Origin of the sequence: Pseudomonas sp. M1 (assembly GCF_022760135.1) — a bacterium.
Classification (GTDB): domain Bacteria; phylum Pseudomonadota; class Gammaproteobacteria; order Pseudomonadales; family Pseudomonadaceae; genus Pseudomonas; species Pseudomonas citronellolis.
Map to the genome: position 1 here is coordinate 4,199,267 of NZ_CP094343.1, position 57,671 is coordinate 4,256,937.

General features: G+C 68.0%; 34 protein-coding genes and 1 other RNA gene (1 of these 35 cut by a window edge). 14 read left to right on the forward strand and 21 right to left on the reverse strand.

Annotation, left to right across the window (positions count from 1 at the left end):
• From PM1_RS18440 to ffs, 5 genes are all read right to left on the reverse strand, one after another.
• On the reverse strand, positions 1 to 1,108 hold the 5' end (the start) of the coding sequence (locus tag PM1_RS18440; RefSeq protein ID WP_009619424.1) for an Ig-like domain-containing protein. It extends 4,640 nt beyond the left edge of the window; the window shows 1,108 of its 5,748 coding nt (coding positions 1-1,108); the start codon lies at positions 1,106 to 1,108; the stop codon falls past the left edge of the window.
• Positions 1,109 to 2,276: 1,168 nt separating this feature from the next.
• Positions 2,277 to 5,351 (reverse strand): Ig-like domain-containing protein, encoded by a 3,075-nt coding sequence (locus PM1_RS18445; protein ID WP_009619423.1) that lies wholly within the window; start codon positions 5,349 to 5,351, stop codon positions 2,277 to 2,279.
• A 288-nt stretch (positions 5,352 to 5,639) separates the two neighbouring features.
• On the reverse strand, positions 5,640 to 16,988 hold the full coding sequence (locus PM1_RS18450) for an Ig-like domain-containing protein (RefSeq protein ID WP_009619422.1): 11,349 nt from the start codon (positions 16,986 to 16,988) through the stop codon (positions 5,640 to 5,642).
• A 336-nt stretch (positions 16,989 to 17,324) separates the two neighbouring features.
• A complete protein-coding gene (locus PM1_RS18455) occupies positions 17,325 to 18,044 on the reverse strand; it encodes a response regulator (protein WP_306153398.1) in 720 nt (239 codons plus the stop codon).
• Positions 18,045 to 18,279: 235 nt separating this feature from the next.
• Positions 18,280 to 18,376: signal recognition particle sRNA small type (gene ffs, locus PM1_RS18460), an RNA gene on the reverse strand.
• 234 nt (positions 18,377 to 18,610) lie between these two features.
• On the opposite strand from ffs, the gene PM1_RS18465 reads away from it, so the two are divergent.
• Positions 18,611 to 18,985 (forward strand): hypothetical protein, encoded by a 375-nt coding sequence (locus PM1_RS18465; protein ID WP_009619420.1) that lies wholly within the window; start codon positions 18,611 to 18,613, stop codon positions 18,983 to 18,985.
• Positions 18,986 to 19,026: 41 nt separating this feature from the next.
• Here PM1_RS18465 and PM1_RS18470 read toward each other — a convergent pair whose 3' ends face one another.
• From PM1_RS18470 to PM1_RS18495, 6 genes are all read right to left on the reverse strand, one after another.
• Positions 19,027 to 19,404 (reverse strand): cbb3-type cytochrome c oxidase subunit 3, encoded by a 378-nt coding sequence (locus PM1_RS18470; RefSeq protein WP_009619419.1) that lies wholly within the window; start codon positions 19,402 to 19,404, stop codon positions 19,027 to 19,029.
• A 12-nt stretch (positions 19,405 to 19,416) separates the two neighbouring features.
• Positions 19,417 to 19,695, reverse strand: a complete 279-nt coding sequence (locus tag PM1_RS18475; RefSeq protein WP_009619418.1) for an HU family DNA-binding protein — start codon at positions 19,693 to 19,695, stop codon at positions 19,417 to 19,419.
• A 33-nt stretch (positions 19,696 to 19,728) separates the two neighbouring features.
• Positions 19,729 to 22,113 (reverse strand): NAD-dependent DNA ligase LigA, encoded by a 2,385-nt coding sequence (gene ligA, locus PM1_RS18480; protein WP_009619416.1) that lies wholly within the window; start codon positions 22,111 to 22,113, stop codon positions 19,729 to 19,731.
• Positions 22,114 to 22,223: 110 nt separating this feature from the next.
• Positions 22,224 to 23,114, reverse strand: a complete 891-nt coding sequence (gene zipA, locus PM1_RS18485; RefSeq protein WP_009619415.1) for a cell division protein ZipA — start codon at positions 23,112 to 23,114, stop codon at positions 22,224 to 22,226.
• 299 nt (positions 23,115 to 23,413) lie between these two features.
• The gene (smc, locus tag PM1_RS18490; RefSeq protein ID WP_009619414.1) at positions 23,414 to 26,902 is read right to left on the reverse strand and encodes a chromosome segregation protein SMC; all 3,489 of its coding nucleotides are present in this window, start codon (positions 26,900 to 26,902) and stop codon (positions 23,414 to 23,416) included.
• Between the two features lie 10 nt (positions 26,903 to 26,912).
• Entirely contained in the window at positions 26,913 to 27,572 is a 660-nt protein-coding gene (locus PM1_RS18495; RefSeq protein ID WP_009619412.1) for a GntR family transcriptional regulator, read from the reverse strand.
• A gap of 173 nt (positions 27,573 to 27,745) precedes the next feature.
• Between PM1_RS18495 and PM1_RS18500 the strand changes: the two genes are divergently transcribed.
• The 5 genes from PM1_RS18500 to guaD all read left to right on the forward strand — a co-directional run bounded on the left by PM1_RS18500 (position 27,746) and on the right by guaD (position 36,184).
• Entirely contained in the window at positions 27,746 to 28,879 is a 1,134-nt protein-coding gene (locus PM1_RS18500; protein WP_009619411.1) for an alkane 1-monooxygenase, read from the forward strand.
• Positions 28,880 to 30,032: 1,153 nt separating this feature from the next.
• Complete coding sequence (gene xdhA / locus PM1_RS18505; RefSeq protein ID WP_009619410.1) at positions 30,033 to 31,496, forward strand: xanthine dehydrogenase small subunit; 1,464 nt, start codon at positions 30,033 to 30,035, stop codon at positions 31,494 to 31,496.
• Entirely contained in the window at positions 31,489 to 33,879 is a 2,391-nt protein-coding gene (gene xdhB, locus PM1_RS18510) for a xanthine dehydrogenase molybdopterin binding subunit (protein ID WP_009619409.1), read from the forward strand. The genes xdhA and xdhB overlap by 8 nt, the downstream gene beginning before the upstream one ends.
• A 91-nt stretch (positions 33,880 to 33,970) precedes the next feature.
• Entirely contained in the window at positions 33,971 to 34,822 is an 852-nt protein-coding gene (gene xdhC / locus PM1_RS18515; protein ID WP_009619408.1) for a xanthine dehydrogenase accessory protein XdhC, read from the forward strand.
• Between the two features lie 63 nt (positions 34,823 to 34,885).
• Positions 34,886 to 36,184 (forward strand): guanine deaminase, encoded by a 1,299-nt coding sequence (gene guaD / locus PM1_RS18520; RefSeq protein ID WP_009619407.1) that lies wholly within the window; start codon positions 34,886 to 34,888, stop codon positions 36,182 to 36,184.
• Positions 36,185 to 36,693: 509 nt separating this feature from the next.
• Here guaD and PM1_RS18525 read toward each other — a convergent pair.
• Positions 36,694 to 37,116, reverse strand: a complete 423-nt coding sequence (locus tag PM1_RS18525; protein ID WP_009619406.1) for a universal stress protein — start codon at positions 37,114 to 37,116, stop codon at positions 36,694 to 36,696.
• A 143-nt stretch (positions 37,117 to 37,259) separates the two neighbouring features.
• Between PM1_RS18525 and PM1_RS18530 the strand changes: the two genes are divergently transcribed.
• From PM1_RS18530 to PM1_RS18545, 4 genes are all read left to right on the forward strand, one after another.
• Complete coding sequence (locus PM1_RS18530) at positions 37,260 to 38,183, forward strand: LysR family transcriptional regulator (protein ID WP_009619405.1); 924 nt, start codon at positions 37,260 to 37,262, stop codon at positions 38,181 to 38,183.
• A 156-nt stretch (positions 38,184 to 38,339) separates the two neighbouring features.
• A complete protein-coding gene (locus tag PM1_RS18535) occupies positions 38,340 to 39,911 on the forward strand; it encodes an MFS transporter (protein ID WP_009619404.1) in 1,572 nt (523 codons plus the stop codon).
• Positions 39,912 to 39,927: 16 nt separating this feature from the next.
• Complete coding sequence (locus tag PM1_RS18540) at positions 39,928 to 40,995, forward strand: HlyD family secretion protein (RefSeq protein ID WP_009619403.1); 1,068 nt, start codon at positions 39,928 to 39,930, stop codon at positions 40,993 to 40,995.
• Positions 40,992 to 42,404 carry an efflux transporter outer membrane subunit gene (locus tag PM1_RS18545; RefSeq protein ID WP_009619402.1) on the forward strand — a complete coding sequence of 471 codons (1,413 nt, stop codon included), beginning with the start codon at positions 40,992 to 40,994 and terminating at the stop codon, positions 42,402 to 42,404. Before PM1_RS18540 ends, PM1_RS18545 begins: the two co-directional genes overlap by 4 nt.
• Positions 42,405 to 42,807: 403 nt before the next feature.
• Here the strand turns inward: PM1_RS18545 and PM1_RS18550 are convergent, their stop codons facing one another.
• Entirely contained in the window at positions 42,808 to 44,178 is a 1,371-nt protein-coding gene (locus PM1_RS18550) for a DUF1329 domain-containing protein (protein ID WP_009619400.1), read from the reverse strand.
• A 23-nt stretch (positions 44,179 to 44,201) separates the two neighbouring features.
• Positions 44,202 to 46,175, reverse strand: a complete 1,974-nt coding sequence (locus tag PM1_RS18555; RefSeq protein WP_009619398.1) for a DUF1302 domain-containing protein — start codon at positions 46,173 to 46,175, stop codon at positions 44,202 to 44,204.
• Between the two features lie 449 nt (positions 46,176 to 46,624).
• Between PM1_RS18555 and PM1_RS18560 the strand changes: the two genes are divergently transcribed.
• Both PM1_RS18560 and PM1_RS18565 read left to right on the forward strand, forming a co-directional pair.
• A complete protein-coding gene (locus PM1_RS18560; RefSeq protein WP_009619397.1) occupies positions 46,625 to 47,491 on the forward strand; it encodes a pirin family protein in 867 nt (288 codons plus the stop codon).
• Between the two features lie 42 nt (positions 47,492 to 47,533).
• Complete coding sequence (locus tag PM1_RS18565; protein WP_009619396.1) at positions 47,534 to 48,784, forward strand: sugar MFS transporter; 1,251 nt, start codon at positions 47,534 to 47,536, stop codon at positions 48,782 to 48,784.
• A gap of 255 nt (positions 48,785 to 49,039) precedes the next feature.
• Here the strand turns inward: PM1_RS18565 and PM1_RS18570 are convergent, their stop codons facing one another.
• The 5 genes from PM1_RS18570 to PM1_RS18590 all read right to left on the reverse strand — a co-directional run bounded on the left by PM1_RS18570 (position 49,040) and on the right by PM1_RS18590 (position 54,002).
• A complete protein-coding gene (locus PM1_RS18570) occupies positions 49,040 to 49,771 on the reverse strand; it encodes a dienelactone hydrolase family protein (RefSeq protein WP_009619395.1) in 732 nt (243 codons plus the stop codon).
• Positions 49,772 to 49,845: 74 nt separating this feature from the next.
• Positions 49,846 to 51,750, reverse strand: a complete 1,905-nt coding sequence (htpG, locus tag PM1_RS18575) for a molecular chaperone HtpG (protein ID WP_009619394.1) — start codon at positions 51,748 to 51,750, stop codon at positions 49,846 to 49,848.
• Positions 51,751 to 51,848: 98 nt separating this feature from the next.
• Positions 51,849 to 53,078: a hypothetical protein gene (locus tag PM1_RS18580; RefSeq protein WP_009619393.1), complete on the reverse strand. Its 1,230-nt coding sequence runs from the start codon at positions 53,076 to 53,078 to the stop codon at positions 51,849 to 51,851.
• 13 nt (positions 53,079 to 53,091) lie between these two features.
• Complete coding sequence (locus tag PM1_RS18585; RefSeq protein WP_009619392.1) at positions 53,092 to 53,538, reverse strand: PaaI family thioesterase; 447 nt, start codon at positions 53,536 to 53,538, stop codon at positions 53,092 to 53,094.
• Positions 53,535 to 54,002 carry a PaaI family thioesterase gene (locus PM1_RS18590; RefSeq protein WP_009619391.1) on the reverse strand — a complete coding sequence of 156 codons (468 nt, stop codon included), beginning with the start codon at positions 54,000 to 54,002 and terminating at the stop codon, positions 53,535 to 53,537. The genes PM1_RS18585 and PM1_RS18590 overlap by 4 nt, the downstream gene beginning before the upstream one ends.
• Positions 54,003 to 54,163: 161 nt before the next feature.
• Here PM1_RS18590 and PM1_RS18595 point away from each other — a divergent pair, with 161 nt between their 5' ends.
• The gene (locus PM1_RS18595) at positions 54,164 to 54,382 is read left to right on the forward strand and encodes a hypothetical protein (RefSeq protein ID WP_009619390.1); all 219 of its coding nucleotides are present in this window, start codon (positions 54,164 to 54,166) and stop codon (positions 54,380 to 54,382) included.
• A 55-nt stretch (positions 54,383 to 54,437) separates the two neighbouring features.
• On the opposite strand, the gene PM1_RS18600 is transcribed toward PM1_RS18595, so the two are convergent.
• Positions 54,438 to 55,184 carry a DUF599 domain-containing protein gene (locus PM1_RS18600; RefSeq protein ID WP_009619389.1) on the reverse strand — a complete coding sequence of 249 codons (747 nt, stop codon included), beginning with the start codon at positions 55,182 to 55,184 and terminating at the stop codon, positions 54,438 to 54,440.
• A 301-nt stretch (positions 55,185 to 55,485) separates the two neighbouring features.
• Here PM1_RS18600 and PM1_RS18605 point away from each other — a divergent pair, with 301 nt between their 5' ends.
• The gene (locus PM1_RS18605) at positions 55,486 to 56,016 is read left to right on the forward strand and encodes a fimbrial protein (RefSeq protein ID WP_009619388.1); all 531 of its coding nucleotides are present in this window, start codon (positions 55,486 to 55,488) and stop codon (positions 56,014 to 56,016) included.
• A gap of 283 nt (positions 56,017 to 56,299) precedes the next feature.
• Here the strand turns inward: PM1_RS18605 and brnQ are convergent, their stop codons facing one another.
• Entirely contained in the window at positions 56,300 to 57,607 is a 1,308-nt protein-coding gene (gene brnQ, locus PM1_RS18610) for a branched-chain amino acid transport system II carrier protein (RefSeq protein WP_009619386.1), read from the reverse strand.
• Between the last annotated feature and the right edge of the window lie 64 nt (positions 57,608 to 57,671).

A 57,671-nucleotide genomic window follows, 5' to 3' on the forward strand; every position in this document is an offset into this window, starting at 1 on the left:
GCGGCACATCCGGCCCGGCCACTTCGAAGTCGATGGAGGCACTCTTGCCATAGTTCTCGGCGGCGTCCAGCGGGAAGACTTCGAGGTGGTGCGCGCCGGAAGTCAGTGCGTCCGGGGTGTACTCCCAGTTGCCCTGCTCATCCACCAGCACCCGCGCCAGGACGTTGCCGTCGAGGAGGATTTCCACCCACTTGACGCCGTTGGCGGCAGCGTTCGCCACCTGGCCCTCGAGCCTCGGGGTGGTGTCGTCGGTCTTGCCGCCGGCGGCGATGACCCCGGTGACCGGGCCGAAGTCGTCGTGCAGGGTGAAGCTCACCACGGCATCGTCACCGGGCGGGGTCATGTCGAGCGTCAGTTCCAGTTGCTGGAAGGGCTTGTACTGCCCCCCCTCGGTATGCACGTTACCGGCAGCATCGATCATGAAGAACTTGAGCGTATAGTCCCCCTGCTGCTCCGCCAGGCCCTCTGGCCAGTCACAGCGCCAGGTGCCATCACTACCGATCTCGGCCGTGACAGTGACGAGTTGCGTGCCATAGTGAATTTCCAGCAGCACGGCATACATGTCCGCTTCGCTGGCCTGGCCGGCGAACTTGCCCACGAAGCTCGGCTGCGCATTGGCCTGCACCTGGCCACCGTCCATCGCCAACGGGCGCTCGCCGGCCAGCACTTGCAGGGGCTCTTCCAGCTCGACCGGCTCCGGCAACTGGCTATCGAAGGTCACCCGGTAGGGGTCGGAATCGACGCCGTCGACGGTGATGTAGAAATCGACCACGCCATCCTGGAACGGCATGTCGATGTCCAGGGCCCAGGTGCCGTTCTTGCGTACCACGGCGCTGCCCAGTTCCTGCACCTCACCGGATTCGAGAACGACGCGGATGAACACTTCCTGGCCCGGCGTGAGGTCCTTGCCCTTGAAGGTCGGCGTCTTGTCGTTGGTATATCCGCCCGACTCGACCACGCCCTTGAGCGTGCCGATATCGTCCTCGATGAGGAATTGGGGCTTGTCCGCACGCGGCGCGGGCGCGCTCTGTCCGGCGGATGCGTCCTGCGCAAAGGGCAGGCTGGCCTGCGGCCGGTCCTGATCGTCGTTCCAGTTCTTGTCGGTCATGCGCCGAGACTCCTTCAAATCGTCAATTGGCAGTCATCGCCACCCGGTGTGCGGGAGGCTGAAATCAGCGGGCAACGAACACCGGCGCCGCCGGCGATGCCCCACCGGCGATCCTAGGCAAATCGCCAGCGACCTCCCTTCAGGAATCCCTTAAAGGCCGGGGCATTCAGGTGGATGTCTGAGGGGTGGGTGGAAGCACGGCGTGGCGGTACCCTGCCCCGTTTGCGGGGAGGGTTGGGGGGCGGAGTGCAGGTTTGGGGATGGAGTAACGGCGGAGTCCGTTGCCCTCACCCCAGCCCTCTCCCGGAGGGAGAGGGGGCTGTTCGTGCCACCGGAGCGTCCGGCGTGGCCGGTGAATCCAATCGCGGACGGAGTCCGCTCCTACGCCCGTGCTTCCCTGGAACCGTAGGAGCGGACTCTGTCCGCGATTCGGCGGATAACGCCGTAGGCGTTATGCGCCCTACGGATTTCCGACGGGGTTGCGACAGAGGTTGGGGCTCTGCAAAGAGCGCCCTCTCCCCAGCCCTCTCCCGCAAGCGGGAGAGGGGGCTGTCCTGAGCGAAGGGAGAATCCTGAGTCATCCTGAAACACCTGCCCTCCACCTCGTCATTCCCGCGAACGCGGCAACCCAGTGACTGCGGGGTTCGCGAGCAAGCTCGCTCCTACGAAGAGCAAAAGCAAAAGCGCGTTTGCTCTTGGACTTCCAGAGAAATAGCCGAGCGCACCGGAGTGCCCCTTCAGAAGGCCGAGCGAAACCCGCGCTCAGGAGGTCATGCGACATGGATGTCGCGAGAGCCCCGCGGGCTACAGGGACGTACCCTCGGGGCGGGCCTCCGTGGCGGGGGAGTTCGTGAGGGTAGCCCGACTCTGTCGGGCCCGTATGTCGGGGCAAGCCTTTTTGGTTCCTTTTTGCGGGGGTGGCCTTCCACCGATTGACAAAAGGGACTCGCCCGAGGGGGGCGAAACAAGAAACATCCGAGCACTCGGAGCGGCGCGCTACACCAAACCCCCAACCCAAAAGTCTCTGGGTTATTCCCCTTCGGGCCAGCGCACGCGAAGGGCAAGCCCTCACAAGGCCCGGAAAGCGCCCGCCGCGAACAAAAAAGGGCGCGAACCCAAGGTTCGCGCCCTTCGTGACGAACCCGCCGCGGGCGGCGGGAGCCGGGCGTCAGAGCACCAGTTGCTGGCTGTGCTGCAGGCCGAGCAGGTCGAGGCGCTCGCCCGACGACAGCGGCGCGAAGACCTCGCCGGTGGGCTCGGTGATGTCCCGGGGCCCATCAGCCTCCAACTGGAACTGCCGCGGCAGCCGGATATCGGTCAGCAACCCGGCCAGGTCCGGCTCGGGGCCGGCCGGCAGCGCGGCCCCCGTGCCCACGGCCAGGCCGAGCACCTGCTGGATCAGCCCGGCGCCCTCGCCCTCCGCCACGCCCGGCTCCTGCGGTTCGTCCAGCGCCGATGACAACGAACGCAACTGCTCCGGCGCGGCGGGATCCTCCAGGTAGATGGGGTATGCCCCGGTGGGCGCCGGGCGGTCGCCACCCTCGTTATAGGAAGAGGCATAGAGGAACTTCATGCCATAGCCGCCATACTGGGCCAGGTCGTCGGACTCGATCTGCCAGTGGCCCTTCGCATCGATCACGGCCGAGCCCACCAGGTAGGCGGTTCCCAGATTCAGCGCGCCGTCCTCCAGTTGCAGGTAGAGCTCCATGACATCACCGGGACGCCCGGTGCCACGCACCACCGGCGTGCTGTCGTCGGTGAAGTCTTCCTTCTGCAGGGCGCCCTGTTCGGCACCGTAGTCGTCCCGGACGCCGGTGATGCTCGGTTCCAACGACGGCGGCACGTAGGTTTCATAGGACCAGGCGTCGCTCAACGGGCTCTCGTTGCCTGCCGCGTCCACCGCAATGACCTGCAGGCTGTGCTGGCCTATGCCCAGCGACGAGACGGGGGTGAAGGACCAGGTGCCGTCCGCGTTGACCGTGGCGGTTCCGATCGGCATGCCCTTGTCGAAGAGCTTCACGTAAGTCGCATCGCCACCCTCGACGCGGCCGCTGATCTCCGGCCAAAAATCGTCGGTCACGCCATTGGGTTCGATGTCGCCGTGCTGGTCCCCGAGGTTGTCGTAGACCCGCTCGATGACCGGCCGGGCCGGCGCCTGGGTGTCCAGGACGATCTCCACCACCTCGCTGCGCGGGCCGCTCGGCCCGCCGGCGCTGGCCTGGTCGGCGCTGATGCGCTTGGCGCCATCGGCGCCCAGGTCGGCGATGGCGATTTCCCACTTGCCGTCCTCGCCCACGGTCACGCTGCCCACGGCCTGGTCGTCGACGTACAGGGTCAGCAGGCTGCCCGGCACGCCGCTGCCGCCGACGATGGGACTGCGGTCGTTGGTGCTGTCCCCGGGTTGCAGTTCGACCACCAGCGGCTCCTGGTCGTCCTGGACCCAGTCGATGCTTGGCGCCTCGGGCGCATCGGGAAGCTCCAGGGTGAAGTCCCAGGGTTCGCTCTTGGCGCTGCGATTGCCGGCGGCGTCCTGCAGTTCCACCTGGAACTGGTGGGCGCCCGCCGCAAGATCGCTTTCCAGGGGGAAACTCCATTTGCCCGCGGTGACGGTGGCGCTGCCCAGCAGCGCGCCGTCGAAGTAGATGAAGGCCAGCACGGCATCGCTGTCGGCGCCGCAGTCGCCAATCACTTCGGGACGCGCGTCGTCGGTCACGCCGCCCTTGGCGATCTCGCCCGTCACCTCGCCGATGTCGTCGATCAGTTGCAGCCACTCGTGCCCTTCAGGCAGCACGGGCGGCAGCAGGTCGGCCGGGTCGGTGATGGTCGGCGGGCTGACGTTGCCCGCGGGGTCGGTAATGGTGACGCTGCCGGTCTCGCCGTTCTCCAGCGGGTTTTCCGGGAATTCCCAGTTGCCGCTTTCATCGACGATGGCGGTCACGGTGCTGCCGTCCGGCAGCTCGACGGTGACGATGCCTTCCGGCTCACCGGTGCCGCCCAGGCCGTTGCCGTTATTCTCGGTGACTACGGGCGGTTCCGGCGCAACCACGTCGGCCGGCTCGGTGACGGTCGGCGGACTGACGTTGCCCGCGGGGTCGGTAATGGTGATGCTGCCGCTTTCGCCGTTCTCCAACGGGTTCTCCGGGAGTTCCCAGTTGCCGTTTTCATCGACGATGGCGGTCACGGTGCTGCCGTCCGGCCGCTCGACGGTAACGATGCCTTCCGGCTCGCCGGTACCGCCCAGGCCGTTGCCATTGTTCTCGGTGACCACCGGCGGCTCCGGCACTTCCAGGTCGGCCAGACCGGTATCGACGCTGCCGCTGGAGTTGCCGGCCGGGTCCACTTCCACCAGCGAGCCCGACTCGCCATTGCCCAGCGGGTTTTCCGGGAAGCTCCAGTTGCCGTTCTCGTCCACCTGGGTGGTGACGGTGCTGCCATCGGGCTTGGTGAGGATGATGGTGTCGCCCGCCTCGCCGGTGCCGGACAGGCCATTGGCGTTGTTCTCGCTGACGACCGGATCCTTCGGCGGCGTCAGGTCCGCCGGGCCGGTGTCCACCGCCGGGCTGGCGCCGTCGCCGTTGGACGCGGTGACGCTGCCGGACTGGCCGTCCTCCAGCGGGTTGGGCAGGAAGCTCCAGGTGCCATCGGCATTGGTGGTGACGGTCTCGGTGCTGCCGTCCGGGCGGGTCAGGGTGATCAGGCTGCCGGGCTCGGCGGTGCCGGTCAGGCCCTGCTGGTTGTTGAACAGGATCTGCGGCGCGCCTGGCCCCCCAGCTTCCGGCAGCGGGCCCACCGAGCGCGGGCTGCCGCCGCCACCGCCGTCGCGCTGGGTGAGCATGTTGCCCACGCCGATGGCGCCCAGCCCCGCCGCCGGCACCAGCAGGCCGAAGGCGACGTTGTGGTCGTCCGACTGCAACGCCAGCAGTTCGTCGACGGAATCCAGGCGCGTCAGTTCCATGCCGTCCCAGGGCTCTTCGTAGCCGGCCTGCCACAGCTGACCGTCCGGCGCCTGCAGCACCAGGTCGTTGTGTACGCCATCGAAGCCCTGGAAGAAGTTCTCGACGGTGATGACCTTGCCGGTCTTCAGGCGCACCAGCAGGTGGTCGCCGTTGCGGCTGAGGGATTGGACATCCTCCGGCGCCGCGGCGATCTTCACCACGCCGGGCCGCGACAGGCTCAGGGGGCCATTGCCGGTCACGGGGGTCACCTGCCCCGAGCTTTTCGCGATCAGTTCAATTGCGTCCATCTGGTAATTTCTCCCCGAAGTGAATGAAGTGACATCGCCCATGCGCCATGGGTACTCGCCACGAACCGCGGGCAGACTAGAGCAGCGGGCCGGCGCATGGGTTAGGAAACTCCCTAAAGCCGTAGGAACTCCGCCGCCCGGGACGGGCTTTTAGGAAATCCCTCAAGCCGCCCGCTGTTTTTCGGACTCGGGCCGGCGCGCCGGCCGCAATGAAAAACGGCGCGAACGAGGTTCGCGCCGCAGGTGGGAGCCAGCGCGCCGGGAGCGGCCGCCCCGGCGCCGGGCCGCTCAGACCACGTACAGGCCCTCCTGGATCAGCAGGTGCGCATAAGACGCGCTCTTCGAGGTGTAGACGTCGTAGGTGACGGCGCCCTCGGTGACCTGCTGCGCCTGCCGCACCCAGTCCGCGAGGTCGATGTCGACGCTGTCGACCACGCCGTTCTGGCCGCTGTCGCCGGTGATCCTCAGGCTGTGCCGGGCCTCGCCGTCGGGCTCGGTGACCTTCAGCAGATCGGCCAGGCTCAGCGTCAGCGACTGGCTCAGCCCTTCGCTCAGGTGGATGGCCTCGATGCCCTCCAGCCTGTCGGCGACCTGGCCCAGGTCCAGCGCATTGCGCGAGGCCCAGACCAGGATGTCGTAGCCGGCGCCGCCGTCGATGTGGGCGAAGCCGGTACCGTCGATGAGGATGACGTCGTTGCCTTCGCCGCCGCTGGCGGTGGTGTAGCCACGGGCGTCGAGCATGTCGTCGGCGGCAGTGCCCACGGCGTCGGAGACCGGCAGGTAGTCGACGTGGGTGGCGCCGCCCTCGGCCACCGCCGGGGCCAGCCCGAGGGTCTCGTCCAGGTCCACCAGGCGGCCCTTGATGGCGCTGCCGCTGCCATCGCCGACGCCGCTGTCGGTCCAGCTGACGAACAGCTTGCCGCTGTCGAGGAAGGTGGCGTCGACCTGCGTCTGGTCGCCGCTCACCAGTTGGTTGATGTGCAGTTCCTGGCCGACCTTGCGCCCGGCATCGTCGAAGAACTGGGCGTACACGCCATAGCTGCCGGAGCCCGGCGCCGCCTCGCTGCGCGACACGTAGACCACCACGAAGCCGCCGCCCTCGCGGGCCACCACCATGGGCTCGGACTGGTCGCCGGTGGTGCTGTTGGACACCAGGAACTCGCTGCCCAGCGCCGCGCCGGTGACGTCGAAGATGCGCCCCCAGGTGCTGGTGCCGGACTGGTCCGGGCCGCTGTGGTCGTTGGAATCCCAGGTGACGATGAAGTTGCCGTTGGCCAGCCTCGACACCGCCGGCGAGGACTGCTTGTTGGCCGAGGTCTGGTTGGCGCGGATTTCCTCGCCCAGCAGCCCGGTCGCCGGGTCGTAGAGGCGGAAGTAGGACTCCACCCCCGCTGCGCCGCCGATATCGCGGTTGTAGGCGATCACCACGGTGCCGTCCAGCAGGGTCGCCAGGGACGCCGCGTCCGGCCCCGCCGTGGTGTGGTAGGTGGCGTCGCCCACCAGCCGGTCGCCGCCCACCGGCGAGCCATCGGCGGCGTACTGGCGCATGAATATCTGCCACTTGCCACTGGTGCCGCTGATGTTGGCGCTCCAGCTGACGATGTAGCCGCCGTCTTCCAGCGCGGTGATGCTGGAGAAGCGCTGCTGGCCGACGTCGTTGACGTTGACCCCGGACTCGCCACCCTGGGGCTGCGCGCCGCTGATGTTGCCGTCGAGGTCGTAGGTGTAGCCGAACTTCTGCTGCATGATCGCATCGTTGCCGCCGGCATGGCTGGTCCAGCTGACCACGAAGCTGCCGTCGGCCAGCACCGCCACCGCCGGCTTGCCCTGGAAGTCGCCGGTCGTGGCGTTGACCACGAACTCGCCGCCCACCGGCATGCCGGCGGCATCGAACAGCTGGGCCATGATGCAGTCGCTGGAATCATCGCCCGTGGCCGATTCCCAGACGACGATGAAGCCGCCGTTGGGCAGGCTCGCGGTGGCCGGATGGTCCTGGGCGCCGCCCAGGGTGCCGTTGACGCGGAACTCGGAGAAGTAGCCGGCGTCGATGTCGATCACCGTGCCCTCGATGCCCCAGCCGCTGCTGTCGGACTTGTCGCTCTGCCAGGTCACGTAGACGTTGCCGTCGGCCATCAGCGTCGCATCCAGCACGTTCGAGCCGGCCTCGTTCGAAGCCTGGTTGCCATCGGTGGTCGGGTTGACCAGGAACTCGCGGCCCAGCTTGTGGCCCTGGGCGTCGTAGCGCTGGGCGAAGACCGCCGAACCGCTGCCGTCGCCGCCGGCCGCCCCCCAGATGACCAGGTAGCCGCCGTCGTCCAGCGCCACCGCGGTGGGCTTGTACTGGTCGCCGGCGATGCCGGTGTTGACGCGCACGTCGCCCGGGCCGATCAGTTGCACGGCGCCGGTGGCCGGGTCGACGCTGTAGTGCGCCATGTAGACGTCGAAGCCGCTGCTGCCCGGCGGGTTGCCTTCCCAGACCACCACGAAGCTGCCGTCCTTGAGGACGATCACGTCAGGGTTGTTCTGGTCGTTGCCGATGCCGGTGTTGACCTGGAAGTTGCCGCCCAGCGGGGTGCCGTCGGCCGCGTGGAGCTGGCCGATGACGCCGGTGCCGGAGGTATCGCCCGGGCCATTGCGGCCGGTCCACACGGTCACGTACATGCCCTGGTGCGCGGCATCGCCGAACACCGCCATGGCCGGAGCGCCCTCGGCGCCATAGGCCTGGCCGCTGCCCGCCAGCACATCGCCGGTGAGTGGCTGGTTGTCGGCATCGAAGCTGCGCTGCACCACCAGGTCGGTGGAGCCGGAGTCGGGATTGCTCGTCCAGCTGATGGTGTAGCCGCCGTCCGGGTGCGCCACGGCGCTGGGGTGGCGCTGGTCGCCGGCAGTGCCCAGGTTGACCGCGAACTCGTCGGTCAACGGCGTGCCGTCGGCGCCATAGCGGCGCGCCATGATGCCGTCGCCGCTGGTGTCCGGGCCCGCCTCGTAGGACTCCCAGACCACCAGGTAGCCGCCGTCGGCCAGGGCCACCACCTGCGGGCCGTCCTGGTCGCCGCTGTTGCGCTGGTTGACCTGCTGTTCGCTGCCGACGCGAGTCACCCCGTCAGCCTCGAACAGCTGCATGAACACGTCGGTGCCGGTGCCGCTCTGCCAGACCACGATGATCCGGCCATCGGCCAGGGTCGCCGCGCTCGGGTTGGTCTGCGGGCCGGCCTCGGTGCTGTTCACTTCCACGGTGTGGCGGTCCAGTTGGTAGTCGGCCAGGGCCGCGCCCTGGATGGCCACCGCCGGCGCCTGGTGGCCGGCCCCGTCATGGGCCGACAGGCTGCCCTGCTCGCCCTGGGCCAGCGGGTTGGGGTAGAAGTCCCAGCGGCCGTACTGGTCGGCGACCACCGTGTGGCTGACGCCCTGGGCGTCGACCACGCTGACGGTCGCCCCCGGCTCGGTGCGCCCGCCCAGGCGCTCGGCGCTGTTGGTGTCCAGGCCGACGCTGAGCACGCTGATCTGCGGCGGGCTGGCCGGCACGTAGTCGAGGCCGGTGGCGCCCTCGCCCAGCGGCGGCGGCGGAATCAGCCCGAGGCTCTCGTCGAGGTCCACCAGGCTGCCCTTGATGGCGCTGCCGTTGCCATCGCCGACGCCATTGTCGGTCCAGCTGACGAACAGCTTGCCGCTGTCGAGGAAGGTGGCGTCGACCTGAGTCTGGTCGCCGCTCACCAGTTGGTTGATGTGCAGTTCCTGGCCGACCTTGCGCCCGGCAGCGTCGAAGAACTGGGCGTAGATGCCCCAGGTGCCGGCGCCCGGCGCCGCGTCGGTGGCCGACTGGTAGACCACGACGAAGCTGCCGTCCGCGCGCGGCACCACCACCGGCATGGCCTGGTCGCCCAGGGTGCTGGTGCTGAGCAGGAACTCGTTGCCCACCGGCACGCCGGCGGCGTCGAAGATGCGTCCCCAGATGCCGTAGCCGGACTGGTCCGGGCCGCTGTGGTCGTTGGAATCCCAGGTGACGATGAAGTTGCCGTTGGCCAGCCCCGATACGCTGGGCGAGGCCTGGCTGTTGGCGGTGGTCTGGTTGGCGACGATCTCGGGCCCGAAGCTCTGGGTGTTCGGATCGTAGATGCGGAAGTAGGCGTCGCCGCCGCCGAGGTTGCGCGCGTAGGTGAACACTACGCGGCCATCGGCCAGGGTGCTGATGGAGGCGCCGATGATGTCGCTGGTGTAGTGGGTGGCGCTGACCAGCAGGTCGCCGCTGGCCGGCGAGCCGTCGGCGTCGTACTGGCGGGCGTAGATGCGCCAGCCGCCGCCCTCCCAGGACTTCCAGCTGAGCATGTAGCCGCCGTCTCCCAGCGCGGTGATGCTGGAATAGCGCTGGCTGTCGGCATCGTTGAGGTTGACCCTGGACTCGCCGCCCTGGGGCTGCGCGCCGCTGATGTTGCCGTCGGGGTCGTAGGTGTAGCCGAACTTCTGCTGCATGATCGCGTCGTTGCCGCCGGCGTAGCTGGTCCAGCTGACCACGAAGCTGCCGTCGGCCAGCACCGCCACCGCCGGCTTGCCCTGGAAGTCGCCGGTGCTGGTGTTGACCACGAACTCGCCGCCCAGCGGCATGCCGCTGGCATCGAACAGCTGGGCCATGACGCAGTCGTTGGAACCATCGCCCGAGGCCGACTCCCAGACCACCACGAAGCCGCCATTGGGCAGGCTCGCGGTGGCCGAATGGTCCTGGGCGCCGCCGAGGGTGCCGTTGACGCGGAATTCGGAGTAGTAGCCGGCGTCGATGTCGATCACCGTGGCCTCGATGCCCCAGCCGCTGTTGTCGGCCTTGTCGCTCTGCCAGGTCACGTAGACGCTGCCGTCGGCCATCAGGGTGGCGTCCAGCAGGTTCTTCATGTCGACGTTGTCGCCGGCCCAGCCCTGGTTGCCCTCGGTGGTCGGGTTGACCAGGAACTCGCGGCCCAGCTTGTGGCCCTGGGCGTCGTAGCACTGGGCGAAGATCGCCGAGCCGCTGCCGTCGCCGCCGGCCGAGCCCCAGATGACCAGGTAGCCGCCGTCGTCCAGCGCCACCGCGGTGGGCTTGTACTGGTCGCCGGCGATGCCGGTGTTGACGCGCACGTCGCCCGGGCCGATCTGCTGCACGGCGCCGGTGGCCGGGTCGACGCTGTAGTGCGCCATGTAGACGTCGAAGCCGCTGCTGCCCGGCGGATTGCCCTCCCAGATCACCACGAAGCTGCCGTCCTTGAGGGTGATCACGTCCGGGTAGTCCTGGTTGTTGCCGGTGCCGGCGTTGACCTGGAAGTTGCCGCCCAGCGGGGTGCCGTCGGCCGCGTGGAGCTGGCCGATGACGCCGGTGCCGGAGCTGTCGCCCGGGCCGTTGCGGCCGCTCCACACGGTCACGTACATGCCCTGGTGCGCGGCATCGACGAACGCCGCCATGGCCGGCGCGCCCTCTGCGCCATAGCCGGTGCCGCTGCCCACCACCACGTCACCGCCGAGCGGCTGGTCGTCGGCATCGAAGCTGCGCTGGACGATCCTGTCGGTGGAACCGCCATCGGGATCGCTGATCCAGGAGATGGTGTAGCCGCCGCCCGGGTGCGCCACCACGGAGACCGACAATTGGCCGCCGGCGGTCAGCTGGTTGACGGCGAATTCGTCGGTCAGCGGGCTGCCATCGGCGCCGTAGCGGCGCGCCATGATGCCGTCGTTGCTGGTGTCCGGGCCGGCCTGCCAGGACTCCCAGACCACCAGGTAGCCGCCATCGGCCAGGGCCACCACCTGCGGGCTGTCCTGGTTGTAGCTGCTGCGCTGGTTGACCTGCTGCTCGCTGCCGATGCGCGTCACGCCATCGGCCTCGAACAGCTGCATGTAAACCTCGGCATTGTTGCTGGCGGTGTCGCCGCCCTGCCAGACCACCGCTATCCTGCCGTCGGCCAGGGTGGTGACGCTGGGGTTGGCCTGCGGGCCGGCCTCGGTGGTATTGACCTGGCTGGTGTAGCGCGTGAGGTCGTAGCTGGCCAGCACGTCGCCCTGGATGACGATGGGCTGTGACTGGTTGCCCGCCGCGTCCGCCACCGAAATGCTGCCGTCCTCGCCCAGGCCCAGCGGGTTGGGCTGCAGGCTCCAGCGGCCGTTCTGGTCGGCGGTGACGCTGTGCGCCGTGCCGGCCTTGTCGATCACCGTGACGATCGCCCCCGGCTCGGTCTGCCCGGCCAGTTGCTCGGCGGTGTTGATGTCCAGGCCGACGTTCGGCGCCAGGGTATCGATCACGAACAGCCAGGGCGCGCTGGGCTCGGTGACGTGGCCCACCGCGTCGGTGAGGGTCGCGGTGAGCGCGTGCGGGCCGTCGGCCAGCGGCTCTTGCGGGGTGAAGCTCCAGTTGCCGGCCTCGTCCACCAGCGCCGAGCCGAGCGCCTGGCCGTTGTCGTAGACCAGCACCAGCGAGCCCGGCGCGCCGCTGCCGGAAATGCTCGGCGTGGCGTCGCTGGTGAGGTTGCCGCAGACCTGGCTGGTGAAGGCCTCGGTCTCCAGCGCCAACAGTTGCGGGGCTTCCGGCAGCGCGGTGTGCAGCGCCACCGGGAAGTCCTCGCTGGGCGCCTCGCTCAGCTGCCCCGAGGGGCTTTGCGAGCTGGCCCAGAAGTATTTCATGCCGTCGCCGCCGAACCGGGCGAGGTCGTCGGTGGCCAGGCTCCACTCGCCGTTGGCGTCGATGACGGTGGAGCCCAGCAGTTCGCTGGGCGCCTGCGGGTCGTCGCTGAGGCGCACGTAGAGGAACAGGGTGGCGCCGGCGCTGCCGGTGCCGCTGAGGTTCAGGCTGACGTCGTCGGTGCTGGCGCCCTTGTCGAGGTCGCCCTGCTGCGGGCCGAAGTCGTCCTGCACGCGGGTGATGCGCGGCGTCTCGGGCAGCGCGGTGTCGACCACGAAGTCCCAGGCCTCGCTGCGCGGGCCGAGGTTGCCGGCGGCGTCCAGCGCCTCGGCCTGGAAGCTGTGCGCGCCATCGGTCAGCGGCGTCTGCGGCTCGAAGCTCCAGTTGCCGGCTTCGTCCACGCTGGCCGTGCCGATCAGCTCGCCGTTGTCGTAGATGCGCACCAGCACGGCGCCGCCTTCGACATGGCCGCTGTAGGTCGGCGTGGCGTCGTTGCTCGGCTCGCCCGGGGCGATGCCGCCGAAGGCGCCGCCTTCCACGTCGTCGAGCAGTGCCAGGTCGGTGATGGCGCCCGGCGCGGTGGTGTCGACCACGAAGCTCAGCGCCGGGCCCTGCGCGCTTTCGTTGCCGACGGCGTCGGTGGCCGAGGCGCTGATTGCGTGCTCGCCTTCGGCCAGCGGGGTTTCCGGCTTGTAGCTCCAGTTGCCGTTGGCGTCGACGATGGCGCTGCCGATCGGGCTGCCGTTGTCGTGGATGGTGATGAGGTCGCCGGGGTTGGCGCCGCTGCCGCTGATCACCGCGGCGCTGTCGTCGCTGGCGGCGCCCGCCTCCAGGGCGCCCTGCTGCGTGCCGACGTTATCGGTCACCACGACCAGCGCCGGGGCGTCCGGGGCCTGGGTGTCGATGGTCAGTTCGAAGCGGGTGCTGGCCTCGTTGCCGTTGGCGGCGGTGGCCAGGATGTCGTAGACGTGGCTGCCGTCGGCCTGCTCCGGCAGCTCCAGACTCCACTGGCCGGCGGCGTCGGCGAGCACCGAGCCGAGCAGCGTCGAACCGTCGAGGATGCTGACGATGGCGCCGGCGCTGGCGGTGCCGGACAGGCTCGGGCGGTTGTCGTCGGTGAGCGCCTTGTCGGCCAGGTCGCCCTGCTTGGCGCCTATGTTGTCGCTGGCCTTGACCACGCTGACGCTGATGGGCGCGGTGTCGACGCTGAACGCCAGCGCCGGGCCGGGCTCGCTGGCGTTGCCGGCGGCATCGGCGACCTGCGCGCGGATGCTGTGCTCGCCATCGGCCAGCGGCTGGCCCGGGGTGAAGCTCCAGTCGCCATTGGCGTCGGCGGTGACGCTGCCGAGCACCTCGGCGCCATCGAAGAGAGTGACGATGGCCCCGGCCTCGGTCCTGCCGGAGAACACCGGCAGGGCGTCGTCGGTGACGCCGCCGGCGGCGATCGGGCCGCGGACCAGGCCCTGGTCGTCAGTGGCCACGACCACTTCCGCGGACGCCGGCGCGCTGCCGTCGATGGTCAGGCTGAATTCGGCGCTGCCGCTGTTGGCGCCGTTGGAGACGCTGGCGGTATAGCTGTGTTCGCCGTCGGCCTGTTCCGGCAACTGGAAGCTCCAGTTGCCCTCGGCATCGGCGCTGACGCTGCCGATCTCGACGCCGCCTTCGGAAATGACCACGAGCGCGTCGGCGAGGGTCTTGCCGACCAGGGTCGGGGTGGTGTCGTTGGTCAGGGCGGCGTTGCTCAGGCTCTGGGTCTCGCCCACGTCGTCGATGGCCGCCTCGATGCTGACCACCACGTCGCTGGTGTCGACCAGGATCGTCAGCACGTCGCTCGGCTCGCTGACGTTGCCGGCCGCGTCGCTGGCGCTCACGCTGATGGCGTGCTCGCCGTCGGTGAGCGGCTGCGCCGGGGTGAAGCTCCAGTTGCCGTCGCCATCGACCGTGGCGGTGCCCAGCACCTCGTCGCCATCCTTGATGGTGATGACGCTGCCCGGCTCGGCGCTGCCGCTGAAGGTCGGGGTGGAGTCGTCGGTCACGCCGTTGTCGATGGGGCCGGTGACGTCGCCCTGGTTGTCGACGGCGAGGATCGCGCCGGGCTTCTCCGGCGCGCTGCCGTCGATGCTCAGTTCGAAGCGGGTGCTGGCGCTGTTGGCGCCGTTGCTGGCGGTGACGCTGTAGAGGTAGCTGCCATCGGCCTGCGCCGGCAGCTCCAGGCTCCAGGCGCCGGCGGCATCGGCCACGACCGAGCCGAGCACGCTGGCGCCGTCCATGACGGTGACCAGGGCGCCGGCGGTGGCGCTGCCCACCAGGGTCGGCGTGCGGTCGTCGGTCACCGCGCCGTTGCCCAGCTCGGCGGTCAGGCTGCCGGCATCGTCCAGCGCCTTGGCCAAGCTGACCTGCAGCGGCCGAGTGTCGACCACCAGCACCAGCGCGTCGCTGGGCTCGCTGGCATTGCCGGCGGCATCGGTGACTAGGGTGCTGATGCTGTGCTCGCCCTCCCCCAACGCCTCGGCCGGGGTGAAGCTCCAGTTGCCGTCGCCGTCGACGATGGCGGTGCCCAGCACGTTGTCGCCATCCTTGATGGTGACGGTGGCGCCCGGCTCGGCGCTGCCGCCGAAGGTCGGGGTGCTGTCGTCGGTCACGCCGCCGCTGATGGGGCCAGTGACGGCGCCGACGTTGTCCAGGGCACTCGGCGCGTCCGGGACGGCCGGCGCGCTGGTGTCCAGCAGGATGTCGAAGCCGCCGGTGGCCGGGCTCCACTGCCCGGCCGAATCCACGGCCTTGGCGGTCAGGGTCTTCAGGCCGTCGGCGCCGAGGTCGGCCAGGTCGATCGACCAGTTGCCCTCGGCGTCGGTGGCGACGCTGCCGACCTCGCTGCCATTGACGTAAAGATGCACCACGGTGCCCGGCTCGGCGGTGCCCTTGACGGTCGGGCTGCGGTCGTCGGTCTGCGCGCCCGGCTGCAGGTGGCCGCTGGTGATCGGCGCCTGGTCGTCGATGACGTGTTCGATGGAGGGCGCAGCCGGCGGCGTCAGCTTGAGGCTGAAGGGCCAGTCGGCGCTCTTCGGCCCTTCGTTGCCGGCGGCATCCACCAGCGCGGCCTGGAAATTGTGCTCGCCGGCCAGCAGCGGCAGCGCCGGCTCGAAGCTCCACTGGCCGTCGCTGACGCTGGCGCTGCCGATCAGCACGCCGTTGTCGTAGACGTTCACGCTGACGATGTCGGCCGGTACGCCGCTGCCACCGAAAGTCGGCCTGGCATCGTCGGTCACGCCGCCGCGGGCGATCTCGCCGGTGACGCTGCCGACGTCGTCGAGCAGGCTCAGCGAGCCGCCCTCCTCCGGCAGCTCGACGGGCGCGAGGGTGTCTACGGTGAAGCGCCAGCCGTCGGCCGGCAGCAGCTCGCTGACATTGCCGGCGGCATCCATCGCGCTGGCCTGCAGGTTGTGCTCGCCATCGGCCAGCGGCTGGGTGGGAATGAAGCTCCAGCTGCCGTCGGCGGCGACCAGGCTGCTGCCGATCAGTTCGCCGTTGTCGTAGATGTTCACCAGCACGGCATCGCCGCCGGCCAGTTGGCCCTTGAACTCGGGTTGGTCGTCGTCGGTATGGCCGCCCTGGGCGATAGGTCCGGTGATGGCGCCGACATCGTCGATCAGGCTGAGGCCCGCCTCGGCCTGGGAGATATCGGGGGCGGAGGTATCCGCGGGTTCGGTGATGGTTGGCGGGCTGACGTTGCCCGAGGGGTCGGTGATGGTGATGCTGCCGGACTCGCCGTTCTCCAGCGGGTTTTCCGGGAACTCCCAATTACCGTTTTCGTCGACGACGGTGGTCACGGTGCTGCCATCCGGCAGTTCGACGGTGACGATGCCTTCCGGCTCGCCGGTGCCGCTCAGGCCGTCGCCGTTGTTGTCGGTGATGACTGGCGGCTCCGGCGCGATGACGTCGGCCGGTTCGGTAGTAGTCGGCGGGCTGACGTTGCCTGAGGGATCGGTGATGGTGATGTTGCCGGACTCGCCGTTCTCCAGCGGGTTTTCCGGGAACTCCCAATTACCGTTTTCGTCGACGACAGTGGTCACGGTGCTGCCGTCCGGCAGTTCGACAGTGACGATGCCTTCCGGCTCGCCGGTGCCGCTCAGGCCGTCGCCGTTGTTGTCGGTGATGACTGGCGGCTCCGGGGCGATCACGTCGGCCGGTTCGGTGACGGTCGGCGGACTGACGTTGCCCGAGGGGTCGGTGATGGTGATGCTGCCGGACTCGCCATTTTCCAGTGGGTTTTCCGGGAATTCCCAGTGGCCGTTTTCATCGACGACGGTGGTCACGGTGCTGCCATCCGGCAACTCGACGGTGACAATGCCTTCCGGCTCGCCGGTGCCGCTCAGGCCATTGCCGTTGTTGTCGGTGATGACTGGCGGTTCCGGCGCGATCACGTCGGCCGGCTCGGTCACGGTCGGCGGGCTGACATTGCCCGGGGGCTCGGTGATGCTGCCGCTCTCGCTGCTTTCCAGCGGATTCTCCGGGAATGCCCAGTTGCCGCTCTCATCGGCGACGGTGGTAACGGTGCCGCCGTCCGAGCCACCGCCGCCACCGCCGCCCCCCGCCGCTGCGGCCAGGCCGCCGACACCCAGGGCGCCGAGGCCGGCAAGCGGCAGCACGCCGAAGACGGCGTAAGTGTCGTCGCTGCGTTCCGCCAGCAGTTGCTCGATGGAGTCCAGCTCGGTGGTCACCCAGGGCTCGTTCTGGTCCGCCAGCCACAGCTCGCCGCCGGGGGCCTCCAGCACCAGGTCGTGGCGCACGCCGTTCACGGCCTGGAAGAAATTGTCAATATTGATGACTTCGCCGTTCTTCAAACGGATCACCAGGCTGTCGCCATTTCGGCCGATGGACTGGATGCTGTCGGGCGCGGCCGCGATCTTCACCACGCAAGGGTGCGCCAGCGACAACAGGTTCTTGCCGCTGACATCGGTAACCTGCCCCGAACTTTTCGCAATCAGTTGAATTGCGGCCATGTGAGCTCCCGCCTGATAAGGCTATTTCTTCAATTTCGTGAACACGGGATGACTCGAAAAGGAATTGTCCCAGTGCCATGTAATATCCAGCCCGGGCCATTCAATAGCGAACTCGGAAATTCCTTTTCAGCGATGGGCAGTATTAAAAATTCATCACCGGCAATAATTAGGATTATCCTGAACCAACCCAAGCCGATAAATTCCGATATGCCATCGGAAAATTCTTAACCCATTCTGAAAATCAAACTGTCGCCACATCGCCACGGATGAAAAATGGAAATAAAAAAGCGGGCTGCATAGGCCCGCTTTTTCCGAGTGGCTGGAGGTTGTTGGCCATCAGTCGAAGAAGTGCTTCTCCAGGCAGCAGGCCAGCAGTTCCTGGTCAGTGGTCACGCCGAGACGGCGCTTGGCCGATGCCTTCTGCGCGCTGATGGTCTTGTCGCTGCGCCGCAGCAGGCGCGCTATTTCACACACGCGCAAGCCCGAGACGAACAGCCGCAACACCTCGTATTCCTTGACCGAGAGCGAGGTCAGGCGGCTGTGCAGGTCGCCGCCGTCCCCCGTGCAGGGGTTGAGCACCCGGCGGCCCTTGCACAGGGCGTCCAGGGCCGACAGCAACTGGGCCATGCCCGCATCCTTGCGCACCACGCCCTGCACCCCGAGCTCGCACAGGCGGTCCAGCACCAGGCGGTTGGACAGCATGGTGAAGACCAGGAACCTCACCTCGGGGAAGTTGCGCACCAGGTAGCCGATGAAGCGCACACCGTCCCCGTAGACTTCGTCCCCGGGCATGCTGAAGTCGATGATCGCGATATCGAAATGTTCCCGTCGCAATGCCTCGACCAACTCACCAGAAGTTCGCACCTCACATGCCACTTGATATTGCGGATGGCGCTCCAGAATCCCACGGACTCCCATCAATACGACTGCGTGATCATCCGCCAGAACGATCTTGATCTTTTTCAAGGAAACCTCACAAACGACGATAACTCGATACAACAGCAAACTTTCTCGGCTGCCTAATCTAATGGAAGCTCCTGAAAAACGGCACCTCAAAAGCGCCTATTCAATCAATATAAGAAAAATCCCACATGGCACCCAAGTACCAGTGGATGACGGAAAACAAGGCGGACCAAGGCCGACGCGCGGCTACGGGTTCGTTCAACAGGAACAGAGAGGTCGGCTATGCCGTAGGGAAAAATCAGACGAGCCCGAAGGCAAAAAGGGGGGAGGTGGAAGGCGTACACGGGGAATTGTGGCTAGGAAAAGCGCCCCCCGAAAATGGAGGTGGCCCCGCCAGCCACACCCCGGCACACGATGTCACCGCTGCGGCTGCTCCCTTCCGGGCCTGACCGGGTTCACGGCTGATCGTTGCGGGGGGACCGACAGGGCCACCATAACGAAGCCCGCCTAGGTGGCGGGCGGCGACATTATACCGAGCCCAGCGCAAGTTACAAGCACTTCAAGCACTTACCGGTGAATTCCGCGATGGCATACACATAAATAGCATTTTGATATCACTTTGCTCCGCGACATGATGGCACACTGCCATGGCACTGGTGAGGTGGAGGGGAAGGACTCCCCCTCGGCGCTTCAGCCCTCAACGCTTTGGGAGAATTCCGATGATCAAGTCTGCTTTCGCTGTTCTGGCCCTGGGCCTGTCTCTCTCTTCCACTGCCTTCGCCAATGGCGGCACCATCAGCTTCAGCGGGCACGTCTACTCGCCGCCGTGCAAGATCATCGACTTCACCAGCCAGGCCAGCACGCAACAGGCACGCCTGGACCTGGCCGGCTGCGGCGAGACCTCGCGCCTGTCGTTCAGCGAACCGTCCGGACAGGAAGCGGCCCGCCAACTGGCGGTGACCGACCTGGACGGCCGCAAGGTCGACCTCGGCGCCGAGAACGAGGCGCAGGACGGCGGCATGAACCTGGTGCTGCGCAACCTGGACGGCCGCAGCAGCGGGCGGCCGCTGATGCTGAACATCACCTACCTCTGAGTTTCCCCTCCCCCACTCGCCCGGCGGCGTGGGGGATAGCCTCATTCGGCGCGGATCATGCCGCCGGGAATCGGCTGGGTGGAGACCTCCAGGTTCGGCCCCAGGTAGAGGTCGCTCTTCTCGAAGCCGGGCCGGCTACTGAAGCTGGCGTACTTCTCCTGCCCGCGGTGGAAGGTGAAGGCCACGCGGTAGCCGCTGCCGCGCAGCAGGCGCAGCGGGAAGTTCAGCACGGCGCCCGGCTGGATTTCCCCGGAGAGGGTTTCCTCGCCGTTCTCCTTGAAGCTGTAGCTCGCCGGCGCGCTGGCGTTGGCGTCGTAGTGCAGCTGGATCTGCGGACGCTCGGTCCAGGCCACATAGAGGGCGAACAGCAGGACCAGGGCGATCAGCCCCGCGAGCCGCTGCTTTCTAGCCTTGTCCATCGCCGCCTCCGGTCAGTTGAGACTGTCGGCCAGGGCCTTGGCCGGGACGAAGCGCACCACCTTCTTCGCCGCGATCTCGATGCTCTTGCCGGTCTGCGGATTGCGCCCGGTGCGTGCGGCGCGCTCGCTGACCTTGAGCTTGCCGATGCCTGGCAGGGTCAGCTCGCCGTCGTTCTCCAGGCTGTCCTGGACGATCTGCGCCAACTGCTCGAACACGCCACGCACCGAGGCCTGGGTCAGGTCGAGGGACTCGGCGATGTCGCGTACCAGTTGTTCCTTGGTCATTGCCATGTATTGCTTCTCCGAATGGTCTTGGGAATGGGTTCAGGCGTTCAGGCCGTGGTCGGCCAGCAGCTTCAGCAGCCCTTCTTCGTCCATGACGTCGACGCCGAGTTCCTGGGCCTTGGCCAGCTTGGAGCCGGCGCCGGGGCCGGCCACCACGCAATGGGTCTTGGCCGACACGGAACCGGCGACCTTGGCGCCCAGGCTTTCCAGCTTCTCCTTGGCGACGTCGCGGCTCATGGCCTCCAGGGTGCCGGTGAGCACCCAGGTCTGCCCGGCCAGCGGCAGGCCCTCGGCCTGCTTCTTCTCGCTCGCCCAGTGCATGCCGAACTCGCGCAGTTGCTCCTCGATCTCACGGGTGCGCTTGGCATTGCCGGCGTCGTCGAAGAACTCGCGCAGGCTCTTGGCCGCACGTTCGGGCAGGCGCTCGACCTGGCGCAGGTCGAGCCAGTCGGCGTGGATGATGCCTTCCAGCGAACCGAAGCGGCTGGCCAGCTTTTCCGCGCCGGTGGCGGCGATGAAGGGGATGTTGAGCTTGTCGATGAAGCCGGCCAGGGTGGCGCAGGCGGCGAACTCGGCAGCCACCTCGCCCTCCTCCTGCAACTGCACGCCGTGCTCGGCGTCGAGCAGTTCGGCGATCACCTTGCGGTTGTGCTCGTCGGCGAAGAAGTTGTGGATCTCGTAGGCCACCTCGGCGCCGACGTCCGGCAGGTAGGTCAGCACTTCCGGCAGGGCCTTCTGGATACGCGCCAGCGAACCCAGGGCGCGGGCCAGCAGCTTGGCGGTCTCCTCGCCGACGTCGGGGATGCCCAGGGCGTAGACGAAGCGCGCCAGGCTCGGCCGGCGGCTGTCGGCGATGGATTTGAGCAGCTTGTTGCTGGACACCTCGGCGAAGCCTTCCAGCTCGATCACCTGCTCGTAGGTCAGGCGGTAGAGGTCGGCCGGCGACTTGACCAGGCCCTTGTCCACCAGTTGCTCGACGATCTTGTCGCCGAGGCCGTCGATGTCCATGGCCCGGCGCGAAACGAAGTGGATGATCGACTGCTTGAGCTGCGCCTGGCAGAACAGGCGGCCGACGCAGCGGTAGATGGCGCCTTCGCTGACCGACTCGCGGCCCTTGGCGCGCTTGACCAGTTGCGTGCGCTCGACCTGCGAGCCGCACACCGGGCAGGTCTCGGGGATGTGCACCGGGCGCGCGTCGGCCGGGCGGCGCTCGACGACCACCTGCATCACCTGCGGGATCACGTCGCCGGCGCGGCGGATGATCACGGTGTCGCCGATCATCAGGCCCAGGCGCGCCACTTCGTCCATGTTGTGCAGGGTGGCGTTGGACACGGTGACGCCGGCCACCTGCACCGGCTTCAGGCGCGCCACCGGGGTCACGGCGCCGGTGCGGCCGACCTGGAATTCCACGTCGAGCAGTTCGGTGAGTTCCTCGCGGGCCGGGAACTTGTGGGCGATGGCCCAGCGCGGCTCGCGGGCGCGGAAGCCCAGTTCGCGCTGGAAGTCGATGCGGTTGACCTTGAACACCACGCCGTCGATCTCGTAGGCCAGACTGTCGCGGCGCTCGCCGATGTCGGCGTAGTAGTCCTGGCAGCCCTTCACCCCGCGGGCCAGCTTCAGCTCGCGGCTGACCGGGATGCCCCAGGCCTTGAAGGCTTCGAGGATGCCGATCTGGGTGTCCGGCAGGCTGCCGCCCTCGACGCGGCCGAAGCCGTAGGCGCACAACTCCAGCGGGCGGCTGGCGGTGATCTTCGGGTCGAGCTGGCGCAGGCTGCCGGCCGCGGCGTTGCGCGGGTTGGCGAAGGTCTTGGCGCCGGCTTCCATCTGCCGGGCGTTGAGCGCCTCGAAGCCGGCCTTGGACATGAACACCTCGCCGCGCACTTCCAGCACTGCCGGCCAGCCCTCGCCGTGCAGGCGCAGGGGGATGTTGCGCACGGTACGCACGTTGGCGCTGATGTCCTCGCCGGTGCTGCCGTCGCCGCGGGTGGCGCCACGGGTCAGCCGGCCGTTCTCGTACAGCAGGCTGACCGCCAGGCCGTCGAGCTTGGGCTCGCAGCTGTAGTCCACCTCGGCGCCGCCGCCGAGCAGGTCGCCGCCCGGCAGCAGGTCGGCCAGGCCTTCGCGCACGCGGCGGTCGAAGTCCAGCAGGTCCTGTTCCTCGAAGGCGTTGCCCAGGCTGAGCATGGGGATTTCGTGGCGGATTTCGCCGAAGGCCGAGGCGGCAGCCCCGCCCACGCGCTGGGTCGGCGATTCGGGGGTGACCAGATCGGGGTGCTCGGCCTCCAGTTCCTTCAGTTCGCGGAACAGGCGGTCGTACTCGGCGTCCGGCACGCTGGGCTCGTCGAGCACGTAGTAGCGGTAGTTGTGCGCGTCCAGCTCGCTGCGGAGCTGGGCGATGCGTTGGGCGGCGGTCTGGGTGGTCATAGAAGAAGCCATAAGCGAAAGGCTGGAAGCTGGAAGCTAGAAGCTGAAAGCCAAAAAGCAAAGCCGGAAGGACAGGGGTCGCTTCCGGCTTCGGGCTTTAGGCTTCCAGCTTATCTTTTCTGCGTCAGCGCGCGGCGTTCGAACTCGATGATGCGCTGGCGGTAGTGCTCGATGGTCTGCGCGGTCATCACGCTGCGCTGCTCGTCCTTCAGCTCGCCGTTGAGCTCGTGGGCCAGCTTGCGGGCGGCGGCGACCATCACGTCGAAGGCCTGCTTCGGATGGCGCGGGCCCGGCAGGCCAAGGAAGAAGCTCACCGCGCGGGTGCTGAACTGGTCGATGTTGTCCAGGTCGAAGGTGCCCGGCTTGACCGCGTTGGCCATGGAGAACAGCACTTCGCCGTTGCCGGCCATGCTCTCGTGGCGGTGGAAGATGTCCATGTCGCCGAAGCGCAGGCCGCTCTCGAGGATGTTCTGCAGCAGGGCCGGGCCCTTGAAGCCACCCTCGTCGCGGCAGATCACGTTGATGATCAGCACTTCTTCCACCGGAGCCGGGGCGGCGGCGGGCGCCGGGCGCTCCTTGTCCTTTTCCTTGTCCTTCCTGCGTTCCTTGCCTCGGGATTTTTCCTTGGGCGCCTCGGCCAGGGGGTCGGGGAAGTCTTCCTCGTCCAGCGGGCCGAGCAGGTTCGGCGCCGGGTCGTCCAGGGCCAGGTCGCCCTGGCGCGGCTCGCCACGGCGCTTGCCGCGGGCCGGGTCCTTGGCGCTGACCTTGGGCAGGTCGTGCTCGTCCAGCGAAGGTTCGTGGTGCTCGACCACCCGCGAGGGGCCCAGCACCTCGGCGCTGCCGCCGTCGTCATCGTCGTCCAGTTGGTTGGCGAAGTGGCGGTCCAGCTTGAACTTCAGCTTGCCCTTTCCGCCCCGCATGCGCCGCCAGCCATCGAACAGAATGCCGGCGATCACGATAAGCCCAATGACGATCAGCCATTCGCGCAGACCGATATCCATCTAATCCCAGTGCCCCTGATAAAAATGATGATGAAAAAGGGATGTCCTATCCCGGTAAAACGCGAACCTCGAGTTGTATGTTCGCGCGTAACAAAGTGGGCATTAAGCTAGCATGCCCGACACAACTTTTACACCGTCTGCGGCTGTTGTCCGCAGCAATAATCGCAACTTTTCCCAAGCCTGCCCAAGATCAGGCTTACCTCAATCGAATCAAGGGGTTAGGCATATCCCCCAGTACAGCACAAGTCGGCGCCCGGCGCTGGCGAATACTGTACGAAATTTGTCCAGGAGGCACTTCGTCAGGCTTCCGCCAGTGCCACGGCTTCTTCCACGTCGACCGCCACCAGGCGCGAACATCCCGGTTCGTGCATGGTCACGCCCATCAACTGGTCGGCCATTTCCATGGCGATCTTGTTGTGGGTGATATAGATGAACTGCACTTTCTCGGACATTTCCTTGACCAGGCGGGCATAACGCCCGACGTTGGCGTCGTCCAGCGGCGCATCGACCTCGTCGAGCATGCAGAACGGCGCCGGGTTGAGCTGGAAGATGGCGAACACCAGGGCCAGCGCGGTCAGCGCCTTCTCGCCGCCGGACAGCAGGTGGATGGTGCTGTTCTTCTTGCCCGGCGGGCGCGCCATGATCGCCACCCCTGTATCGAGTAGATCTTCGCCGGTAAGTTCCAGGTAGGCGTGACCGCCGCCGAACACCTTGGGGAACAATGCCTGAAGGCCAGCATTGATCTGGTCGAAGGTTTCCTTGAAGCGGTTGCGGGTTTCCTTGTCGATCTTGCGGATGACGTTTTCCAGGGTGTCCAGGGCTTCCACCAGGTCGTCGTTCTGCTCGTCCAGGTAGCGCTTGCGCTGGGATTGCTGCTGGTATTCGTCGATGGCCGCGAGGTTGATCGCGCCCAGGCGCTGGATGCGCCCGGCCAGTTCCTCCAGGCGGTTTTCCCAGACCTTCTCGGCGGCGTCGTGGGGCAAGGTGCCGAGCACCGTGTGCAGGTCGTAGCCGTCTTCGCCGAGCTGCTCCTGCAGCGCCTTGCGACGAACGGTCAGGGCCTGCCACTCCATGCGCTGCTGCTCCAGCTGGCCGCGCAGCAGCTGCGACTGCTGCTCGGCCTGGGTGCGGCGCTTCTCGGCGTCGCGCAGCTGGCGGTCGGCGTCTTCCAGGGTCAGGCGCGCGGTCTTGAGTTCCTCTTCCACGCCCATGCGCCGCTCCAGCAGCTCTTCCAGGCGCATGCGCAGTTCTTCCAGGGGCGCGGCGCCCTCCTCCAGGTTGAGGCTGAGCTGCTCGCAGCGCTCGACCAGGCGCACGGCCTGCACGTCGAGGCGCTCCAGGGCCTGGCGGGTGGATTCGTGCTGGGCCTTGAGCGAGCCGACGCGCACCGCCAACTGGTGGGCGTGGTCCTTGTGCTGGCGGGCTTCCTGGCGGATGCGGTCGAGGCGTTCGCGCAGTTCGTCGCGCTCGGCCAGCAGCGCCTCGCGGCGGCCGGTGTCCTCGGCCATGGCGTCCAGCGCCACCTGCAGGTGCAGGCGTGCCTCGCCCAGCTGTTCCTGCTCCAGGGCGCGCTGTTCGGCCAGTTCGGCCAGTTCCTCGTCGAGGCGGCGGCGGCGCAGGGTCAGCTGTTCGACCTTGGCCTGCTGGGCCGAGAGCGCGGCCTTCAGCTCGCCGTGGCGGCGGCCTTCCTCCTGGATGCGCCGGCGCAGTTGCTCGCGGCCGTCCTCGGCCTGGCGCTGGGCCTGGCGCTGGGCTTCCAGCTGTTCTTCCAGGGCGGCCAGGCGTTCTTCCAGTTCTTCGCGTTCGGCGTACAGCCGTTCCAGCTCCTGGCCGCGGGCCAGCACGCCGGACTCGGCGGAGTCGCCGCGGCGCACGCGCAGGAAGTGCTTGCCGACCCAGTAGCCGTCGCGGCTGACCAGGCTCTGCCCGGCGCCCAGCGAGGCGCGCAGTTCCAGGGCCTGCTCCAGGCTTTCCACCGGGCGCACCCCGGCCAGCCAGGGCGACAGGTCGTGGTCGGCGCTGACCTTGTCCAGCAGGCTGCCGGCGGCACTGGCGGTGCCGCGCGGCAGGTCGAGCAGGCGCAGCTCGCCCTTTTCCAGGCCGGCATAGGGCAGCCCGGCGAAATCGTCCAGCAACACGGCATGCAGGTCGGCGCCGAGCACGGTTTCCACCGCCAGCTCCCAGCCCGGCTCCACGCGCAGGCCCTCGGCCAGGCGCGGACGCTGCTCCAGGCCCTGCTCGCGCAGCCAGTCGGCGGCGCCGGCGCCCGGGTCCAGGGCGGCCTGCTGCAGGGCCTCCAGGGAGGCGATGCGGCCGTTCAGGCGCTGCAGTTCGCCCTGGGCCTGGTGCTGCGCGGCGTTGCCGTCCTGCAGGCCCTGGCGCACCTGTTCCAGGCGCTCGACCAGTTCCAGTTCCTCGGCCTGCAGTTCTTCCAGTTGCAGCTCGACGGCGGCCAGTTGTTCGCTCAATTCGAGGATGGCCGCGCCTTCCGGGTCGGCGGCCAGTTGCGCGCGTTCCTCGCTCAGGCGGCGTTCGCGCTCGCCCTGGCGCTCCAGGCTGTGTTCCAGGTGCTGGATGCTCGACTGCTGCACCTCGGCCTCGCGGCGCGGCTCGGCGCTGCGCTGGTTGAAGGCGTCCCAGCGCTGCTGCCAGTCGTGCATGCCGGCCTCAGACGCTTCCAGCAGGGCGCTGGCTTCCTCGGCGGCGGCGGCGCTGGTTTCCTGCTCGGGCGCGAGCATTTCCAGCTCCTCGGCCAGGGTCGCCAGCAGGGTGCGGTCGTGGCCCAGGTGCGATTCGGTTTCCTGGCGGGTGCGCTCGGCCTCGCGCAGGTCGTCCTGCAGCTGGCGCATGCGCTGCTGGCCGTGCTGGATGCTCTGCTCGACGCGGGCGATATCGCCGCCCACCGAGTAGAAGCGGCCCTGCACCTGGTTGAAGCGCTCGGACAGTTCGTGGTGGCCATCGCGCAGGCGCTCGATGCTGGCATCGGCGCTGCGCTGCTCGGCCACCAGGGCCTCGAAGGCCACTTCCTGGTCGCCGATCACCCGCTCCTTCTGCCCCACCTGCTCGTTCAGCTCGCGCCACTTCAGGGCGCCCAGCTGGGCCTTGAGCTGGCGTTCCTCGGCCTTGTATTCCTGGTACTTCTCCGCCGACTGGGCCTGGCGGTGCAGGCGTTCGAGCTGGCGCTCCAGCTCCTCGCGCAGGTCGGTCAGGCGCGCCAGGTTCTCCTGGGTGCGGCGGATGCGGTTCTCGGTCTCGCGGCGGCGCTCCTTGTACTTGGAGATGCCGGCGGCTTCCTCGATGAAGTTGCGCAGATCCTCCGGCTTGGCCTCGATCAGCTTGGAGATCATGCCCTGCTCGATGATCGAGTAGCTGCGCGGGCCCAGGCCGGTGCCGAGGAAGATGTCGGTGATGTCGCGGCGCCGGCACTTGGTGCCGTTGAGGAAGTAGGTGTTCTGGCCGTCGCGGGTGACGCGGCGGCGGATGGAAATCTCGGCGTAGGCGGCGTATTCGCCCACCAGGGTGCCGTCGCTGTTGTCGAAGATCAGCTCGATGGACGCCTGGGTCACCGGCTTGCGCGTATTCGAGCCGTTGAAGATGACGTCGGTCATCGACTCGCCGCGGAGGTTCTTCGCCGAGCTTTCGCCCATCACCCAGCGCACGGCGTCGATGATGTTGGACTTGCCGCAGCCGTTGGGGCCGACCACGGCGGCCATGTTGCTCGGGAAGCTGACGGTGGTGGGGTCGACGAAGGACTTGAAGCCCGCCAGCTTGATGCATTTGAGGCGCATGCCGCTCTCCTCAGCGTTCGGCCAGGGCAGCCAGCACCAGCTGGCTGTTGTGGCGGCCGTAGTCCAGAAGCACCTCGCGGATGACCGCCTCGTCGCGGTCTATCACCGCCTGCAGCAGGCGGGCGAAGCTGTCGAGGAACCGGCTCATCTCGCTTTTGCGCCGTTCCAGGGCCAGGTGATAGGTGCGGCTGATGGCCGGCAGCAGGTTCTCCACCGTCTCCTGCAGGTAGGGGTTGGCGGCGAAGGGGAAGGCCGCGCGCATGATGTCGAAGCTGGACTCGACGAAGGCGTCGATGTCGCCGCGCTGCAGGCTTTCCAGCAGGCGCTGCTGGATGGCCAGGAACGGCTGCAAGTCGCCCTCCTCGCGCCAGGTCCGCGCCACCGCGCTGGCGAGCATGATGTACAGCTCCATGACCAGGCCGTAGAGGCTTTCCACATGGCTGGCGGACAGCTCCGAGACCTGCGCGCCGCGGCGCGGCAGTATCACCACCAGGTGGCGGCGTTCGAGGATCAGCAGCGCCTCGCGCACCGAGCCGCGGCTGACGTTCAGGGCCTGGGTGACCTTCTGCTCCTGGATGCGTTCGCGTTCCTTGAGCTCGCCCCGGATGATGCGTTCGGCGAGGTGGTGGGCAATCTGCTCAGCCAGGCTGTCCGGGGCCTTGAACGTCATGGGTGTCCTTATCGCTGGAGGGCTGATGGAATGGGGCTTGCGGCCGCGAAGTGTAACACAGGGTGTTACCCGGCAACGCCCCGGTCAAGGGGCTCGACTGAACGAAGGTTGGTGCGTACGAAGAAAGGATTGGGCGCAGGATTGTCTGACAATCCTACAACGAGAATCGCGCCATGTTCGCCTTCCTTTCCCCTGCCTGGATGCTGCGCCTGAAGAAGGCCGGCTACTGGATCTGGCTGGTGCCGGTGTTCGGCATTCCGCTGAGCTACTGGTGGTCCTACGGCAGCGACCACCCCAACGCCTGGGCCTGGTTCGTCATCGCCGTGGTGTTCCTGGTCATCCCCGTGCTCGACGCCATCGTCGGCCGCGACCCGGCCAACCCCGACGAGGCCAGTGAAGTGCCAGTACTGGAGCGCGAGGGCTACTACCGCTTCCTCAGCCTGATGACCGTGCCGCTGCTGCTGGGCATGCTGGTCTACGGCGGCTGGGTGATCACCCACTACGAGGCATGGAACTGGGTGGGCAAGCTGGGCTGGACTCTCTCGGTGGGCACGGTGATGGGCGCCATCGGCATCACCGTGTCCCACGAGCTGATCCACAAGGACCCGCAGCTGGAGCAGCGCGCCGGCGGCCTGCTGCTGGCGGCGGTGTGCTATGCCGGGTTCAAGGTGGAGCATGTGCGCGGCCACCACGTGCACGTTTCCACGCCGGAGGATGCGTCCTCCTCGCGCTACGACCAGAGCCTGTACGCCTTCCTGCCCCACGCCTACAGGCACAACTTCCTCAACGCCTGGCGCCTGGAGGCCCAGCGCCTGAAACGCAAGGGCCTGCCGGCGCTGCACTGGCGCAACGAGCTGATCTGGTGGTACGCCGTCAGCGCCCTCTTCCTGCTCGGTTTCAGCCTGGCCTTCGGCTGGCTCGGCGCGGTGTATTTCCTCGGCCAGGCGGCCATGGCCTTCACCCTGCTGGAGATCGTCAACTACGTCGAGCACTACGGCCTGCACCGCCGGCGCCTGGACGACGGCCGCTACGAGCGCACCACCCACGAGCATTCCTGGAACAGCAACTTCCTGCTGACCAACCTGTTCCTGTTCCACCTGCAGCGCCACTCCGACCACCACGCCTATGCCAAGCGCCGCTACCAGGTGCTGCGCCACTACGACGACAGCCCGCAGCTGCCCAACGGCTACGCCGGGATGATCGTCCTGGCGCTGTTCCCGCCGCTGTGGCGCGCGGTGATGAACCCCCGCGTGCGCGCCTACTATGCCGGCGAGGAATACCAGCTGAGCGATACCCAGCGCGCCTGAGCCCATAGCGTTCCACGCCTTTACGGCAGCCACGTACCCCCGGCTGCCGTTTTTTTGCGCCTCCGGGAGCGTAGGGCGCATAACGCCTACGGCGTTATCCGCCACTTGGCCTCGGCTCCCGGCGGCTCCGGGGTTGACCTGGGCGTTGGCTGTGGCCCCGGTGTATCGGCGGATAACCGCGAACGGTTATTCGCCCTACGTCAAGGTCGGGCCTGGCGTAGGGCGCATAACGCCTACGGCGTTATCCGCCGCTTGGCCTCGGCTCCCGGCGGCTCCGGGGCTGACCTTGGCGTTGGCTGTGGCCTCGGTGTATCGGCGGATAACCGCGAACGGTTATTCGCCCTACGTCATGGTTTGGCGTAGGGCGCATAACGCCTACGGCGTTATCCGCCGCCTGGCCTTGGTTCCCGGCGGCTCCGGGGCTGACCTGGGCGTTGGCTCTGGCCCCGGTGTATCGGCGGATAACCGCGAACGGTTATTCGCCCTACGTCATGGTTTGGCGTAGGGCGCATAACGCCTACGGCGTTATCCGCCGTTTGGCCTTGGTTCCCGGCGGCTCCGGGGTTGACCTGGGCGTTGGCTCTGGCCCCGGTGTATCGGCGGATAACCGCGAACGGTTATTCGCCCTACGTCATGGTTTGGCGTAGGGCGCATAACGCCTACGGCGTTATCCGCCGCCTGGCCTTGGTTCCCGGCGGCTCCGGGGCTGACCTGGGCGTTGGCTCTGGCCTCGGTGTATCGGCGGATAATCGCGAACGGTTATTCGCCCTACGTCCCGGTCGGGCCTGGCGTAGGGCGCATAACGCCTACGGCGTTATCCGCCGCCTGGCCTTGGTTCCCGGCGGCTCCGGGGTTGACCTGGGCGCTGGCTCTGGCCCCGGTGTATCGGCGGATAACCGCGAACGGTTATTCGCCCTACGTTACTGCGCTGCATCAGCCATGGCATACCCATGTAGGAGCGCGCCCTGCGCGCGAATCGCGGGCAGGGCCCGCTACACCTGCCGGTAAACACAACGCCCCGCTCCTACGAAAAAGCGCCTTGCCGGAAATAGCTGACCGAAAGATCAGAATTTTTGTTGACTTAAAAGTCAGCTTTTCCTAGATTCACCTCCATCGCGCCCCGCCCAACAACAAGAAAGCCTGGAGGCATGCCTTGATCAGGTTCCTGCTCAACCGCGAGCTGCGTGTCGAAGACCGCCTCGACCCGAATCTCACCGTGCTCAACTACCTGCGCCAGCACCTCGGCAAGACCGGCACCAAGGAGGGCTGCGCCTCCGGTGACTGCGGCGCCTGCACCGTGGTGGTGGGCGAGCTGGTCGGCGCCGAGGGCGTCGAGCGCATCCGCTACCGCACTCTCAACTCCTGCCTGACGTTCGTCTCCGCCCTGCACGGCAAGCAACTGATCGTGGTTGACGACCTCAAGCACCGCGGCGAACTGCACGGCGTGCAGCAGGCCATGGTGGACTGCCACGGCTCGCAGTGCGGCTTCTGCACCCCCGGCTTCGTCATGTCGCTGTTCGCCCTGCAGAAGAACAGCGCCGGCGAAACCGCAGAGGAACGCAAGGCCGAGGCCTACGAGGCGCTGGCCGGCAACCTCTGCCGCTGCACCGGCTACCGGCCGATCCTCGACGCCGCCGAGCAGTCCTGCTGCCAGAAGCGCCCGGACCAGTTCGACGCCGCCCAGCAGCAGACCATCGCCCAGCTCAAGGCCATCGCCCCGCGCGAGACCGCCGAGCTGAACAGCGGCGACAAGCGCTGCCTGCTGCCGCTGACCATCGCCGACCTGGCCGACCTCTACAGCGCCAACCCGCAGGCGCGCCTGCTGGCCGGCGGCACCGACCTGGCCCTGGAAGTCACCCAGTTCCACCGCGAGCTGCCGGTGATGATCTACGTCGGCCACGTCGAGGAGATGAAACGCGTCGAAGTCCTCGCCGACCGCATCGAGCTGGGCGCCGCCGCGCCGCTGACCGACTGCTATGCGGCCCTGGCCCACGACTACCCGGACTTCGGCGAGCTGCTGCACCGCTTCGCCTCGCTGCAGATCCGCAACCAGGGCACCCTCGGCGGCAACATCGGCAACGCCTCGCCCATCGGCGACTCGCCGCCGCTGCTGATCGCCCTGGGCGCGCGCATCGTGCTGCGCAAGGGCGAGAGCAGCCGCGAACTGCCCATCGAGGACTACTTCATCGACTACAAGGTCACCGCGCGCCAGGAAGGCGAGTTCATCGAGAAGGTCATAGTCCCGCGCCCACAGGCCAACCAGGCGTTCCGCGCCTACAAGGTGTCCAAGCGCCTGGACGACGATATCTCGGCGGTCTGCGCGGCTTTCAGCATCAGCGTCGAGGACTGCCGCATCAGCGCCGTGCGCAGCGGCTTCGGCGGCATGGCGGCGATCCCCAAGCGCGCCCGCGCCTGCGAGGCGGCGCTGCTCGGCCAGCCGTTCAACGCCGCCACCTTCGAACGCGCGGCAATCGCCCTGGGCGAGGACTTCACCCCGCTCTCGGACTTCCGCGCCAGCAAGGAATACCGCCTGCTCACCGCGCAGAACCTGCTGCGCAAATGCTTCCTCGAACTGGAAGCGCCCCAGGCCGTGACTCGGGTGACCGCATATGCATAAGCACAACAAGACCCAGGAAGAACTCCAGGCGCTGTTCCGCGCCGACCTGACCACCGGCGTGGGCAAGAGCGTCAAGCACGAAAGCGCGCCCAAGCACGTCAGCGGCGAGGCGATCTACATCGACGACCGCCTGGAATTCCCCAACCAACTGCACGTCTACGCCCGCATGAGCGACCGCGCCCACGCGCGCATCACCAGGCTGGACGTCAGCCCCTGCTACGACTTCCCCGGGGTGGCCATCGCCATCACCAAGGACGACGTGCCCGGCCAGTTGGACATCGGCCCTGTGGTGGCCGGCGACCCGCTGCTGGCCGACGGCAAGGTCGAGTACGTCGGCCAGATGGTCATCGCGGTGGCAGCCGACAGCCTGGAAACCGCGCGCAAGGCGGCCATGGCGGCAATCATCGAGTACGAGGACCTGGAGCCGGTGCTCGACGTGGTCGAGGCGCTGCGCAAGAAGCACTTCGTGCTGGACAGCCACACCCACAGGATCGGCGATTCCGCCACCCAGCTGGCCAGCGCGCCGCACCGCATCCAGGGCACCCTGCACATCGGCGGCCAGGAGCACTTCTACCTGGAGACGCAGATTTCCTCGGTGATGCCCAGCGAGGACGGCGGCGTCATCGTCTACACCTCCACGCAGAACCCCACCGAGGTGCAGAAGCTGGTGGCCGAGGTGCTGGGCATCTCCTTCAACAAGGTGGTGATCGACATGCGCCGCATGGGCGGCGGCTTCGGCGGCAAGGAAACCCAGGCCGCCGCGCCCGCCTGCCTGTGCGCGGTGATCGCGCGCCTGACCGGGCGCCCGGCGAAGATGCGCCTGCCGCGCGTCGAAGACATGCAGATGACCGGCAAGCGCCACCCCTTCTACGTCGAATACGACGTGGGCTTCGACGACGACGGCCTGCTGCGCGGCATCCACATGGACCTGGCCGGCAACTGCGGCTACTCGCCGGACCTCTCCGGCTCCATCGTCGACCGCGCCATGTTCCACTCCGACAACGCCTACTTCCTCGGCAACGCCACCATCAACGGCCACCGCTGCAAGACCAACACCGCGTCGAACACCGCCTACCGCGGCTTCGGCGGCCCGCAGGGGATGGTCGCCATCGAGGAAGTGATGGACGCGGTGGCGCGCCACCTGGGCAAGGACCCGCTGGAAGTGCGCAAGCGCAACTACTATGGCAAGGACGAGCGCAACGTCACCCATTACCACCAGCAGGTCGAGCACAACCTCATCGCGGAGATGACCGCCGAGCTGGAGGCCAGCGCCGAGTACGCCAAGCGCCGCGCCGAAATCCGCGCGTTCAACGCCGCCAGCCCGATCCTCAAGAAGGGCCTGGCGCTGACCCCGGTTAAGTTCGGCATCAGCTTCACCGCCACCTTCCTCAACCAGGCCGGCGCGCTGATCCACATCTACACCGACGGCAGCATCCACCTGAACCACGGCGGCACCGAGATGGGCCAGGGCCTGAACACCAAGGTGGCGCAGGTGGTGGCGGAAGTCTTCCAGGTCGACATCGACCGCGTGCAGATCACCGCGACCAACACCGACAAGGTGCCGAACACCTCGCCCACCGCCGCCTCCAGCGGCGCCGACCTCAACGGCAAGGCCGCGCAGAACGCCGCCGAGACCATCAAGCAGCGCCTGGTAGAGTTCGCCGCGCGGCACTGGAAGGTCACCGAGGAAGACATCGAGTTCCGCAACAACCAGGTGCGCATCCGCGACCTGATCGTGCCCTTCGAGGAGCTGATCCAGCAGGCCTACTTCGGCCAGGTGTCGCTGTCCTCCACCGGCTTCTACCGCACGCCGAAGATCTACTACGACCGCGACAAGGCCGCCGGCCGGCCGTTCTACTACTACGCCTTCGGCGTGTCCTGCTCGGAAGTGCTGGTGGACACCCTCACCGGCGAGTACCGCATGCTGCGCACCGACATCCTCCATGACGTCGGCGACTCGCTGAACCCGGCCATCGACATCGGCCAGGTGGAGGGCGGCTTCGTCCAGGGCATGGGCTGGCTGACCATGGAAGAGCTGGTGTGGAACGCCAAGGGCAAGCTCGTGACCTGCGGCCCGGCCAGCTACAAGATCCCGGCCATCGCCGACATGCCGCTGGACTTGCGGGTGAAGCTGGTGGAGAACCGCAAGAACCCCGAGCAGACGGTGTTCCACTCCAAGGCCGTGGGCGAGCCGCCGTTCATGCTCGGCATCTCGGTGTTCTGCGCGATCAAGGACGCGGTGGCGAGCCTGGCCGACTACCGCGTGCAGCCGCAGATCGACGCGCCGGCGACGCCGGAGCGGGTGCTATGGGGGGTGGAGCAGATGCGCAGGCTGAAAGCTGCGCAGGCCGAGACCACCCAAACCCAAGCCGAACCAGCGTAACTCTGTAGGAGCGAGCTTGCTCGCGAACAACCCAACCACCCTTCGCGAGCAAGCTCGCTCCTACGAAAAGCCATCTACCGAGGTAGACGTCATGAACTGGATCAGCGCCCTCGCCGACCTGCAGCAACGCGGAGAAGCCGCCGTGCTGGTGACCATCATCGAGGAGCTTGGCTCCACGCCGCGCAACGCCGGCTCGAAGATGGTGGTCAGCGCCGACAGGCTGTACGACACCATCGGCGGCGGCCACCTGGAGTTCAAGGCCCTGCAGATCGCCTGCGAAATGCTCCGGCAGCGCACCCGGCAGCCACGCCTGGAGCGCTTCAGCCTGGGCGCCAGCCTCGGCCAGTGCTGCGGCGGCGCCACCGTGCTGCTGTTCGAGCCGATGGGCCAGCCCCAGGCGCACATCGCGGTGTTCGGCGCCGGCCACGTCGGCCGCGCGCTGGTGCCGCTGCTGGCCAGCCTGCCGTGCAAGGTGCGCTGGATCGACTCGCGGGAAGCCGAGTTTCCGGAAAGCATCCCGGCCGGCGTCGAGAAAGTGCTGAATGACGAAGTGCTCGATGAGGTCGAGAATATTCCGGCGGGCGGCTACTACATCGTCATGACCCACAACCACGCCCTGGACCTGGAGCTGACCGCGGCGATACTCAAACGCGACGACTTCGGCTACTTCGGCCTGATCGGCTCGGACACCAAGCGCGCCAAGTTCGAACACCGCCTGCGCGACCGCGGCTTCGCCAGCGAGAGCGTGCAACGCATGCGCTGCCCCATGGGCATCGCCGAGGTGAAGGGCAAGCTGCCGGTGGAGATCGCCGTGTCCATCGCCGGCGAAGTGATCGCCACCTACAACGCCGCCTTCGGCCAGGAAAAGGCCAGCGGCGAACACTCGGTGGCCAAACTCCTGCCCAGCAGCCGCCGCGCCCGTACCGCCGAAAACGGCAGGTAACCGACATTCGTAGGATGGGTTGAGCGAAGCGATACCCATCGTTCCCAGGATCGAGAGAACGACATGACCAGCAAAGCCTACCGCGCCAGCATCCTGCACAGCGTCGCCGACCCCGCCGAAGTGGGCGTCGACAAGTCCTACCAGTACTTCGAAGACGGCATCCTGCTGGTGGAAGACGGCAAGGTCGCCCGCCTCGGCCACGCCGCCGAGCTGCTGCCGCAACTGGGCGGCGTGGAAGTGGAGGAATACCGCGACGCGCTGATCACCCCCGGCTTCATCGACACCCACATCCACTACCCGCAGACCGGCATGATCGCCTCCTACGGCGAACAGTTGCTGGACTGGCTGAACACCTACACCTTCCCCACCGAGAAGCAGTTCGCCGACCCGGCCCACGCCGCCGACGTCGCCGGCATCTTCCTCAAGGAGCTGCTGCGCAACGGCACCACCACCGCCCTGGTGTTCGGCAGCGTGCACCCGCAGTCGGTGGACGCGCTGTTCGGTGCGGCCGAGAAGCTCGACCTGCGCCTGATCGCCGGCAAGGTGATGATGGACCGCAACGCCCCGGACTACCTGACCGACACTGCCGAAAGCAGCTACCGCGACAGCAAGGCGCTGATCGAGCGCTGGCACGGCAAGGGCCGCCTGCTCTACGCGGTGACCCCGCGCTTCGCGCCCACAAGCACCCCGGAACAGCTGGACGCCGCCGGCCGCCTGCTCAAGGAGCACCCAGGCGTGTACCTGCACACCCACCTGTCGGAGAACCGCAAGGAAATCGAGTGGGTGAAGGAACTGTTCCCCGAGCGCAGCGGCTACCTGGACGTCTACGACCACCACGGCCTGCTCGGCGCGCGCTCGGTGTTCGCCCACGGCGTGCACCTGTGCGACGGCGAATGCCAGCGCCTGGCCGAGACCGGCTCGGCGGTGGCCTTCTGCCCCACCTCGAACCTGTTCCTCGGCAGCGGCCTGTTCGACCTGGCGAAGCTGGAGAAGCACAAGGTCAAGGTCGGCCTGGGCACCGACGTCGGCGCCGGCACCAGCTTCTCCCAGCTGCAGTCGCTGAACGAGGCCTACAAGGTGATGCAGCTGCAGGGCATCAAGCTCGACCCGTTCAAGTCGCTGTACCTGGCCACCCTCGGCGGCGCCCGCGCGCTGGAGCTGCAGGACAAGGTGGGCAGCTTCGCCCAGGGCAACGAGGCGGACTTCGTGGTGCTGGACTACAAGGCCACCCCGCTGCTGGACTACCGCCTGCGGCAGGCGAAGAGCCTGGAGGAAAGACTCTTCGCCCTGATCATCCTCGGCGACGACCGCACGGTACGCGAAACCTTCGCCCACGGCCGCTCGGTGCACCAGCGCGGCTGACGCTTACGGTCACCCCGGCCGGGCCCTCGCTCAGGACCGCCGGCCGGTGTGGCCGCTTTTCATTTCCCGGGGGATGGGGTCGAACCGTAGGGCGCATAACGCCTACGGCGTTATCCGCCGTTTGGCCTTGGTCCCAGTCGAGCACGAAGCCCTCGGCCCAGCCACGCATTCAGCGATGAGAAAGGCCAGGCGGCGGATAACCGCGAACGGTTATTCGCCCTACGCTTGTCGGGGGCTTCTGTGCGATGCGAGAGCACCCTCTCCCCAGCCCTCGGCTGCGCGCCCCGCCCTGAAGGGAGAGGAGGCTTGTCCGTGCCGAGAGGAGGAATGGTTTCAGCCGGTAATCTCTGTGCTAGCCGGCTAATGCCGAAATATCAGCATCTGCCCAACGGTCCCCTCTCCCTTCAGGGAGAGGGTTAGGGAGAGGGAGCGGAGTCAACCCTGCACACCAAATCCCCAGGGAAACTCCATTCGCGAGCAAGCTCGCTCCTACGAAAAACATCTCCCAACTACCCCCGCACCTCCACCAACACCGGGCAAGGCGCCCGCTCGATCACCCGCTGCCCCACCGACGGATCCAGCAGCCGCTCGATGCGCCCCAGGTGGCGGTGGCCGATGACGATCAGGTCGCAGCCCAGGCGCTCGGCCTCGCGCAGGATCGCCCGCGCCGGGTCGCCGGCCAGTATCCGCCCCGTGGCGCGGCCCGCCGGCAGTTGCGCCAGCGCGGCGTCCAGCAGGGCCTGGGCCTCGTGCTGCTCGTGCTCGGCCGGTGGGTAATCGAGCACGTCCGGCTGCGGCAGGGCGAAGGCGCGGTCGACCACGCAGACCACCTCCAGGCGCGGCGTACCGGCCCCGGCCAGTTGCGCGGCGGTGGCGATGAGGCGCTGGGCCTGCGGGGTGCCGTCGATGGCGACCAGGATGCGTTCGAACATGGGGTTTCCTTAATGAAACGGTGCACGCCGATCATTCTTCGGGCTCCCGCGGAGTGCGTAAAGGCATCCTGGCCGCACGCCAGAGTTGCACCACACGCACGTATCGCCGAGCATCCCTGGGAACCAATGCTCCCGGAGGCACCATGGCCCTGCCCGACCTCAACCTGCTGGTCGCCCTCAACGTGCTGCTCGAAGAAGGCAGCGTGGTCGGCGCCGCGCGCCGCCTGCACCTGAGCCCGCCGGCCATGAGCCGCACCCTGGGGCGCATCCGCGAGGCGGTGGGCGACCCCATCATGGTCCGCGCCGGGCGCAACCTGGTGCCCACGCCGCGGGCGCTGCAGTTGCGCGAGGAAGTGGCGCAACTGGTGGAGCAGGCCACCTGCCTGTTCAACGCCCGCGAGAACCTGCGCATGGACCAACTGGAGCGCTGCTTCGTGCTGCGCTCGAACAACGTGCTGGTGGGCGGCTTCGCCGCGCGCATGCTGGCGGTGATGCGCGAGGAGGCGCCGCGCTGCACCCTGCGCCTGGTCCCTGAAGCGGAGATCGACGACGAGGCCCTGCGGCAGAACCGCATCGACCTCTACCTCGGCGCCACCTCCACCCTGGAACCGGAAATCCGCACCCAGCCGCTGTTCACCACCAGCTTCGTCGGCCTGGCGCGGCGCGACCATCCGATCTTCGACGCCGAGATCACCCCCGAGCGCTTCGTCGCCTACCCGCAGATCAGCGTGTCGCGCCGCGGCCGCGCCACCGGGCCGCTGGACGACGCCCTGGCCGACCTCGGCCTGCGCCGCGACATCCGCCTGATCACCCCGACCTTCCATTCCTCGATCTTCGCCCTGCTGGAATCCGACCTGGTGCTGCCCATCGCCGAGCACTCGCTGTGGCGCCTGGACCGCCTGGGCCTGGCGCTGCGCAAGTTCGACATCCCGCTGCCGCTGAAGACGGTGGTGGTGATCCAGGCCTGGCACCCGCGCTTCGACAACGACCCGGCGCACCGCTGGCTGCGGCAGACGGTGAAGCGGGTGTGCACCGAGCTGCGGGAAAGCGCGGGCCTGCTGCCTTGAGGGCCAATAAGTGCACTAAACGCACTAATTTGTTTTAGTCATTTCAATTTTCACACTGATCGGCGCTCCCTAGACTGGGCAAAACCCAGAATCCAGTGACGCCATGCCTTGCACTCCCCTCTGCGCGGCGCCTGGCCTCCCCCGCGAGGCCCGGCCATGACCGCCGCGCTCACCCCGCTCGCCACCCCGGCCGCCGCGCAGCCGGCCAGGCCCGCCGCCCAGCCCTTCGGCCCGCGCATCCTGGTGGGCATGCTCGGCGTGCTGCTCGCCTCGCTCAGCGCCGGGCTCAACGACAAGGTCACCGACCTTGCGATGAACGACGTGCGCGGCGCGCTGGCCATCGGCCACGACGAAGGCACCTGGCTGCTGGCCCTGTACGCCGCCTTCCAGGTCGCCGGCATGGCCTTCGCGCCCTGGTTCTCGGTGACCTTCTCGCTGCGCCGCTTCACCCTCGGCGCCATCGCCGCCTTCGCCCTGCTGGCGCTGCTCTGCCCCTTCGCCCCCAACGTGCACACGCTGTACCTGCTGCGCGCCCTGCAGGGCCTGGCCGGCGGCTGCATGCCGCCGATGCTGATGACCGTGGCGCTGCGCTTCCTGCCGCCGGGCATCAAGCTCTACGGCCTGGGCGCCTATGCCCTGACCGCCACCTTCGCGCCGAACCTGGGCATGCCCCTGGCGGCGCTGTGGACCGAGTACGTCGGCTGGCAGTGGGTGTTCTGGCAGGTCATTCCCTTGTGCGCGCTGGCCATGGCCGCAGTGGCCTGGGGCATTCCCCAGGACCCGCTGCGCCTGGAGCGTTTCCGCCAGTTCGACTGGCTTGGCGTGGCCCTCGGGCTGCCGGGCATCCTCATGCTGGTGCTGGGCCTGCTGCTGGGCGAGCGCCTGGACTGGTTCGAGTCCGACCTGGTCGCCCTCCTGGTAGTAGGCGGCGCGGCGCTGCTGGCGGCCTTCTTCCTCAACGAATGGACGCACCCGCTGCCGTTCTTCCGCCTGGACATCCTCAAGCGGCGCAACCTCAGCCACTCGCTGCTGACCCTGGCCGGTATCCTGGTGGTGCTCGGCGCCTGCGCCGGCGTGCCGGCCTCGTACCTGGCCGCCGCCCACGGCTACCGCCCGCTGCAGAGCGCGCCCATGGCCCTGCTGGTGGCCCTGCCGCAGCTGCTGACGCTGCCGCTGGTGGCCGCCCTGTGCAACATTCCGCGTGTCGACTGCCGCTGGGTGCTGGCCATCGGCATCGCCCTGTGCGGCCTCTCCGCCTACGGCATGAGCCAACTGACCGGCGACTGGACGCGGGACAACTTCTACCTGCTGCTCAGCCTGCAGATCATCGGCCAGCCGATGGCGGTAGTGCCGCTGCTGATGTCCTCCACCAGCGTGGTGGCGCCCGTCGAAGGGCCCTTCGCCTCGGCCTGGTTCAACAGCGTGCGGGCCTTCGCCTCGGTGGTCGGCAGCGCCGTGGTGGGCATCCTCATGACCGCCCGCGAGCACTACCACTCCAACCGCCTGGTCGACCACCTGGGCGCCGCGCCCCAGGCCCTGGCGCTACGCCTGGACCAGCTCGACGGCAGCCTGCCGCGCCTGGCCGGGCAGGTCCACGGCCAGGCCTCGGTGCTGGCCGCCGCCGACACCCTGTGGTGCATGGCCTGGCTGGCCGCCGCCCTGCTCCCGCTGATCGCCGTCATGCCGCTGCGGGTCTACCCGCCGCGCCCGGTCGCCCCCGCTCACTGAAATCCGGAAAGCCATCATGTCCAAGACATTCCTCACTTCCCGCCGCGCGAGCCTGACAATGGCCACGCTGCTGCTGCTCACCGCCCTGGCCTGGCTGCTGCTGCGCCTGCTCGGCCCGGAGCGCGAACAGAGCACCGACGACGCCTACGTGCGCGCCGACTTCACTCTGGTGGCGCCCAAGGTCGCCGGCATCGTCGACAGCGTACTGGTGGAAGACAACCAGTCGGTGAAGGCCGGCCAGGTGCTGGCGCGCATCGATCCACGCGACTACCAGGCCGCGCTGGCGGCCGCCGAAGCCGACCTGCTCTCGGCGCGGGCGCGCCTGCGCCACGTCGGCGCCGACCTGGAGCGCCAGCAGGCGGTGATCGCCCAGAGCGCCGCCCAGGTCGCGGCCGACCAGGCCACCCAGCGCTTCGCCCAGCAGGAACTGCAGCGCTACCAGCACCTCGCCAGCCAGGGCGCCGGCACCCTGCAGAACGCCCAGCAGGCGCGCTCGCGGCTGGACAACGCCCAGGCCGCGCTGGACAAGGCGCGCGCCGCTAACCTGGCCGCGCGCAAGCAGCTGGACGTGCTGCAGGCCCAGCAGGCCGAGGCGCAGAGCGCGGTGCAGCGCGACGAGGCGCAGTTGCAACAGGCGCAGCTGAACCTGTCCTACTGCGAGATCCGCGCGCCCTTCGACGGCATGGTCGGCCGCCGCGGCGTGCGCGTCGGCGCTTACGTCACCCCGGGCAGCCCGCTGCTCGCAGTGGTGCCGCTGCAGCAGGCCTACGTGGTCGGCAACTTCCAGGAAACCCAGCTCACCGAGGTGCATCCCGGCCAGGCGGTCGAAGTGCGCGTGGACACCTTCCCCGGCCAGGTGCTGCGCGGCCACGTCGACAGCATCGCCCCGGCCACCGGCCTGAGCTTCGCGCCCATCGCCCCGGACAACGCCACCGGCAACTTCACCAAGGTGGTGCAGCGCATCCCGGTGAAGATCGTCCTGGAGCCGAACCAGGCGCTGCTGGCCCGCCTGCGCGTGGGCATGTCGGTGGTGGCCAGCATCGACACCGCCTCCGCTGGCGGCGAACAGGTGGCCGCGCAATGAAGCACGCCCCGCTCCTGCTCGCCTACCTGGCCCTGGGCGCCTGCAGCGTCGGCCCGGACTTCCGCCAACCCGACGCCCGGGCGCCGGCCGCCTGGAGCGCCAAGGGCGACGACGTCGCCAGTCGCCCCGCCGGCGGCGCCGTGGAAAGCCAGTGGTGGAAGCTGTTCAACGACCCGCAACTGGACCGCCTGCAGGCCCGCGTGGCCGCCGGCAACCTCGACCTGCAGGCCGCCGCCGCGCGCCTGGAACAGAGCCGGGCGATCCGCCAGGCGCTGGGCGCCGACGCCGTGCCGCAGGTGGACGGCAGCGCCGGCTATGCGCGCCAGCGCAACAGCGAGGTGGGGCTGTCCGACCCGTCCGGCGAGGCTGGCCGGCACAACTTCAACCAGCTCGACGCCGGCTTCACCCTGAGCTGGGAGCTGGACCTGTGGGGCCGCGTGCGCCGCGAACTGGAGGCCGCCGATGCGCAGGTGCAAGCCAGCGAGGCGAGCCGCCATGACGTGCTGGTGGCAGTGCTGGCCGAAAGCGCCCGCGACTATGTGCAACTGCGTGGCGAGCAAGGCCGCGAGGCGATCCTGCGCGGCAATCTGGACATCGCCCGGCACAGCCTGCAGCTGACCCAGCTGCGCCGCGCCGAGGGCGTGGCCACCGAGCTTGACGTGGCCGAAGCCAAGGCCCAGGTGGCGGTGATCGAGTCGCAGCTGCCCGGCAGCCAGAAACGCCAGGCGCGCCTGCTCAACGCCCTGGCCTTCCTCCTCGGCGAACAACCCGGCGCGCTGACCGCCGAACTGGCCCAGGCCGCGCCCATCCCGCGCGTGCCCCAGGCGGTGCCGGTGGGCCTGCCGGCGGAACTGGCCCGGCGCCGCCCGGACATCCGCCAGGCCGAGGCCGTGCTGCATGCGGCCACCGCCAGCATCGGCGTGGCCCAGGCGGACTTCTACCCGCGCATCAGCCTCAACGGCGACTTCGGTTTCCAGGCCCTGCAACTGGCCAACTTCGGTGACTGGAACAGCCGCACCTTCGGCATCGGCCCCAGCCTGCACCTGCCGATCTTCGAAGGCGGCCGGCTGAAAGGCACCCTGGCCCTGCGCGAGGCACAGCAGAAGGAAGCGGCCATCGCCTACCGGCACACCGTGCTCAATGCCTGGCGCGAAGTGGACGACGCGCTGAACGACTACGCCGCCGACCAGCGCGAGCTGGCGGCCCTGGATGAAGCGGTGGAGCACGGCCGCACGGCCTTGGCCAATGCCCGCGAGCAGTACAAGGCGGGGGCGGTGGATTTCCTCAATGTGCTGAGTGCGCAGCGCGAGTTGCTGGCCAGCGAGGAGCGCCAGGTGCGCAGTAGCGAGGCGGTGGGGGTGAACCTGGCGCTGCTGTACAAGGCGTTGGGTGGGGGGTGGGAGTCGTAGGGCGTACAACCGTTCGCGGTTGTACGCCGTTACAGCTATCTCGTGGCTGGCTTCGTGGTTGGGGTCGGAGCGTTGTGGGGCCACGGTCAGGCGGCGGATAACCGCGAACGGTTATTCGCCCTACGTTTGTCTGGGGCTTCTGTGCGATGCGAGAGCACCCTCTCCCCAACCCTCTCCCTGAAGGGAGAGGGGGCTTGTCCGTGCCGAGAAAGGATTTGGTGTTAGCCGGGCACTCGGTACAAGCTGGCTAACGCCGAAACATCCGACCGCACCGAACGGTCCCCTCTCCCTTCAGGGCGGGGCGCGCAGCCGAGGGTTAGGGAGAGGGGGCGGAGTCAACCCAAAGCACAGCAGCCTCCGGGAAACTCCATTCGCGAGCAAGCTCGCTCCAAAAAAGCACGCCCTAGCGCGAAGCTTTCCTCCGCAGCGCCGCCGGGCTGAACTCCGCCACGTCCGGCGCGGGCTTGCTGAAGTCGGCGGTGCCCGGCTCCTCGTTGTCCAGCCACTGCACGCTGTAGCGCCGCGACTGCAGGTCGTGGAAGGTGTCCAGCGCGGTCCAGACCATGGGCTGTTCGTAGAAGTTCTTCAGGTAGGCCATCGACACCCGCCACAGCTCGCCGCGGCCGTCGTACTGGTCGACCACCGCCGCGCCCCAGCTGTCTTCGTCGAGGTACAGGGTGCGCTTGCTGTAGATGTGCCGCGCGCCGGGCTTGAGCTTGCCTTCCACCACCCACACCCGGTGCAGCTCGTAGCGGGTGTATTTCGGGTTGATGTGGCCGGGGGTGAGCAGGTCCTTGTACTTCACCTCGGGGCTGGTGACCCGGTAGTTGTTATAGGGGATGTAGATTTCCTTCTTGCCCACCAGGGTCCAGTTGTAGCGGTCCGGGGCGCCGTTATACATGTCGGTGTCGTCGGCGGTGCGCAGGCCGTCGGAGTCCTCGATCGGGGTGTCGTAGGCCAGCGTCGGGGCGCGCCGCACGCGGCGCTGGCCGGGGCTGTAGCCCCAGGCCTGGCGCGGTTCCTTGACCTGGTCGAGGGTCTCCTGCACCAGCGCGCCCTCGCCCGCCAGGCGCGCCGGGGCGGTGGTGAAGGTCATGTAGTAGAACAGGGTGTTGCCCAACTGCTCGAAGCTGCCTTTCGGATCGTAGAAGCGGAACAGCGCGGCGTCCTGGCTGGTCACCAGCGAGTAGGCGCCGTTGCGCTGCACGCCGGTCTGCGCCGAGCGCCGTTCGATGTAGCTGCCGCGGTAGCGGGCGATGTGGTTCCACAGCGCTTCCAGGCCGCTCTGCGGGATCGGGAAGGGAATGCCGCCGTAGGCGTCGGCGAAGCCGTTGCCGCCTTCCACCAGCTTGCCGCTGGTGGCGTTGCGGAAGGTGTTGTCGTACACCCACTGCGGCGCCGCGCCGCTGCGGCGGGTCGGGTAGACCGGCATCTGGAAGCTGTCCGGGTAGGTGTTGAACAGGGCGATCTGGCCGGGGGTCAGGTTCGCCTTGTACTGCTCCAGGTTGGCCTTGGTGATGGTGAACTGCGGCTTGTCGCCGGCGAAGGGGTCGACGTGGTGGCTGCCCGGGCCCTTGTAGCCGGCCGGGGCCTGGGTCAGGCCGCCGCTCCAGGCGGGGATGCTGCCGGCGGCATTGCCGGCCTTCTCGGCGCCCAGCGGCGTCAGGCTGCTCTTGAGCTGTGCGGCCTGGTCGGCGCTCACCGCCGCGCGGGCGTCGGTCGCCACCAGGGCCGCCAGGGCCAGCAGCGCGATCATGGGTTTCTTGGCGATCATGCGAGTCTCCATCACCTGGCTGATCAGAACGAGTACTTGGCGCTGATCGAGACGTTGTCCCGGTCACGCATGGAGTTGTTCACCCCGGCGCCGTAGTAGTTGGTGTACTGCATGCCCACCTGGAAGGTGTTCAGGTAGGTGGCGTCGGCGCCGAGGGTGTAGGCCTTGCGCCCTTCGATGAAGTTGCCGGTGCGGTCGGAGTTGCCCTTGAAGTCGTCCTGGTAGACCACGTAGGGGCTGAGCTTCACGCCGGCGAACACGTCGTTCCAGGTGCCGCTGAGCAGCAGGGTGTAGCCGTAGCTGTCGCGGCTGATCTGGTCGCCGTCGTCGGAGCCGCCGACATAGGACTTGTCCTGGGCGCCGACGAAGCGGCGCTTGCTGCCGTCCCAGGCGGTGTACTCCAGGCTGCTGCCGCGGATGAACTCGCCGGCCACCTCGGCCACGCCCACCACCGAGTCGAAGGTCATGTGCGGGCCGAAGTTGTAGATGCCGGTCAGCGAGGCGTTGTAGGTCTCGGCGCGCTCGTAGTTCTGGAACAGCGAGCCGCGGCACAGCTGCTTGCCGGACACCGCCGCGCAGGCCTGGTCGGCCGGGGTGTTGGCGTCGTAGAGGTTGGTCTGGCCGAGCACGCCCTGGGTCAGCAGGTCGCCGAGCAGGTCGTTGGTGGCCGCGATGCTGATCGGCATGTTCGGCCGGTAGGCCAGCTCGCCGGCCACCGAGGCGTCGCCGAGGGTGGTGTTGAAGCTGAAGCCGTACATGCGGATGTCTTCGACGTAGTCGCGGCGCGCCTGGGCGTTGCTGGCCAGGTCCAGGGTGGCCAGGCCGGGCACCGCCTCGCCCAGGCCCAGCGGGCCGAGCACGCCGTTGAGGGCGGCGATGTCGGCGCCCTGGTAGCTGCGCAGGTCCACCGCCACCTGGGGTTCCTTGGCGTGGTAGTTGACGAAGTACAGGCCGAACTCGGTGGAGTTGAGCTGCTCGGCGATATAGCGGAAGGCCACGCCGTATTCGCCGCTGTCGCGGGCATCGAGGTCCTTGCCGATGCTGGCGACCTTGAAGGTGCCGGTGTTGGGGTTGAGATAGGCGTTCGGGCCGGCCGGGCCGTTGCCCAGCAGGCCGAGCCCGGCCACCAGCGGGTAGCCGGCCAGCAGCTGCTTGAACTCCGGGCTGTCTTCGGTGGTGTAGGCGACGTCGCCGCCGTCGGCGAACAGGTCGGTGTCGGCGAAATAGGTGCCCACCGGGTCCAGGCGCGTCTCCTTCCACTTCCACTGGTAGTAGCTTTCCATCGACAGGTTGTCGGTCAGCCCGAGGTTGAAGCTCAGCGCCTCCACCGGCACCAGCACTTCCTTGAGCTCCGAGCCCGGCAGGTGGAAGCGCGAGGCGTCCACCGGGTTGATGGTGTTGATGCCGCCGCGGTAGAAGGTGCTCTCGCCCCAGTTCAGCACCTGGCGGCCGACGCGCCCGGTGACCGGGTGTTCGGCGACGTCCCAGTCGCCGGAGAGGTAGGCATCGAGCAGCTCGGCCTTGCGCCCGGCGATGTGGCGGGTGTCCTGGGTGAAGCGGTCGTCGTCGGGGTAGGACTGGCTGGGGCGCTCGACGCCGTCGGTGGTGCTCAGGTAGTCGTTGCGCTTGTCCATGATCTGCGTGTCGTAGTAGGCGGTGCCACGCATGAACAGGCCGTAGTTCCGGTACTTGGCCGAGAGGTCCGAGGTGAGCTTGAACACCTGGGAGACCAGCCCTTTGTCGAAGTTGCGGTTGCCGTCGTCGGTGTTGATGTCGTCTATGTTCTCGGTCCCGCGGCCCTGCACGCGCCACATGGCGCCATAGGACAGGGTGCTGTCCAGGGAGCCGGTGACCTGGTTGTCGGCGAAGCTGAATTCGACGGCCTGGACACTGCCCGCCACCAGCAACGGCAGCAGCCCCATGAGCGCGCCGGCGCGCCTGGGCGCCCAGAACGACGGGTTGCCCCAACCCCTTTCGATGCACGTACGACGGTTCATCGAAGCATTACCTCCATGACGGCCAAGATTTATCGCCCCGGGCATTGCGTCCGGCGCTGTTGTTATTCGTTTCTCGGCTGCTGGCCTGCGTGGTCGCGGCTCAGCAGTACAACTCCTCGGATGGCGCTTGCCGGCGCCCGCTGGCTCCTCTGGCGAATCCCCTGCACGCGGAATCTGGCACGATAGTGCAAGCAAGGTAACAAACTGTTTCCCCACTTGCCAACCCGAAAGCATGAACGCCCATCACACGAAAGCGCGATCCAGACGGATTGGACTTCAGGCAGCGAAGGCTCCGCAATGACAGGTCGCGCCACTGCGACTCACAAATCTGACCGTCGGCCCGGCGGCGGCAGGCAGCCGGCGCACGAAACGAGGCGGCCCGCGCCCGGGCGCAGCGCTGCGGCGGCGAGCGGCTATCCTATTGGCCATAGCCTTCCGGAAGCCTCGCCATGACCGCCGCCCCCTTCGCCATCCGCCCCCACGCCGACGACGTGGAGGGCATGCCCATCCTGCGCGCCCTGCCCTCCGCGCAGTTCCGCAGCATCGGCCCCTTCGTGTTCTTCGACCACATGCTGGCCACCGACTTCGCACCAGGCCAGGGCATGAACATCAACCAGCACCCGCACATCGGCCTGTCCACCCTCACCTACCTGTTCGAAGGCCAGGTGCAGCACAAGGACAGCCTGGGCTCGGACCAACTGGTGCTGCCCGGCGACGTCAGCTGGATGACCGCCGGACGCGGCGCCGCCCACGTCGAGCGCACCCCGCAGGCGCTGCGCGAAAACGGCTCGCGCCTGCACGGCCTGCAGCTCTGGCTGGCCCTGCCGCAGGCCGAGGAAGGCCGCGAGCCCAGCTACAGCCATCACCCGCTGGCCAGCCTGCCGCAGAGCGAGAGCCTGGGGGTGCGCATCCGCCTGATCGCCGGCAGCGGCTTCTGCCTGGTCTCGCCGGTGCCGGTGCTGTCGCCGACCCTGTACGCCGACATCCAGATGGTCGCCGGCAGCACCCTGACGCTGCCGCCTGAACATCCGCAAAGGGCGCTCTATCTGTTGGAAGGCGAGGCGCTGCTCGACGACGACCCCGCGCCGCTGCGCCAGCTGCTGGTCCTGCCCGAGGGCGAAAGCCCGGTGCTAAGCGCCTGCGCCGACTGCCGCGCGGTGCTCATCGGCGGCGAGCCGCTGGACGGCGCGCGGCGGATGAACTGGAACTTCGTCGCCAGCGACCCCGCGCTGATCGACGAGGCCCGCCGGCGCTGGGCCGCCGGCGACTGGCCGACGGTCCCCGGCGAGCGCGAGCGCATCGAGCTGCCGCGCTGAGCCGCGGCCCTCCCCCCTTTCCTTCCACGTCCTGGAGCTGCCATGCCAGAGCAGAATCGTCACACCGGCGCACTCACGGTGCTCACCGTGCTGTTCTTCATGTGGGGCCTGATCACCTCGCTGAACGACATCCTGGTGCCGCACCTGAAGGCGGTGTTCACCCTCAACTACGTGCAGGCGTCGCTGGTGCAGTTCAGCTTCTTCACCGCCTACTTCGTCATGTCCTTCCCGGCCGGGCGGCTGGTGGAGCGCCTGGGCTACAAGCGCGGGATCATCGTCGGCCTGGTCACTGCCGGCGTCGGATGCCTGTTGTTCCTGCCGGCGGCCGGCGCGCAGTCCTACCCGGCGTTCCTCGCCGCGCTGTTCATCCTGGCCTCGGGCATCACCCTGCTGCAGGTGGCGGCCAACCCCTACGTCAACGTGCTCGGCAGCCCGCAGTCGGCGGCCAGCCGGCTGAACATGACCCAGGCCTTCAACTCCCTGGGCACCACCGTCGGCCCGCTGGTGGGCTCGGTGACCATCCTGGCCATTGGCGCGGGCGCGGCCAGCGAACTGGGCAGCGCCGCCGCCGAGGCCGACTCGGTGAAGATGCCCTACCTGGTGCTGGCCGCCCTGCTGTTCGCCATCGCCGTGCTGATCGGCCTGTTCCGCCTGCCGCGCATCAGCCACGACGAGCCCAGCGACGGCGCGGCCGCCGGCCGGCAGTCGCTGCTCGCCCATCGGCACCTGGTGTACGGGGTGGTCGGCATCTTCGCCTACGTCGGCGCCGAGGTGGCCATCGGCAGCTACCTGGTCAGCCTGATGGGCCAACCGGACATCGCCGGCCTGCCCGGCGAGCAGGCCAGCAAGTTCCTCTCGCTGTACTGGGGCGGCGCCATGGTCGGCCGCTTCATCGGCAGCGTGCTGATGCGCAGCATCCGCCCCAACCGCATCCTGGCCTTCAACGCGGTGACCAACGCCGTGCTGCTGGCGGTGGCCATCGGCGTGGGCGGCCATGTGGCGATGTGGGCGCTGATCCTCATCGGCCTGTTCAACTCGATCATGTTCCCGACCATCTTCTCCCTGGCCCTGGAAGGCCTGGGCAAGCTGACCAGCAAGGGCTCGGGCCTGCTGTGCATGGCCATCGTCGGCGGCGCCCTGGTGCCGCTGGTGCAAGGCTTCTTTGCCGACCATATCGGCCTGTTGCAGTCCTTCGCCATTCCGCTGGTGTGCTACCTGTACATCTGCTGGTTCGGCGCGCGGGGGTATCGGGCGGATGAGGCCAGGGTGACGCGGGTGGAGGGGGTGCGCTGAAGGGGGGCAATCGCGGACAGAGTCCGCTCCTACAGCATGAGCGAGCATGGCTCTTCGTAGGATGGTGTTGAGCGAAGCGATACCCATCACCGCAACCGCATGGGTTTCGCAAGCTCAACCCATCCTACGAAGAGCGCCTCGGTGCGGTCCGCAGGGAAGCACGGGCGCAGGAGCGGACCTTGTCCGCGATCGGATTCGCCGGCCACACCGGACGCCCCGGTATGCCGGGCTTTCGCAGGGCGGAACGAAACCGCTCTACTCGCCGAACTTCTCATCCAGCAGGTCGTACATCGCCTGGAACGCCCGGCGGGCCACTTTGGCGTCGTACTGCATCTTGCCCGGAATCTGGGCTTGCGGATCGGTGAAGGAATGCGCGGCGCCACCGTAGCTGGTCAGCGCCCAGTCCACGCCGGCGTCGTTCATTTCCTTGGCGAAGTCGAGCAGCTGCTCGCGCGGCACCAGCGGGTCGATGGCGCCGTCGAGGACCAGCACCGAACCCTTGATGTTCTTCGCATCCGCCGGGTTGGGCGAATCCAGGGTGCCGTGGAAGGACACCGCCGCGGCCAGCGGCGCGCCGTCGCGGGCCAGGTCCAGGGCGCAGCAGCCACCGAAGCAGAAGCCGAAGGCGGCCAGCCTGGCACCATCGATCGGCGCCTTGCCGGCCTGGGCCTGGAGTGCCTTGAAGGCTCCCTGCATGCGGCGGCGCAGGGCGGCGCGGTCGTTCTTCAGCGGCATCATGGCGGCGCCGGCCTGTTCCGGGCCATTGGGGCGCACGTCCTTGCCGTAGAGGTCGGCCACCAGCACCACGTAGCCGTGGCCGGCGACCTGGCGGGCGATGTCCAGCGCGCCCTGGCCGACGCCCATCCAGTTCGGCGCCATCAGCAGGCCGGGGCGCTGCACGGTGCTGGAAGCGTCGAACACCAGTTGACCTTCGAAGGACACGCCGTCGACTTCATAAGCGACGGGTTGGACGCTGATCTGACTCATGGGGTGACTTCCTTCAGTGGGAGTAGGAAAAGCACAAAGCCCGCTTAAGGCGGGCTTTGTGTGAGGTTACCGGCTCAGGCGGAAAGTTCCACCAGCAGCTTGTTCAGGCGACGCACGTAGGCGGCCGGGTCCTTGAGGCTGTCGCCGGCGGCCAGGGCGGCCTGGTCGAAGAGGATGTGCGCCAGTTCGCCGAAGCGGTCCTCGTCCGGCTCCGCGTCGAGCTTCTCGATCAGCGGGTGGGCCGGGTTGAACTCGAAGATCGGCTTCGATTCCGGCACCTTCTGCCCGCTGGCCTCGAGGATCTGGCGCATCTGCAGGCCGAGGTCGGCCTCGCCGATGGCGAGGATCGCCGGCGAGTCGGTCAGGCGGTGCGACACGCGCACTTCGGCGACTTCCTCGCCGAGGGCGGCCTTCAGGCGCTCCACCAGGCCTTCCTTCGCCTTGGCCACTTCCTCCTGGGCCTTCTTGTCCTCCTCGGAGTCCAGCTTGCCCAGGTCCAGGTCGCCGCGGGCGACGTCGACGAAGTCCTTGCCGTCGAAGCTCGGCAGGTAGCTCATCAGCCACTCGTCGATGCGGTCGGTGAGCAGCAGCACCTCGATGCCCTTCTTGCGGAAGACTTCCAGGTGCGGGCTGTTCTTCACCTGCGCGTAGCTCTCGCCGGTGAGGTAGTAGATCTTGTCCTGGCCTTCCTTCATGCGGCCGATGTAGTCGGCCAGGGACACGCTCTGCTCGCCGGAGTCGTCGTGGGTGGAGGCGAAGCGCAGCAGGCCCGCGATCTTCTCCTTGTTGGCGAAGTCTTCCGCCGGGCCTTCCTTGAGGACCTGGCCGAAGTTCTTCCAGAAGCCCTTGTAGGCCTCGGCGTCGCTGCTCGCCAGTTTCTCCAGCATGTCCAGCACGCGCTTGGTCAGCGCCGACTTCATCGAGTCGATCACCGGGCCGGACTGGAGGATCTCGCGGGAGACGTTCAGCGACAGGTCGTTGGAGTCCACCACGCCCTTGATGAAGCGCAGGTACAGCGGCAGGAACTGCTCGGCCTGGTCCATGATGAACACGCGCTGCACGTACAGCTTCAGCCCGCGCGGGGCCTCGCGGTGGTACAGGTCGAAGGGCGCGCGGCCGGGCACGTAGAGCAGCGAGGTGTACTCCAGCTTGCCTTCGACCTTGTTGTGGCTCCAGGTCAGCGGGTTCTCGAAGTCGTGGGCGGTGTGCTTGTAGAACTCCTGGTATTCCTCGTCCTTGATCTCGGTGCGCGGACGGGTCCACAGGGCGCTGGCGCGGTTGACCACTTCCCATTCCGGCTCGGCCGGCTTGTCCTTCTCTTCGCCGTGGAATTCCTTCGGCAGCTCGATGGGCAGGGCGATGTGGTCGGAGTATTTCTTGATGATGTTGCGCAGGCGCCAGCCGTCGGCGAACTCTTCCTCACCGCTCTTCAGGTGCAGGACGATGCGGGTGCCGCGCTCGGGCTTGTCGATGGTGGCGACTTCGAACTCGCCCTCGCCCTTGGACGACCAGTGCACGCCCTCGCTGGCCGGGGCGCCGGCGCGGCGGGTGAAGACGTCGACCTTGTCGGCGACGATGAAGGCGCTGTAGAAGCCCACGCCGAACTGGCCGATCAGGTGCGAGTCCTTCTTCTGGTCGCCCGAGAGGTTCTTCAGGAAGTCGGCGGTGCCGGACTTGGCGATGGTGCCCAGGTGCGCGATCACTTCCTCGCGGCTCATGCCGATGCCGTTGTCTTCGAGGGTGACGGTCCTGGCGTCCTTGTCGAAGCTGACGCGGATCTTCAGCTCGGCGCCGCCTTCGAGCAGCTCGGGCTTGGCCAGGGCCTCGAAACGCAGCTTGTCGGCCGCGTCGGAGGCGTTGGAAATCAGTTCGCGGAGGAAGATTTCCTTATTCGAATACAGGGAATGGATCATCAGGTGAAGCAGTTGCTTCACTTCGGTCTGAAAGCCCAGTGTCTCTTTTTGAGTCTCCACGCTCATCGTTTCTCGCTCCGAGGATGACAAAAGCCGCATCGGGCGGCGGATGTCAGCGAGATGGGGGCTTCCTGAAGCTTTTCAAGGGCTTGCCGCGACGAACGTCATTGCGGCAGGAGTTCGATGGCGCTGATCTCCGCAGGCCGCAGGCTGTAGCTGGCCTGGCCGGCGCCGGTGAGCAGGTGGCGGATGACCACCCGGCCGTTCGCGTCCAGGCCGGTGAACACGCCTTCGGCCACGCGCCCGCGCTCGGTGGTCACGCGCATGCCGCGGTTGACGTAGCGTTGCGGCTCGGCCTGCAGGCGCTCCAGGCTCAGCGGCCGCGTCGCGCTGCCGGGCTGCGGCGCGGCGGGCCCGGGTTCGGCCGCCGGGGCGCTGGCCTCGGCGCGCGGCGCCAGCTTCGGGTAGCGGTCGCCGCGCACCGCCCAGCCGCGGTTGGCGCTGCGCGCAAGCTCCAGGTCCAGGTGTTGCGCTTCGCCGTCCAGGCGGAAGTCCAGCGGCACCTGCATGATCGAGCCCAGAGGCTCCAGGCGCGATGCGGGCAATTCCAGCTGGCGGCCCGGGAAGCGCCGCTGCAGGTAGTCGCGCAGGACGTAGGCCAGGGTGTCGGCGGAGTCGAAACGGGTGTCCACCTGGCCGTCGCGGTAGCGCAGGCGGTCGGTGTACAGCTCGATGCGGCCGCTGAGGGTGGTGCGGTACTGCGTCGGCAGCACCAGGTGGAAGTCGCCGCGCAGGCGGTTGGGCGCCTCGGGCCGCAGGTCCAGGTGCAGGCTGTAGCCGCGTTCCAGGCGCACGGCCTCGGGCAGGTCGGCGCCCGGCGCCAGCCAACTGACCTCTACCACGGGCCGCGGCCCGCGGTCGTCCGGCAGCACGTCCAGGCGCAGCGGCCCGTGCGGCTGGGCGGCCAGGCGGATGCGCACCTCGCGGTGGGCATAGAAGTCCTGGCCCTCGCGCAGGCTGAGCACGCCGTCGATCAGCTCCGCCTGCTGCGGCGCGAAGGCCTGGCCATCGAGTTCGCCGCGCAGGGCGATGTCCAGCTCCGGCGCCGCCACGGGCTCGCTGCGCAGCCACTGCAGGCTGAGAATGGCCTCCAGCCGCGCGCTGTCGCGGCTGGCGAGCATGGCCAGGCCGACGACCAGGGGAATGCAGCCCAGGGCGCCGAGGAACAGCGCCTTGCGCGCGAAGCCCCAGTGCCGCGCCAGGAACACCGGCGCCAGGGGCGGCAGCAGGCAGGCCAGGCCCCACAGCGGGCCGCGCGCGAACGCCAGCATGACCAGCCAGGCGTAGCCGGCCAGGATCAGCAGCAGCCCGCCGAGGATCAGCAGCGTGTCCATCGCGCCCCCGGCCTCAGGCGCCGTCGACCTTGAAATGCGCCCGCGCGGTGGCGATCGGCTCGGCGCGGCTGGTCTGCCAGGCGGTGATGGCGACGTTGGCCACGCGCCGGCCCTGGCGCCACACCTGGCACTGGGCGTAGGTGTCGCGGAAGTGCCCGGCGCGCAGGTAGTCGACGGAGAAGTCGATGATCTTCGGCAGGTGCGGCACACCCATGAGCATCAGCAGGTGCAGCATGGCCGCGTGCTCCATGAAGCCGGCGATCACCCCGCCGTGCAGCGCCGGCAACGTCGGGTTGCCGATGTTGTCGCGGCTGGCCGGCAGGTGGAAGATCACCTCCTCGCCCAGGCGCAGGCAGCGGATACCGATCAGCCGGGCGTAGGGGATCATCTCCAGCAGCGGGCTGAAGTCGTTGTCCTGGTGCATCTGCCGCAGCAGCTGCTCGATGTCCGGCGTGCTCATGCGCCCTCCCCCTTGGCGCCCACCGTAGCGCCGGTGGCGCCCTTGCCCAGGCGCATGAAGGTGCCGACCACGTGGGCGATGGGCTGCTCGGGGTCGTCCTGGTAGGCGATGCCGCGGGTGAAGATGACGGTGGGCGTCACCCGGTAGCACTCGGCGAAACCGAAGATGTCCTTGTGCGGCTCGGCCGGGTGCATGTAGTCGATGCGCAGGTCGAGGGTCGGGCAGATCTCGAACTGCGGCAGCACGCAGATGGTGGAGATGCCGCAGGTGGTGTCCATCAGGGTGGTGATGGCGCCGCCGTGGATCACGCCGGTTTCCGGATTGCCAACGATCGCTTCGCTATAAGGCAGGCGCAGGGTCAAACCCTTTTCGTCCGCGGCATGGGCCGCGATGCCCAGCACCTGGCAATGGCGCAGGACGGCGAGGAAGCGCTGCGCACGCTCTAGAATGGACATTTCACTCATGCGGATCGGGGCCCCGGGCTGCTCGAAAGCGCATGATACTCCGCCGCCAACGGGCCCTGCAGTGAATAATCGTAGCGTCGGCGCAAACTTGCGTTGAACTTCTGAGGCGGGCCTCAGCTCAAAGGGCTAACACCAGGAACGCCGCACATGGAGGCTCCACGATGAAAAAAACCCTTCCCTTCGCTCTGATGCTGGTTGCAGGCCTGACTCTGGCCGGTTGCGACAAGAAAGAAGAGCCCAAGGCCCCGCCGGCCGCGCCGAGCACCGAGCAGCCGGCGACCCCCGCGCCGACCACGCCGCCGGCCAACGAAGCCGCTCCGGCGCCGACCACCCCGGCTCCGGACACCGCGCCGGCGCCGTCCAACGAGGAGCAGAAGTAACCGCCCGCTCCCCGTACAACGCACAAGGCCCGCATTCGCGGGCCTTGTCGTTTCTTCACTCCGGCTCTTTCGCCGGCTCCGCGTGGGGCGTGGGGGTGAACACCATCACCTTGAGCACGTCGGAGTGGAACTCGCGCTGGTACAGCACCCCGACCACCCCGGCGGTGACCAGCATGAAGATCCACGGGTTGATGAACCAGGCCAGCATGGCCAGGCCGAAGTAGTAGGAACGCAGGCCCTGGTTGAACTGGTGCGCGGCCATGGACACCACCCGCGCGGCGCGCTCGGCGAAGGCGTTGCGCTCCTGCTCGCCGACGTGGCGCTCGCCGATCATCGGCGCCGAGCCCACCAGCACCGCGGCGAAGTTGTACTGGCGCATGCACCAGCTGAAGGTGAAGAAGGCATACACGAACACCACTGCCAGGCACAGCAGCTTCAACTCCGACAGCCCGCGGGTCGGCGAGGCCACGAAAGGCAGGTCGGCCAGCACCGACACGGTGCGCTCGGCCGAGCCCAGCAGGGTGAGGATGCCGGCCAGGATGATCAGGGTGCTGGAGGCGAAGAACGAGGCGTTGCGCTCCAGGTTGCCGATCACGCTGGCATCGGCCACGCGGTTGTCGCGCAGCAGCAGGCGGCGCATCCAGTCCTTGCGGTAGAGGTGCAGCACGCTGGCCAGGCACGCGGTGTCGCGGGCCCTGTGGCTGGCGTAGCGGGCATAGCCGACCCAGCAGAAGGCGAACCAGAGCATGGCCAGCAGGTTCCACAGGTACTGGATATCGAAGAGGTCGACGACGTCGGTCATGGGCTTCCTTGGCGGGCCCTGTCGGCGGGCCGGGCCTGTTGATCGGGTGATTGAGGGAGAACGCGGCAGATAGACGCCGGATGTCGGCGGGAAGACACGAAGCTGCGTCACCTCCCCCATCGGGACATTTGACCGCCCCAAACCGAAGGCAATTCCTACAAGCAAACGAGCCTTTCCCTCAAAAGCCCTGTCCTAGAATCGCGGCGGCCATCACGGCATTGCCGGCGCATCTGTGCAGATCGCCCAGTGAGTCGTGAGCAAGCGCACAAACCCGACATCCCTCACTTGTAGTTGGACCAAAATGAAAACAATTGCCTTTGCCTTCGCCCTGTCCACAACCCTACTGGCCAGCAACGCCCAAGCCGCCGCAGGCTCGGTGGGCTTCGACGGATACATCACCCCTTCCACCTGCGCCGTCGCCGTCAACGGCCAGGGCGAACATGGCGCCGTGACCTTGAAGCCGGTCGGCTGGGAAAAGCTGCAGAACGCCGGGGATTTCGCCGGCGACACGCCATTCACCATCACCCTCACCGGCTGCGGTGAAAGCGGCGCGCCGGCCTGGGTCCGCCCCAAGTTCGCCTCCACCGGGGTGAACCCCGCGACCGGCAACCTCCGGAACCAGAGCGGCGACGGCAACTCGGACATCGAAATCCAGCTGCGCAACGGCACCTACGCCACCATCGACCTGATGACCAACGAAAACAACTCCCCGCAGGTGGCCGACTCGGTCATGACCTTCGACTACCACGCCCACTACTACCGCGCCGGGACCACGGGCACCGTAAGCGGCCGCGTCACGGCGAAGCTGGAGTTCTCGGTGGAGTACATCTGAGAGGCACGTCCAACGGCGTATAACCGCGAACGGTTATACGCCCTACGTTCCCGTGTTCGCGTGGTTGGGGAGCATCCGGATGACTCCGGACTCACCACCCACGCCGGACAGCCCCCTCTCCCGCTTGCGGGAGAGGGTTGGGGAGAGGGCGCTCTTACACCCAACGCTGTAGCCACCGACGACTCCCATTCGCGAGCAAGCAAAAGCACCTCGGCGCGTCGGCAAGACAGCGCAACGAAAAAGGCCGCCTCGTGGGCGGCCTTTCTCATTGCAGCGGGCCCGGTCAGGCCACGGCTTCGCTCGGTTCGCCGAGCAGACGATCGATCACCACCATCACGGCGAGCATGGCCACCGAGGGGATCAGCCAGGCCAGGCCCTGCTCGGACAGCGGCAGATGAGCCAGCCATTCCGGCACGGCGAAGCCGGCGCCCTTGAGCGCGTCGACCATGCCGAACGCCAGCGACACCGCCATCACCGGCGCGACTATGCGTGTCTGCGACTTCCACAGGCCGGCGCAGAAGCTCAGCGCCACCAGCACGATGCACGGCGGGTAGATGGCGGTCAGCACCGGCACCGAGAACTGGATCAGCTTGGTCAGGCCGAGGTTGGACACCAGCAGCGAGAAGCCGGCCAGGATCACCACCAGGCTGCGGTAGGACAGCGGCAGGATGCGGCAGAAGTATTCGGCGCAGGCGCAGGTCAGGCCCACGGCGGTGACCAGGCAGGCCAGGGCGATGAGCACGGCGAGGAAGCCGCTGCCCAGGGAGCCGAAGGTGTGCTGCACATAGGCGTGCAGCACGGCCGCGCCGTTGGTTGCGCCGGCGGCGATGTCGTGGCTGCCCGAGCCCAGGCGGAACAGGCTGATGTACACCAGCGCCAGGCCTACCCCGGCGATCAGCCCGGCGATCACCGCGTAGCGAGTGATCAGGCGCGGCGACTGCACGCCGCGGGAGCGGATGGCGTTGACGATGACGATGCCGAAGACCAGGGCGCCCAGGGTGTCCATGGTCAGGTAGCCGTTGATGAAGCCCTGGGAGAAGGCCGCGTGCTCGTAGCTCGGTTCGGCCTGGCCGATGGTCCCGGCCGGCAGCATGAAGGCGGCGATGCCCAGCGCGGCCAGGGCGATGATCTTCAGCGGGGCGAGGAAGCGGCCCACGGTGTCCAGCAGCTTGCCGGGGTACAGGGAAATCACCAGGACGATGGCGAAGTACACCAGGCTGTAGAGGAACAGCGGCAGCGGGCCGTCGCCGGTGAGCGGCGCCAGGCCGACTTCGAAGGACACGGTGGCGGTGCGCGGGGTGGCGAACAGCGGGCCCACGGAGAGGTAGCAAACCGCCGCCAGCAGGCCGCCGGCGACGCGCCCGATGGGGTGGCTCAGGGTGTCCATGGCGCCGCCGACCTTGGCCAGGGCGACCACGGTGATGACCGGCAGGCCGACCGCGGTGATCAGGAAGCCGAGGGCTGCCATCCATACGTGCGGACCGGAGTGCAGGCCGACGATGGGCGGGAAGATGATGTTGCCGGCCCCGACGAACAGGGCGAAGGTCATAAAGCCGAGCGCCAGGATGTCCTGGCCTTTCAAGACGTTCATTTAGGGGAATACCACAGTGCTTAAACGGGTTTCGTGGCCTCCCAAGGCACAACAGCCGAACGGG

Bases quoted from the DNA above. Each gene is read 5' to 3' on its own strand.
- PM1_RS18445 (WP_009619423.1), bottom strand. From the start codon at position 5,351: ATGGACGCAATTGAACTGATCGCGAAAAGCTCGGGGCAGGTGACCCCC.
- PM1_RS18450 (WP_009619422.1), bottom strand. From the start codon at position 16,988: ATGGCCGCAATTCAACTGATTGCGAAAAGTTCGGGGCAGGTTACCGAT.
- PM1_RS18465 (WP_009619420.1), top strand. From the start codon at position 18,611: ATGATCAAGTCTGCTTTCGCTGTTCTGGCCCTGGGCCTGTCTCTCTCT.
- PM1_RS18470 (WP_009619419.1), bottom strand. From the start codon at position 19,404: ATGGACAAGGCTAGAAAGCAGCGGCTCGCGGGGCTGATCGCCCTGGTC.
- PM1_RS18475 (WP_009619418.1), bottom strand. From the start codon at position 19,695: ATGGCAATGACCAAGGAACAACTGGTACGCGACATCGCCGAGTCCCTC.
- ligA (WP_009619416.1), bottom strand. From the start codon at position 22,113: ATGACCACCCAGACCGCCGCCCAACGCATCGCCCAGCTCCGCAGCGAG.
- zipA (WP_009619415.1), bottom strand. From the start codon at position 23,114: ATGGATATCGGTCTGCGCGAATGGCTGATCGTCATTGGGCTTATCGTG.
- smc (WP_009619414.1), bottom strand. From the start codon at position 26,902: ATGCGCCTCAAATGCATCAAGCTGGCGGGCTTCAAGTCCTTCGTCGAC.
- PM1_RS18495 (WP_009619412.1), bottom strand. From the start codon at position 27,572: ATGACGTTCAAGGCCCCGGACAGCCTGGCTGAGCAGATTGCCCACCAC.
- PM1_RS18500 (WP_009619411.1), top strand. From the start codon at position 27,746: ATGTTCGCCTTCCTTTCCCCTGCCTGGATGCTGCGCCTGAAGAAGGCC.
- xdhB (WP_009619409.1), top strand. From the start codon at position 31,489: ATGCATAAGCACAACAAGACCCAGGAAGAACTCCAGGCGCTGTTCCGC.
- xdhC (WP_009619408.1), top strand. From the start codon at position 33,971: ATGAACTGGATCAGCGCCCTCGCCGACCTGCAGCAACGCGGAGAAGCC.
- guaD (WP_009619407.1), top strand. From the start codon at position 34,886: ATGACCAGCAAAGCCTACCGCGCCAGCATCCTGCACAGCGTCGCCGAC.
- PM1_RS18525 (WP_009619406.1), bottom strand. From the start codon at position 37,116: ATGTTCGAACGCATCCTGGTCGCCATCGACGGCACCCCGCAGGCCCAG.
- PM1_RS18530 (WP_009619405.1), top strand. From the start codon at position 37,260: ATGGCCCTGCCCGACCTCAACCTGCTGGTCGCCCTCAACGTGCTGCTC.
- PM1_RS18535 (WP_009619404.1), top strand. From the start codon at position 38,340: ATGACCGCCGCGCTCACCCCGCTCGCCACCCCGGCCGCCGCGCAGCCG.
- PM1_RS18540 (WP_009619403.1), top strand. From the start codon at position 39,928: ATGTCCAAGACATTCCTCACTTCCCGCCGCGCGAGCCTGACAATGGCC.
- PM1_RS18545 (WP_009619402.1), top strand. From the start codon at position 40,992: ATGAAGCACGCCCCGCTCCTGCTCGCCTACCTGGCCCTGGGCGCCTGC.
- PM1_RS18550 (WP_009619400.1), bottom strand. From the start codon at position 44,178: ATGATCGCCAAGAAACCCATGATCGCGCTGCTGGCCCTGGCGGCCCTG.
- PM1_RS18555 (WP_009619398.1), bottom strand. From the start codon at position 46,175: ATGAACCGTCGTACGTGCATCGAAAGGGGTTGGGGCAACCCGTCGTTC.
- PM1_RS18560 (WP_009619397.1), top strand. From the start codon at position 46,625: ATGACCGCCGCCCCCTTCGCCATCCGCCCCCACGCCGACGACGTGGAG.
- PM1_RS18565 (WP_009619396.1), top strand. From the start codon at position 47,534: ATGCCAGAGCAGAATCGTCACACCGGCGCACTCACGGTGCTCACCGTG.
- PM1_RS18570 (WP_009619395.1), bottom strand. From the start codon at position 49,771: ATGAGTCAGATCAGCGTCCAACCCGTCGCTTATGAAGTCGACGGCGTG.
- htpG (WP_009619394.1), bottom strand. From the start codon at position 51,750: ATGAGCGTGGAGACTCAAAAAGAGACACTGGGCTTTCAGACCGAAGTG.
- PM1_RS18580 (WP_009619393.1), bottom strand. From the start codon at position 53,078: ATGGACACGCTGCTGATCCTCGGCGGGCTGCTGCTGATCCTGGCCGGC.
- PM1_RS18585 (WP_009619392.1), bottom strand. From the start codon at position 53,538: ATGAGCACGCCGGACATCGAGCAGCTGCTGCGGCAGATGCACCAGGAC.
- PM1_RS18590 (WP_009619391.1), bottom strand. From the start codon at position 54,002: ATGAGTGAAATGTCCATTCTAGAGCGTGCGCAGCGCTTCCTCGCCGTC.
- PM1_RS18595 (WP_009619390.1), top strand. From the start codon at position 54,164: ATGAAAAAAACCCTTCCCTTCGCTCTGATGCTGGTTGCAGGCCTGACT.
- PM1_RS18600 (WP_009619389.1), bottom strand. From the start codon at position 55,184: ATGACCGACGTCGTCGACCTCTTCGATATCCAGTACCTGTGGAACCTG.
- PM1_RS18605 (WP_009619388.1), top strand. From the start codon at position 55,486: ATGAAAACAATTGCCTTTGCCTTCGCCCTGTCCACAACCCTACTGGCC.
- brnQ (WP_009619386.1), bottom strand. From the start codon at position 57,607: ATGAACGTCTTGAAAGGCCAGGACATCCTGGCGCTCGGCTTTATGACC.